This window comes from Pantoea sp. BL1, assembly GCF_000963985.1.
GTDB lineage: Bacteria > Pseudomonadota > Gammaproteobacteria > Enterobacterales > Enterobacteriaceae > Pantoea > Pantoea rwandensis_B.
Genome location: NZ_JZRH01000023.1, coordinates 1 through 43,620 on the forward strand (window position 1 = coordinate 1; position 43,620 = coordinate 43,620).

General features: G+C 53.7%; 44 protein-coding genes. 19 read left to right on the forward strand and 25 right to left on the reverse strand.

What is annotated here, in order from left to right; translation table 11 throughout:
- Window positions 1-324: 324 nt before the first annotated feature.
- Window positions 325-1,890, reverse strand: a complete 1,566-nt coding sequence (locus VH86_RS12915) for a TerC family protein (protein ID WP_045833085.1) — start codon at window positions 1,888-1,890, stop codon at window positions 325-327.
- 511 nt (window positions 1,891-2,401) lie between these two features.
- Here VH86_RS12915 and manX point away from each other — a divergent pair.
- From manX to VH86_RS12935, 4 genes are all read left to right on the forward strand, one after another.
- Complete coding sequence (gene manX, locus VH86_RS12920) at window positions 2,402-3,367, forward strand: PTS mannose transporter subunit IIAB (protein ID WP_038646581.1); 966 nt, start codon at window positions 2,402-2,404, stop codon at window positions 3,365-3,367.
- Window positions 3,368-3,424: 57 nt separating this feature from the next.
- Complete coding sequence (locus VH86_RS12925; RefSeq protein WP_034828717.1) at window positions 3,425-4,225, forward strand: PTS mannose/fructose/sorbose transporter subunit IIC; 801 nt, start codon at window positions 3,425-3,427, stop codon at window positions 4,223-4,225.
- 14 nt (window positions 4,226-4,239) lie between these two features.
- Entirely contained in the window at window positions 4,240-5,085 is an 846-nt protein-coding gene (locus tag VH86_RS12930) for a PTS mannose transporter subunit IID (RefSeq protein WP_038646579.1), read from the forward strand.
- Window positions 5,086-5,177: 92 nt separating this feature from the next.
- Window positions 5,178-5,636, forward strand: a complete 459-nt coding sequence (locus VH86_RS12935; protein ID WP_045833086.1) for a DUF986 family protein — start codon at window positions 5,178-5,180, stop codon at window positions 5,634-5,636.
- Here the strand turns inward: VH86_RS12935 and rlmA are convergent.
- The 5 genes from rlmA to VH86_RS12955 form a co-directional block, all read right to left on the reverse strand.
- Entirely contained in the window at window positions 5,633-6,439 is an 807-nt protein-coding gene (rlmA, locus tag VH86_RS12940; RefSeq protein ID WP_045833087.1) for a 23S rRNA (guanine(745)-N(1))-methyltransferase, read from the reverse strand. The genes VH86_RS12935 and rlmA overlap by 4 nt on opposite strands.
- Window positions 6,440-6,578: 139 nt before the next feature.
- Window positions 6,579-6,788: a transcription antiterminator/RNA stability regulator CspE gene (gene cspE, locus VH86_RS12945; RefSeq protein WP_034828712.1), complete on the reverse strand. Its 210-nt coding sequence runs from the start codon at window positions 6,786-6,788 to the stop codon at window positions 6,579-6,581.
- Between the two features lie 83 nt (window positions 6,789-6,871).
- Window positions 6,872-6,946 carry a DUF2627 domain-containing protein gene (locus tag VH86_RS25750; RefSeq protein WP_128599124.1) on the reverse strand — a complete coding sequence of 25 codons (75 nt, stop codon included), beginning with the start codon at window positions 6,944-6,946 and terminating at the stop codon, window positions 6,872-6,874.
- A gap of 527 nt (window positions 6,947-7,473) precedes the next feature.
- On the reverse strand, window positions 7,474-8,484 hold the full coding sequence (locus tag VH86_RS12950; protein WP_045833088.1) for an MBL fold metallo-hydrolase: 1,011 nt from the start codon (window positions 8,482-8,484) through the stop codon (window positions 7,474-7,476).
- A gap of 18 nt (window positions 8,485-8,502) precedes the next feature.
- The gene (locus VH86_RS12955) at window positions 8,503-8,778 is read right to left on the reverse strand and encodes a YebO family protein (RefSeq protein WP_034828707.1); all 276 of its coding nucleotides are present in this window, start codon (window positions 8,776-8,778) and stop codon (window positions 8,503-8,505) included.
- 218 nt (window positions 8,779-8,996) lie between these two features.
- Here VH86_RS12955 and VH86_RS12960 point away from each other — a divergent pair, with 218 nt between their 5' ends.
- Window positions 8,997-9,233, forward strand: a complete 237-nt coding sequence (locus tag VH86_RS12960) for a YobH family protein (RefSeq protein WP_034828706.1) — start codon at window positions 8,997-8,999, stop codon at window positions 9,231-9,233.
- Between the two features lie 36 nt (window positions 9,234-9,269).
- On the opposite strand, the gene kdgR is transcribed toward VH86_RS12960, so the two are convergent.
- On the reverse strand, window positions 9,270-10,061 hold the full coding sequence (gene kdgR / locus VH86_RS12965; protein ID WP_045816061.1) for a DNA-binding transcriptional regulator KdgR: 792 nt from the start codon (window positions 10,059-10,061) through the stop codon (window positions 9,270-9,272).
- Between the two features lie 193 nt (window positions 10,062-10,254).
- Between kdgR and VH86_RS12970 the strand changes: the two genes are divergently transcribed.
- Window positions 10,255-11,637, forward strand: coding sequence for an MFS transporter (locus VH86_RS12970; protein WP_045833089.1), 1,383 nt, complete (start codon window positions 10,255-10,257; stop codon window positions 11,635-11,637).
- Window positions 11,638-11,689: 52 nt separating this feature from the next.
- Here the strand turns inward: VH86_RS12970 and htpX are convergent, their stop codons facing one another.
- The 4 genes from htpX to VH86_RS12990 all read right to left on the reverse strand — a co-directional run bounded on the left by htpX (window position 11,690) and on the right by VH86_RS12990 (window position 16,126).
- Entirely contained in the window at window positions 11,690-12,571 is an 882-nt protein-coding gene (htpX, locus tag VH86_RS12975) for a protease HtpX (RefSeq protein WP_038646563.1), read from the reverse strand.
- A gap of 218 nt (window positions 12,572-12,789) precedes the next feature.
- On the reverse strand, window positions 12,790-14,829 hold the full coding sequence (prc, locus tag VH86_RS12980) for a carboxy terminal-processing peptidase (protein ID WP_034828701.1): 2,040 nt from the start codon (window positions 14,827-14,829) through the stop codon (window positions 12,790-12,792).
- A 19-nt stretch (window positions 14,830-14,848) separates the two neighbouring features.
- The gene (proQ, locus tag VH86_RS12985; protein WP_045833090.1) at window positions 14,849-15,529 is read right to left on the reverse strand and encodes an RNA chaperone ProQ; all 681 of its coding nucleotides are present in this window, start codon (window positions 15,527-15,529) and stop codon (window positions 14,849-14,851) included.
- Window positions 15,530-15,625: 96 nt separating this feature from the next.
- Window positions 15,626-16,126: a GAF domain-containing protein gene (locus VH86_RS12990; RefSeq protein WP_038646557.1), complete on the reverse strand. Its 501-nt coding sequence runs from the start codon at window positions 16,124-16,126 to the stop codon at window positions 15,626-15,628.
- A gap of 217 nt (window positions 16,127-16,343) precedes the next feature.
- On the opposite strand from VH86_RS12990, the gene yebS reads away from it, so the two are divergent.
- The 3 genes from yebS (at window position 16,344) to rsmF (ending at window position 21,690) form a co-directional block, all read left to right on the forward strand.
- A complete protein-coding gene (yebS, locus tag VH86_RS12995) occupies window positions 16,344-17,588 on the forward strand; it encodes a membrane integrity lipid transport subunit YebS (RefSeq protein ID WP_045833091.1) in 1,245 nt (414 codons plus the stop codon).
- On the forward strand, window positions 17,557-20,190 hold the full coding sequence (locus tag VH86_RS13000) for a PqiB family protein (protein ID WP_045833092.1): 2,634 nt from the start codon (window positions 17,557-17,559) through the stop codon (window positions 20,188-20,190). The genes yebS and VH86_RS13000 overlap by 32 nt, the downstream gene beginning before the upstream one ends.
- Before the next feature lie 75 nt (window positions 20,191-20,265).
- A complete protein-coding gene (rsmF, locus tag VH86_RS13005; protein ID WP_045833093.1) occupies window positions 20,266-21,690 on the forward strand; it encodes a 16S rRNA (cytosine(1407)-C(5))-methyltransferase RsmF in 1,425 nt (474 codons plus the stop codon).
- Window positions 21,691-21,692: 2 nt separating this feature from the next.
- On the opposite strand, the gene VH86_RS13010 is transcribed toward rsmF, so the two are convergent.
- Window positions 21,693-22,340, reverse strand: a complete 648-nt coding sequence (locus tag VH86_RS13010) for a metallophosphoesterase (RefSeq protein WP_034828689.1) — start codon at window positions 22,338-22,340, stop codon at window positions 21,693-21,695.
- Window positions 22,341-22,805: 465 nt separating this feature from the next.
- Here VH86_RS13010 and VH86_RS13015 point away from each other — a divergent pair, with 465 nt between their 5' ends.
- Together VH86_RS13015 and VH86_RS13020 are read left to right on the forward strand one after the other, a co-directional pair.
- Window positions 22,806-23,066 carry a DUF3761 domain-containing protein gene (locus tag VH86_RS13015; protein ID WP_052696604.1) on the forward strand — a complete coding sequence of 87 codons (261 nt, stop codon included), beginning with the start codon at window positions 22,806-22,808 and terminating at the stop codon, window positions 23,064-23,066.
- 62 nt (window positions 23,067-23,128) lie between these two features.
- Entirely contained in the window at window positions 23,129-23,407 is a 279-nt protein-coding gene (locus tag VH86_RS13020; protein ID WP_045816055.1) for a hypothetical protein, read from the forward strand.
- 42 nt (window positions 23,408-23,449) lie between these two features.
- On the opposite strand, the gene VH86_RS25905 is transcribed toward VH86_RS13020, so the two are convergent.
- From VH86_RS25905 to copC, 5 genes are all read right to left on the reverse strand, one after another.
- A complete protein-coding gene (locus tag VH86_RS25905; RefSeq protein WP_167540447.1) occupies window positions 23,450-23,617 on the reverse strand; it encodes a hypothetical protein in 168 nt (55 codons plus the stop codon).
- A gap of 108 nt (window positions 23,618-23,725) precedes the next feature.
- Window positions 23,726-24,052: a hypothetical protein gene (locus tag VH86_RS13025; protein ID WP_045833094.1), complete on the reverse strand. Its 327-nt coding sequence runs from the start codon at window positions 24,050-24,052 to the stop codon at window positions 23,726-23,728.
- Window positions 24,053-24,523: 471 nt separating this feature from the next.
- The gene (locus tag VH86_RS13030; protein WP_045833103.1) at window positions 24,524-24,871 is read right to left on the reverse strand and encodes a YebY family protein; all 348 of its coding nucleotides are present in this window, start codon (window positions 24,869-24,871) and stop codon (window positions 24,524-24,526) included.
- A gap of 28 nt (window positions 24,872-24,899) precedes the next feature.
- Window positions 24,900-25,781 carry a copper homeostasis membrane protein CopD gene (gene copD / locus VH86_RS13035; protein WP_045833095.1) on the reverse strand — a complete coding sequence of 294 codons (882 nt, stop codon included), beginning with the start codon at window positions 25,779-25,781 and terminating at the stop codon, window positions 24,900-24,902.
- Between the two features lie 3 nt (window positions 25,782-25,784).
- Entirely contained in the window at window positions 25,785-26,162 is a 378-nt protein-coding gene (copC, locus tag VH86_RS13040; RefSeq protein WP_038646537.1) for a copper homeostasis periplasmic binding protein CopC, read from the reverse strand.
- Window positions 26,163-26,315: 153 nt separating this feature from the next.
- Here copC and VH86_RS13045 point away from each other — a divergent pair, with 153 nt between their 5' ends.
- Both VH86_RS13045 and exoX read left to right on the forward strand, forming a co-directional pair.
- On the forward strand, window positions 26,316-26,546 hold the full coding sequence (locus VH86_RS13045; RefSeq protein WP_038646535.1) for a DNA polymerase III subunit theta: 231 nt from the start codon (window positions 26,316-26,318) through the stop codon (window positions 26,544-26,546).
- A 7-nt stretch (window positions 26,547-26,553) separates the two neighbouring features.
- The gene (gene exoX, locus VH86_RS13050; RefSeq protein ID WP_045833096.1) at window positions 26,554-27,222 is read left to right on the forward strand and encodes an exodeoxyribonuclease X; all 669 of its coding nucleotides are present in this window, start codon (window positions 26,554-26,556) and stop codon (window positions 27,220-27,222) included.
- Here the strand turns inward: exoX and VH86_RS13055 are convergent.
- On the reverse strand, window positions 27,216-29,279 hold the full coding sequence (locus VH86_RS13055; RefSeq protein ID WP_045833097.1) for a prolyl oligopeptidase family serine peptidase: 2,064 nt from the start codon (window positions 29,277-29,279) through the stop codon (window positions 27,216-27,218). The two genes, exoX and VH86_RS13055, sit on opposite strands and share 7 nt — an antisense overlap.
- 118 nt (window positions 29,280-29,397) lie before the next feature.
- The gene (locus VH86_RS13060) at window positions 29,398-30,039 is read right to left on the reverse strand and encodes a tellurite resistance TerB family protein (protein ID WP_034828672.1); all 642 of its coding nucleotides are present in this window, start codon (window positions 30,037-30,039) and stop codon (window positions 29,398-29,400) included.
- A 161-nt stretch (window positions 30,040-30,200) separates the two neighbouring features.
- Here VH86_RS13060 and purT point away from each other — a divergent pair, with 161 nt between their 5' ends.
- Complete coding sequence (gene purT / locus VH86_RS13065) at window positions 30,201-31,379, forward strand: formate-dependent phosphoribosylglycinamide formyltransferase (protein WP_045833098.1); 1,179 nt, start codon at window positions 30,201-30,203, stop codon at window positions 31,377-31,379.
- Between the two features lie 102 nt (window positions 31,380-31,481).
- Here the strand turns inward: purT and VH86_RS13070 are convergent, their stop codons facing one another.
- The 3 genes from VH86_RS13070 to zwf form a co-directional block, all read right to left on the reverse strand.
- Window positions 31,482-32,120, reverse strand: a complete 639-nt coding sequence (locus VH86_RS13070) for a bifunctional 4-hydroxy-2-oxoglutarate aldolase/2-dehydro-3-deoxy-phosphogluconate aldolase (protein WP_045833099.1) — start codon at window positions 32,118-32,120, stop codon at window positions 31,482-31,484.
- Window positions 32,121-32,316: 196 nt separating this feature from the next.
- A complete protein-coding gene (locus VH86_RS13075) occupies window positions 32,317-32,760 on the reverse strand; it encodes a hypothetical protein (RefSeq protein ID WP_052696605.1) in 444 nt (147 codons plus the stop codon).
- A gap of 182 nt (window positions 32,761-32,942) precedes the next feature.
- Entirely contained in the window at window positions 32,943-34,418 is a 1,476-nt protein-coding gene (zwf, locus tag VH86_RS13080) for a glucose-6-phosphate dehydrogenase (RefSeq protein WP_034828667.1), read from the reverse strand.
- Window positions 34,419-34,791: 373 nt separating this feature from the next.
- On the opposite strand from zwf, the gene VH86_RS13085 reads away from it, so the two are divergent.
- The 3 genes from VH86_RS13085 (at window position 34,792) to VH86_RS13095 (ending at window position 38,525) form a co-directional block, all read left to right on the forward strand.
- A complete protein-coding gene (locus VH86_RS13085; RefSeq protein ID WP_045833105.1) occupies window positions 34,792-35,637 on the forward strand; it encodes a MurR/RpiR family transcriptional regulator in 846 nt (281 codons plus the stop codon).
- A gap of 117 nt (window positions 35,638-35,754) precedes the next feature.
- Complete coding sequence (gene pyk, locus VH86_RS13090; RefSeq protein WP_038646525.1) at window positions 35,755-37,197, forward strand: pyruvate kinase; 1,443 nt, start codon at window positions 35,755-35,757, stop codon at window positions 37,195-37,197.
- Window positions 37,198-37,289: 92 nt separating this feature from the next.
- Window positions 37,290-38,525 (forward strand): MFS transporter, encoded by a 1,236-nt coding sequence (locus VH86_RS13095; protein WP_045833100.1) that lies wholly within the window; start codon window positions 37,290-37,292, stop codon window positions 38,523-38,525.
- A gap of 25 nt (window positions 38,526-38,550) precedes the next feature.
- Here VH86_RS13095 and lpxM read toward each other — a convergent pair whose 3' ends face one another.
- The 3 genes from lpxM to znuA all read right to left on the reverse strand — a co-directional run bounded on the left by lpxM (window position 38,551) and on the right by znuA (window position 41,970).
- Window positions 38,551-39,528 carry a lauroyl-Kdo(2)-lipid IV(A) myristoyltransferase gene (lpxM, locus tag VH86_RS13100; RefSeq protein ID WP_038646521.1) on the reverse strand — a complete coding sequence of 326 codons (978 nt, stop codon included), beginning with the start codon at window positions 39,526-39,528 and terminating at the stop codon, window positions 38,551-38,553.
- Between the two features lie 127 nt (window positions 39,529-39,655).
- Window positions 39,656-40,984 (reverse strand): murein DD-endopeptidase MepM, encoded by a 1,329-nt coding sequence (gene mepM, locus VH86_RS13105; RefSeq protein WP_038646518.1) that lies wholly within the window; start codon window positions 40,982-40,984, stop codon window positions 39,656-39,658.
- A 14-nt stretch (window positions 40,985-40,998) separates the two neighbouring features.
- Window positions 40,999-41,970, reverse strand: coding sequence for a zinc ABC transporter substrate-binding protein ZnuA (znuA, locus tag VH86_RS13110; protein ID WP_038646515.1), 972 nt, complete (start codon window positions 41,968-41,970; stop codon window positions 40,999-41,001).
- Between the two features lie 77 nt (window positions 41,971-42,047).
- Here znuA and znuC point away from each other — a divergent pair, with 77 nt between their 5' ends.
- Together znuC and znuB are read left to right on the forward strand one after the other, a co-directional pair.
- Window positions 42,048-42,803: a zinc ABC transporter ATP-binding protein ZnuC gene (gene znuC / locus VH86_RS13115; RefSeq protein ID WP_038650045.1), complete on the forward strand. Its 756-nt coding sequence runs from the start codon at window positions 42,048-42,050 to the stop codon at window positions 42,801-42,803.
- The gene (znuB, locus tag VH86_RS13120) at window positions 42,800-43,585 is read left to right on the forward strand and encodes a zinc ABC transporter permease subunit ZnuB (protein ID WP_045833101.1); all 786 of its coding nucleotides are present in this window, start codon (window positions 42,800-42,802) and stop codon (window positions 43,583-43,585) included. The genes znuC and znuB overlap by 4 nt, the downstream gene beginning before the upstream one ends.
- The last annotated feature ends 35 nt before the right edge of the window (window positions 43,586-43,620 follow it).

A 43,620-nucleotide genomic window follows, 5' to 3' on the forward strand; every position in this document is an offset into this window, starting at 1 on the left:
CTGTGTCTGAGGGTGCGTTCCAGCCGGTAAAGGGGGATGTTCCGTAAAGACGGCGTGAATACATCCCTGTAGCCTCGGACGCCGCATCCCTGCGGCGTACGCTTTACTCCTCATCCCCCTTTACCGGCTTCATGTGGCATTTTTGCGGTCTGCACAATGTTGAACCTGGAATGGATCAATCGCGTTATGCGTTTAACATACTCGTCCATTACCTACTCCTCAGTGTGAGTGTGAAAGGTGTCAGCGTCATTCATTGCGAAACATAGGAATAAAAAAGGCCGACATCATGGATGTCGGCCTTTTCGGTGACAATTAACTTAGCGCTTACGCCTCATGCTCTTTGTCTTCATGCGGCTTATCTTTAGTTACGCGCACCAGGTCGATACGATAATCGGTAGCCTCAATGATTTGGAAGTGCAGCGGCGGCAGGTCGATGATCTCACCAGGCTGCGGCAGTTGGCCTTTCTGGGCAATCAACAGACCCGCCAGCGAGGCATGATCCTCTTCCCTGTCAACCAGCTCATGGTGGTCAAGCAACTGCTGCAGTGAATGCAGATCGGTACCGCCCTTCACTAACCAGCCATCACCATCCGCGATAATATCGGGCGTTTCATCTTCATCCGGGAACTCACCGGCAATCGCTTCCAGCACGTCCAGTGGGGTAATCAAACCTTGCACCACACCAAATTCGTTGGTGACGATGACAAAGCTGCCTTTAGCGCGGCGCAGTACGCCCAGCAGGTTGATCGGATCCAACGTTTCAGGCACCACGATGGCCGGAGTGGTAGCAGCAAACGTCGCCACGTCCATACCATGCTCAAGCGCCACCAGCAGTTCTTTGGCACGTACCACACCGATGATCTCATCCAACTCACCTCGGCACACCGGGAACAAACTGTGCGGCGTGTCGAGCAGCTGAATACGAATTTCATCCACTGGACGTTCGGCATCCACCCATGAAATGTTTCCGCGTGGCGTCATGATGCTGCGAATTGAGCGCTGTGACAGCGTCAACACGCCGTTGATCATATAACGCTCTTCGTCTTTAAATGCTTCCTGTGGCATCGCCTGCGTCAGCGAAGCTTCTTCTGTGGTCACCGGCTGATGACGCTGGCGACCACCCATCAGGCGCAAAATCGCTTCGGCGGTGCGTTCACGCATCGGCCGATGTTCCTGGTGGCGAATAAAGTTACGGCGCGCAATTTGGTTGAACAGCTCAATAACAATCGAGAAGCCAATTGCGGCGTACAGATAGCCTTTCGGAATGTGGAAACCAAAGCCTTCCGCCACCAATGACAAACCAATCATCAGCAGGAAGCTTAAGCAAAGCACCACGACCGTCGGATGGGCATTGACGAAATTGGTCAACGGCTTCGAAGCCAATAGCATCACACCCATGGCGATCACCACGGCCGTCATCATTACCGGCAGATGGTTCACCATACCTACTGCGGTAATCACCGCATCGAGCGAGAATACCGCGTCCAGCACCACAATCTGGATCACCACGGCCCAGAAGCTGGCATAACCTTTGTTGCCCTGATGTTCCATGCCGCGGTTTTCCAGCCGCTCATGCAGTTCCATGGTTCCTTTGAATAACAGGAACAAACCACCGAACAACAGAATTAAATCTCGCCCGGAAAAACTGAAATCGCCTACGCTGAATAGGGGTCGCGTCAATGTCACGATCCAGGAAATCAGCGACAGCAGGCCTAATCGCATCACCAGGGCAAGGGATAAACCAATCAGACGCGCTTTATCACGCTGTTTCGGTGGCAACTTGTCGGCAAGGATAGCGATGAACACCAGGTTGTCGATGCCGAGAACGATCTCCAGCACGATCAGCGTTAGCAAACCCGCCCAAATTGAGGGGTCGAAGAGAAATTCCATCAATGACTCCTTACAACATAGAGGGGCGAACGAGATTGAGCCTGCGCTGTGAAGCGAGACGAGAGATCGTTAGCAAATGAGGTCACGCTGAAGAGCGTTGTAGTGTGCGCCAGAAAGCGCTGAGAACATGTTGAGCGACGTCGGTGACGGTCCATATAGGTGAGCTGAAGCCCGATACTCCTGAATATTAAACAGAACGCTAATGTATCAGTTACATCAACAACGTCAAAAAATTTTATTACATTTACAAACAACTGCACAAACGCAGGAATAGTGAACATAAATGCAATTTTGCAGCGTTACGCTCGAAATAGCTGACAAACATCACATAAATTATTTTTTCGCACACTAAAATAAATCGCGACCTTACTGCTGTGCAGCGGACAGTTTCGGAATATTTATTGATGCGACTCTTCATCTTAGACCCAAACGATCCACCTGAATCAACAACGGTAATTCTCAATGATTCCCGGCAATGCCAGAGAATCTCTCATGCGAACGGAGGTAGCAAGTGACCATTGCTATTGTAATTGGTACACATGGCTGGGCGGCAGAACAGTTGCTTAAAACAGCAGAAATGTTGTTGGGTGAGCAGGAAAATGTCGGATGGATTGATTTCGTGCCCGGCGAAAATGCAGAAACGCTAATCGAAAAGTATCAGGCGAGACTGGCAGAACTCGACACGTCGAAAGGCGTGCTGTTCCTGGTGGATACCTGGGGCGGCAGTCCATTCAACGCGGCCAGCCGCATTGTGGTGGATAAGCCGGATTATGATGTCATCGCCGGGGTGAATATCCCGATGCTGGTGGAAACCCTGATGGGGCGCGATGACAACCCGTCCTTTGAGGAATTGATTCACATTGCCGTGGAAGCCGGTCGCGAAGGCGTTAAAGCCCTGAAGACCGAAACCCCTACCCCGGAAGCTGCAGCACCGGTTGCCGCAAAAGCCCCGGCGCAACCGCAAAAGCCTTTGGCGCCAGGCGAGCACATGAAGATCGGTCTGGCCCGTATCGATGACCGTTTAATTCACGGCCAGGTGGCAACCCGCTGGACCAAAGAGACCAACGTCACGCGCATCATTGTCGTTAGCGATGAAGTCGCCAACGATCATGTGCGTAAAACGCTGCTGACCCAGGTGGCACCGCCGGGCGTAACCGCCCACGTGGTAGACATCGCCAAAATGATCCGCGTGTGGAACAACCCGAAATACGGTCGTGACCGCGTGATGCTGCTGTTTACCAATCCTACCGATGTAGAACGGATTGTTGAACAAGGCGTGGATATCAAGTCGGTCAACATCGGCGGCATGGCATTCAAACAGGGTAAAACCCAGGTCAACAACGCCGTTTCGGTCGATCAGAAGGACATTGAAGCCTTCCGTAAACTGAATGAACGCGGTATCGAGTTGGAAGTGCGTAAAGTTTCAAACGACCCAAGACTGAAAATGATGGACCTGATTGCCAAGGTCAATCAGTAGTTCGCTTTTGCCTGCGCTGGCGGGCGAATACTTGAGACCTTGCTGAGGAGAAAAGCAATGGAAATAACCACGCTACAAATCATCCTGATATTTATTGTGGCTTGTATTGCCGGGATGGGATCGATTCTTGATGAGTTCCAGTTCCACCGTCCACTGGTGGCCTGTACCTTGATTGGTGCGGTTCTGGGTGACATGAAAACCGGTATCATCATCGGTGGTACCCTGGAAATGATCGCGCTGGGCTGGATGAACATCGGTGCGGCGGTTGCACCCGATGCGGCACTGGCCTCCATCATTTCGACCATTCTGGTCATCGCAGGTGGCCAAAGTGTTGGTGCGGGTATCGCGCTGGCGATTCCACTGGCGGCAGCCGGTCAGGTGCTGACCATCATCGTCCGTACCATCACCGTTGCCTTCCAGCACGCTGCCGATAAGGCCGCCGAGAAAGGCAATCTGAGCGCCATCAGCTGGATTCACGTCTCTGCACTGGTATTGCAGGCGATGCGTATTGCCATTCCAGCCCTGATCGTGGCGATTTCAGTGGGTACCAGCGTGGTACAGGAACTGTTGAGCTCGATTCCAGAAGTGGTCACCAACGGTCTGAACATCGCCGGTGGCATGATCGTCGTCGTGGGTTACGCGATGGTCATCAACATGATGCGCGCAGGCTACCTGATGCCGTTCTTCTATCTGGGCTTTGTGACGGCGGCCTTCACCAACTTCAACCTGGTTGCTCTGGGCGTGATTGGTGTGGTCATGGCGGTGCTGTATATCCAGCTGGCGCCGAAATATAACCGTACAGCAGGCGCGGCCGCTGCCGGTCCTGCACACAATGACCTCGACAACGAACTCGACTAGGAACAGGTGAAATCATGGTTGATACAACTAACACGCAAAAGAAACTCACCCCGAGCGACGTCCGTGGTGTGTTCATCCGCTCTAACCTGTTTCAGGGTTCATGGAACTTTGAACGTATGCAGGCGCTGGGCTTCTGCTTCTCGATGGTACCGGTGATTCGTCGCCTCTATCCTGAGAACAACGACGATCGTAAACAGGCCATTAAACGTCACCTGGAGTTCTTCAACACCCATCCATATGTGGCTGCACCTGTGCTGGGCGTTACCATGGCGATGGAAGAGCAGCGTGCTAACGGCGCGGCGATTGATGATGCCGCAATTAACGGTATTAAAGTCGGCCTGATGGGACCGCTGGCGGGGGTTGGTGATCCGATCTTCTGGGGTACCGTTCGCCCGGTGTTTGCTGCACTCGGTGCCGGTATCGCGATGAGCGGCAGCCTGCTCGGTCCCCTGCTGTTCTTCATTCTGTTTAACGCCGTGCGTATGCTGACGCGTTATTACGGTGTGGCGTATGGTTATCGCAAAGGCGTGGATATCGTCAGCGACATGGGTGGCGGCTTCCTGCAAAAGCTTACGGAGGGGGCGTCGATTCTCGGCCTGTTTGTCATGGGGGCGCTGGTCAACAAGTGGACACACGTGAACGTGCCGCTTGTGGTGTCGCGCATTACCGATCACACCGGCAAAACTACCGTGACGACCGTTCAATCGATCCTCGATCAGCTGATGCCGGGCTTAATCCCGCTGCTGCTGACCTTCGGCTGTATGTGGCTGCTGCGCCGTAAAGTTAACGCACTGTGGATTATCGTGGGCTTCTTTGCCCTGGGTATCTTTGGTTACTGGATCGGCCTGCTCGGTCTGTAATCATTTCGCCGGGGGCTTTGGCTCCCGGCCTTTTTAAGCGAGGTTACCTGAGCGCTAACGTTGAGGTAAATTCGGTTGAGGAAGAAAATGTAATGTCACTGACTGACGCTCTGATTACCCTGCTGATCATCGCCTTCGCCCTGTTCGCGATTTACGATGACGCTATCCTGCCGCGGCGTAAAGGGCCGACCAAACTGCGTGTCGCGCTGCGTCGTCGCCATAAAATCGACAGCGGCATTTTTATCGTGTTACTGCTGATTCTGCTGTGGAATAACGTCAGCAACCATGGCCCGCAACTCACCACCACGCTGCTGATGGTGTTGTGCTTTATGGCGATCTGGCTATTCTGGCTACGCACGCCGAAATTGTTGATGAAGACCGAGGGACTGTTCTTCGGCAGCGTGTGGATCGACTATCGTCGCATTCAAAGTATGAACTTGTCTGAGGATGGCATTTTAGTCATGCAGCTGGAACAGCGTCGCCTGCTGATTGCAGTGCAACAGCTCGACGATCTGGAACGTATCTACAATACGCTGGTGGAAGCGCGTTAAGCGCGCTGCCATAGCGTCAGCATAAAGTCGGCGTCGCAGCTAAAGGTATCGGCTGCCGCCAGTGTCTGCCAGACTTCTTCACGCGCACGCCAGGCAAAAGGCGTCATCTGCAGCAAGCTCACCGCTTCGGCCCCATTTAACGTCATCTCATAACGCAGGTTGTGTTGCTCGACCTGCCTGAAACCTTCGTAAGCCTTTTCTTCTGCCGCGTGCAGCTGCACTTCGCGATAAATCAGCGCTTTGAACTGCTGCAGATGATGTGGGCCCGGTGTCACCGTCAGTAGATAGCCGCCCGCTTTGACGACGCGACTCAATTCCGCTTCGTTGCAAGGAGCGTAAATGCGCACAATGCCATCCAGCGATGCGTCGGCGAAGGGTAAACGCTGACTGGAGGCGACACATAATTTCACCGCACGATAGCGTTTAGCCGCCATGCGAATCGCCGCTTTTGCCACATCAAGGCCAAACAACTGTGCTTGTGGAAGCGCTTGCGCCATTGTTGCAGTGTAATAACCTTCACCACAGCCAATATCCAATACCTGAGCAGCCTTGCCATTCAGGCGCTGCGCCAGATGTTGCGCCACCGAATCGCGCAAGGGTTGATAGTGTCCGGCATCAAGAAATACACGGCGTGCCAGCAGCATTTCCGCACTGTCACCCGGTTCCTTTGAGCCTTTATGCTGCACCGGCAACAAATTGACGTACCCTTCTTTCGCCTGATCGAATTGGTGACCGGCATCGCAGCGGAAGCTGTTAGCTTGCTGGTGCAAATGTTGCTGGCAAAGTGGGCAAATCAAAGACATAGACAACTCCGGGTTCACGATTCGCGCGCAGTTTACCCTGATCGTCTGGCAACAGAAAGGATAAAAGAAAAGCCCCGGTCAGAGACCAGGGCTTTACAATTCGTGTCAGCGGCGCATGGCACCGAGTCTGAAAACGAAATCAGATAGCAGTTACGTTTACTGCAGCTGGACCTTTCTGGCCGTCCTGAATTTCGAACTCAACAGCCTGGCCTTCAGCCAGAGTTTTGAAGCCGTTACCCTGGATTGCAGAGAAGTGTACGAACACGTCTTTGCTGCCGTCAGCAGGAGTAATGAAACCAAAACCTTTAGACTCGTTGAACCACTTAACCTGACCTTTAATCTTTGCCATTTTTGCAAATTCCTTTGATTGTTTATATTGCCCGAAGGCAGTCTTACAGATAAACCAGAGACGTTACTGAATGAGGCACTAATTTAAGGTTCGGCAAGGAAGCGGAATTCAACGTCAACGTCTTTACTCGTAACTTCTTTACTGAAGATGCCATACATAAACAGAACTGTACCTCGTTTGACCCAAGAGTCGTTATCACATATCCGCAAATTAATGGCAAGCCATTTTTAAACGGTGATCGACATGACGCACATAATTGGCCGTTGCTCTGCACTCTTCTGCCATTAGCATATTGACAGATGACGGAATAACTGCACAAAAAAATGTTATATGTCAGAGTAGTTAGCGCCAGTACTTACATTAGTCAAGCGTAGCGACGCAACTTAAACCAGCACAATTAAAGCGGTCAAGGGTACGCAAAAAGTATTGCATTAATATGGCATTGATAAAATATTTCGCCAAAAAATTAACGTGGAATGCAACATCCGTGCACTGTGCAAAACTTGTACAGCCAGAGTTATTAAGTACAAGTCATTAATTGTTTTGCACCAAAATCAGGAAAATATAAGCGCTCTTGCCCCAAATATATGCACGCTCGTTTTGGCGGTTATCTTATTTTTAACTAACGACGCTACAATTAAATGTTAAAAAAACGCACTGTGACACTTGATTTAACAAATCGGGCTTAGGACACATCTGAATCGTTATTCTGCAGGCTTCGGCTGGTGCCTATTCTCCATGGCATAAAGCGTGAGTCCAATTCTCCAGCGGATTGCATTGCTTGCGCCAAAGCGGCAGGGGGTTCATCTAAGGGATCATCCGCCAGCTCAAACACACCCCAGTGGATCGGCAGCGTTAACGGACGCCCTATCGCCTGCCATAAACGCACCGCCTGATCGGGGTCCATATGTTGACCGCGCATGAACCATTTTGGTGCATAAGCGCCAATGGGCAACGCGGCAAGATTAAAGGGCCCGAGACGTTCTGCAATTTCTAACAGGTTTTCGCTATAGCCACTGTCACCTGAAAACCAAAAATTCACACTCTGGTTTCGCACCACCAAGCCACACCACAGTGAACGATTGCGATCCCAGAAAGTTCGCATGCTCCAGTGTCGCGCGGGTACGGCAGTCAACGTCACTCCTGCGATATCAATGGATTGCCACCAGTCGCGTTCGGTGACATGACGCACGCCACGTTTGCGGCACCAGGTTCCCATCCCCAGCGGCACAACAAATTGCGCATCCGGGAAATGACGTGCGATGCGCTTTACCGTAGGCCGATCAAGATGGTCGTAGTGATTGTGCGAAATCAGTACCACGTCGAGATGTGGCAACTGTGCAATATGGAGCGGAGCGGGTGTTTTACGCTGTGGTCCAGCAAACGGCAGCGGTGAAGCACGCGCAGAGAGTGCCGGGTCGATGAGAATATAGCGGCGATTGAGCCGCATCAACACAGCGGCATGACCTAACCACCAGATGCGATCGTCATCACCACTCAGATCGCTTTCCTGGTACCAGCGCGCAATAAATGCCGGATAACCGGCCTGAGGCGGCAGCGGCAAATGGTCCGCTTTGCGCTCCCGCCGCCAGCGCTGCAAATCCCCTGGCTGGCGCACTTCCGGTTCCGGGTTGCGGAAACCTTCTGGCGTGTGATGCGCCAGCGTTGCGTCGTACCAGGGATTTTGCCAGGCCATTACTGCTCCATCATGTGTTTAACGTTCTGGAATCATACGGATGAAGTCGCGCTGTTCTACGGCGTCTTCTTCCTCCTGCTGTTTTGCTGTGGCAGGTTGAGCATCCGCCAGGCGGCGCAACAATGCATTCTGTTTTTTCTGCTCTTCCAGCAGTGCTTCCAGCAAACGAATCTGTTCACTGGCGCGCATGCTGGCCCGGTTAACGAAGAACCAGGCTATCAAGGCCACAACAATAATGATGGCCAGTACACCATAACTGAACAGCGGACTGGTATTTGCGGCTAACTCGTTCATAACTGCCTCTATTGTCAAACATAAAACACTTACACCGCCGCTGATTCTACTCGTTGTGTGCGGAAAAGATAATGGTTGCCGGTGGAAAGCAGATTATCCCGCATCTTGATGGCTTTCAGTTATCTCTGATCGATTTCATGAGCAGGACGGGTCATGCTGCTACTATAGAAATCGCAGCGACTTCAGGATAGCTGCGTTGTGTATCACAAGGAGATAAAATGAAACTATTCATTCGGGCGATAATCGTGGTGGCAGTGGTCTGGTTAGGGATGCTGTTCACCGGCTATGGCGTACTCACCGGAAGCAACAAAAACGCCGCAGGACTAGGCTTACAGTGTAGCTATCTCACTGCACGCGGCATGATCACCGCGCAATATCTGCATACCGACAGCGGTATCGTGGGTGTTACCGATTGTCCACTGCTGAAGAAAAGCGGCGAAGTGGTAGATAATTAGTGATTCAAACGGGCTGGAGACAGCCCGTTCTGCTATTCAGAATGGGTAGTTGTGGTAACCCAACTGATCAGAAATATTGCGCGCAGCACGATGCAGCATCGCCACATATTCGTTTTTTGCTTCTTCAGAGAATCGGATTGTCGGGAACGAGATGCTCAATCCAGCAATCACCACGCCGAAGCGGTCGAAAACCGGCACAGCAATACAGCGTAAGCCCTCTTCCTGCTCTTCGTTATCTTCACCGAAGCCCTGCACTTTTACTTGATCTAATACCTCAAGCAACGCTTCTGCACTGACGATGGTGTTTGCGGTGCTGCGACGAAATTCAACTTCGCTCAGGAGCTCCTGAACTTCAGTGCGATCGCGCCACGCCAGCAATACTTTACCGATGGCGGTGGTGTGCAACGGGTTACGACGCCCGATGCGCGAGTACATGCGCAGGTTATACAGTGAATCGATTTTATGGATATAGACAATGCTGTCTTCTTCCAGCGCACCCAGATGGATAGTTTCTTTGGTCAAACGCGACAGTTCTCGCATTTCGACATCGGCACTACGAATCAGATCGACGTTTTGTAGTGCCTTGGCACCCAATTCAAACAGCTTGAGCGTCAGCGAATATTTTTCACTTTCCCCTTCCTGCGCCACGTAACCCAATGATTTCATGGTTTGCAGAAAGCGGTAAACCGTGCTTTTTGACATCATCACGCGTTGCGACAGTTCGGTGATACCATGATCACGATCTTCGCCTAACGCCTGCAAAATGCCGAACACTTTCATTACCGAAGAGACGGAGTCTGGCTGTTTATCGTTATCACTGCTCGCCATTGCGCGTATCCTTTTTTGACGGTGTTTCAAAAAAAACGGAACAGAAGCGCCAGTATATGCGTTTCAGCCCAACGGCGGCAACGACTGGCACTCAGCGACACATTCCTTCGTAATTTTTTGTCAATGAATGCGGTGCTTTCCGTCACAAAATTGATTAGCATGATGATATTCACTTCCTTCATTTATTTCATTTATGTCCCCTACAGTCTCTCAGGATGGATTACCTGTTCCGCAGCGGTACGGCGCGATTATCACTATTGCGTTAGGCATCATGATGGCAGTGCTGGATGGAGCTATTGCTAACGTCGCGTTACCCACCATTGCGCGCGAACTGAATGCCAGTCCGGCGGAATCAATCTGGATTGTTAACGCCTACCAAATCGCCATTGTTATCTCGTTACTGTCGCTCTCCTTTCTCGGCGATATGCTGGGTTATCGCCGTGTTTATCAGGTAGGGCTGGCGTTGTTTATCGCCACTTCACTGTTCTGCGCCCTCTCCTCTTCACTCAATATGCTTACCGTGGCGCGTATCCTGCAGGGTTTTGGCGGTGCGGCACTGATGAGTGTGAACACAGCGCTGATTCGTATTATCTATCCGCAGCGTTTTCTCGGCCGCGGTATGGCGATTAACTCGCTTATCGTCGCGGTATCGAGCGCTGCGGGCCCAACGGTGGCTGCCGCGATTCTCTCCATCGCCAGCTGGAAATGGTTATTCCTGATCAACGTGCCGCTGGGCATTGTGGCATTGTGGCTAGCGCTGCGTTTTCTGCCGGATAACACGCAGAAAGCCAAACAGCAGAAGTTTGATATTCCCAGCGCCATCATGAACGCCCTGTTCTTTGGCCTGCTCATATCGGCCCTCAGCGGGTTCTCACAGGGGCAGGATCACTGGCTCATTCTGGCGGAAGTCGTAGCACTGGTGTTGGTGGGCGTGGTGTTCGTTCGTCGCCAGTTGGCGATGCCTGTTCCGCTGCTGCCGGTGGATTTGCTGCGTATCCCCATTTTTTCGTTGTCGATGTGCACTTCTATTTGCTCGTTCTGTGCGCAGATGCTGGCAATGGTTTCGCTGCCATTCTTCCTGCAAAACGTGCTGGGACGGGATGAAGTGGCGACCGGGTTGCTGCTCACACCCTGGCCGCTGGCGACCATGGTGCTGGCACCGATTGCCGGCCGCTTGATTGAGAAAGTCCATGCGGGATTATTGGGTGGCCTTGGGCTGGCGATGTTTGCGGCGGGTCTGTTCTTACTGGCACTGCTGCCGACACAACCCACTGATATTGATATTATCTGGCGAATGATGCTGTGCGGTGCGGGCTTTGGCCTGTTCCAGTCTCCGAATAATCACACGATTATCTCCTCTGCCCCGCGCCATCGTAGCGGTGGCGCCAGCGGTATGTTAGGGACGGCGCGTTTGGTCGGTCAGAGCAGCGGTGCCGCACTGGTTGCCTTGATGTTCAATCTATTTAACGACAGCGGAACACATGCATCACTGGTTTTAGCGGGGAGCTTCGCCACGGTGGCAGCCGTCGTCAGTATGTCGCGGATGACGCAATCGAGTCAGACGGTGAAGTCATAAAACAACAAAGGTGCCCAATTGGGCACCTTTGTTTATTGCAACAGCCAAACCATTATTTCAGATAGTCACCGTTACGCAGCGCTTCGATACGCTTATCGAGCGGCGGATGCGACATAAACAATTCGCTCAACGATTTGCTTTTGCCGTTAATGCAGAATGCCATCATGCTGCTTGGCTCCTGCGGCTCGTAGCTGGTTTTCAAACGCTGCAGAGCGGCAATCATCTTCTCGCGGCCCACCAGTTTGGCTGAACCCGCATCCGCGTGGAATTCACGGTGACGTGAGAACCACATGGTGATGATGCTGGCGAGAATGCCGAACACCAGTTCCAGCACGGTCGCGACCGCAAAATAGACCAGCGGGTTACCGTTGCTGCTCTCTTCACCGTCACGGTTCCCCGACAGGAAGCCCGATGCCACCTGCGCGATAATACGCGAAATGAAGATCACGAAGGTGTTCACCACACCCTGAATCAGCGTCATGGTGATCATGTCACCGTTAGCGATGTGGGCGATTTCGTGCGCCAGTACCGCTTCCGCTTCATCACGGCTCATGTTCTGCAGCAAGCCGGTTGAGACCGCAACCAGTGAGGCGTCACGACGTGCACCGGTCGCAAAGGCGTTAATGTCTGGCGCGTGATAGATCGCCACTTGCGGCATCGCAATGCCGGACTGTTGAGCCTGGCGACTGACGGTATCCATCAGCCAGCGTTCTGTCTCGTTGCGGGGTTGTTGAATCACTTCACCGCCGACGGAGCGCAACGCCATCCATTTAGACATCAGCAGTGAAACAAACGCACCGCCAAAGCCAAACAGACCTGCCATAATCATCAGACCCTGAACACTGCTTGACTGAATTCCTGTCAGACTCAGAATCAGTCCGAATACCAACATCACCGCCAGGTTGGTGACCAGGAAAAGCGCAATACGCATCATAAACGTTAATCTTCCTCAGTTGTGCTCGCGCTCATGCGCGGATATACATCCTATGTCCATTGCGCAGGTTTTCAAGCAACCTTAATCTTTAAGTGTCTAAAAAGACATAACTTTACATTTGGTAATGATGTACGCAAATCTGCCCATTAGCCACAATGAACAATACCTTTGGTGCAAAAAAAAACACCGCCGGAGCGGTGCTTTTATTCAGTGAAAATTTACTTCGCGCCTTCGGCAGCAGGCTGGGTTTTCTCCAGCTGCGCCATGTCATTGGCAATTTTCACGGTTTCGTCCAGATACGGGTCTGGCTCTTTGTAGTCTTTCGGCAAATCTTCAATGCTCTTCAGCGGGGCTTTGCCTTCCGCCTGATAGCGCGCGTTAATGCGTTCCAGACGCAGTGCATCATCTTCGTGGTTCTCTTTCTCACGTTGAGCAAGATTGAGCGACACGATATTGCGTTTGTCCTTCATCGCGTCAAAGCGCGCAATATCTTTCATGATGTACTGGAACTCGCGATCTTTAGCGATACGATCGGCGTGCTCTTTGGTCAGCTGCGGTACCAGCGCGGTGATGTCACCGGTTTTGGTGTAAGTCGCGGCATTCACGCTATCCCATGGCAGCGCGTTGTCCTCAAACTTCTCACCGGTTTCCGCCGCTTCTACGCCGGTTGGCATCAGCAGATCTGGCGTCACGCCTTTACGCTGAGTACTGCCACCGTTGATGCGATAGAACTTCTGGATGGTATATTGCACTGAGCCCAACGCTGGCCATTCAGGGCGCAGCATCTGATCATAGATGCGGTTCAGCGAACGGTACTGCTGGACGGTGCCTTTACCAAAGGTCGGTTCACCAACAATCAGCGCACGGCCGTAATCCTGCATCGCAGCGGCAAAGATTTCAGATGCGGAAGCACTGAAACGATCGACCAGCACCACCAGCGGACCTTTGTAATAAACGATACCGTCGTTATCACTGTCCTGGCGCACGCGACCATTATTGTCACGTACCTGCACCACTGGGCCACTTGGAATAAACAGACCAGACAGTGATACCGCTTCGGTGAGAGCACCGCCGCCGTTGGTACGCAGATCGATCACGATGCTGTCAACGTTCTGCTTCTGCAGTTTTTGCAGCTGTACTTTCACATCATCAGTCAGGCCAACGTAGAAACCTGGAATATCCAGTACGCCAACTTTCTCTTTACCGACGTTATGTACGGTGCCTTTCACTGCGCGATCTTCCAGACGGATCTTTTCACGCGTCAGTGTCACGGTGCGGGTTTTGGTGCCTTTGCCAGCAGGCAGGATTTCCAGGCGTACTTTACTGCCTTTCGGTCCTTTGATTTTGGACACCACATCATCCAGACGCCAACCAATCACATCTTCCATTGGCTTGCCTGGCTGAGCAACACCGACAATACGGTCGCCCACGCTGATGGATTTGCTCTTCGCAGCCGGTCCACCGGCCACCATGGAGTTGATGACCGTGTAATCATCGTCCATCTGCAGCACGGCACCAATACCTTCAAGAGACAGGCTCATTTCGGTATTGAACTGTTCGGTATTGCGTGGCGACAGATAGTTGGTGTGCGGGTCGATTTCGTGCGCAAAGGCAGTCATCGCCAGCTGGAACACATCTTCACTGTTGCTCTGCGCCAGGCGACGAATGGCAAAGTTGTAACGCTTAGTCAGCGTTTCACGAATCTCTTTGTCATCTTTGCCGGCCAATTTCAGGCTCAGCTCGTCATATTTGACTTTGGCATCCCACAGCGCGTTCAGCTCATCGCTGTTTTTCGGCCAGGGTGATTTTGCACGGTCAATGTCAATGGTGTCATTGCCGGTGAAATTCATCGGGCGATTCAGCACGCTCAGCGCATATTGATAGCGCTCGAAGCGGCGTTTCTGCGCCAGATTGTAGAGATCGTAGAACACATCCAGCTTACCGCTGCGCAGTTCATCACCCAACGTGGTTTTCTTATCGGCGTATTGCGCGATGTCTGAAGCCAACAACACGTTATGGTTGTAGTCGAGCAGATTCAGGTAGCGATCAAAAATTTTCGCAGAGAAATCCTGATTCAGATCGAACTGGCGATAGTGAGAACGGGTGAAACGCGAAGTGACGCGTTCACTGACGGTAGGATGCTGCGGGTCTTCATGTAACTGTGGAATCTGGTCGGCGCGGGTAATGTTATCTGCGCCAAAGGTGGGGCCTGCTAACAGCAGGCCCGCGATCATACCGATCTTTAAAATGTTGTTCATGCCGAGGTCAGCCTCCGTTTCAGAACTGCAAGTGTTCTGCGCGCACAATCATTGCCATGCCGGAAGCGAGCTGCACCCGAACGCCATCCTTGGTGATTTCAAGAATGGTGGCGTCCATTGCACTTTTGCCTGCTTTAACTTTGATGTTCTGGCCGGGTTGCAAAGTTGAGGTATCAGTGACAGGTTTAGCTCGCGGTGGGCGCGGTGCAGCAGTACGTTCTGCTGATGCGGCACGCGGTGCCTGTGGACGAGGCTTGCGTGGTGCTTCGCCTTCAGCCGCTTTGCGAGGAGCAGATTTACGAGGACGACGTTCAGCGGTCTCTTCACCGGCTTCGCGTCTCTTCGCTTTTTGCTGATCGCGCTGCGCCTGAACGCGCGCTTTGGCTTCTTCCAGCTGCTTGCGCGCATGTTCAACGTGTTGTTCGTCCAGCACGCCACAGGCGTTGCCATCGAGATCAACACGGATTGCACCCGCTTTAATGCCGTACAGGTAACGCCAGCTTGAGGTATAAAGACGCAAGGCTGAACGCAGTTGCGTCTTGCTCAGGCTGTTTTCACCCTGAACGCGCTCAACCAGATCCTGGAAGATACCGATTTTAAGCGGACGCGCTTCACCTTCGGCGCTAAAACATTGCGGAAAACGTTCCGCCAAAAAGGCGATCACTTCTTTACTGCTATTCAACTTAGGTTGATTTTCCATGAAATTTCCTGATTACTACGGGTTTGCCGACCAGAGCAGGCATGAACAGGCGACATTATAATGACAACATCGCCAAATGCTATGTGATCCAGTCGATTAGCTGCGTGACAGTTGAATAAATTTTTCGATGTCACTGCCCGCCAGCACTTCACAAAGCCCGTCGGTAAGGGCCACCAGCCCCGCTTCATCCTCACTATCAAAGCGAGAATAAACCGTACTATCAATGTCTAGCACACCGACAACGGTGCCATTCACTTTCAGAGGAATCACGATTTCAGCGTTGCTGGCCGCATCACACGCGATATGACCAGGGAACGCGTGCACATCCTCAACGAGCTGTACTTTATCCTCTGCAATCGCTGTGCCACAAACCCCTTTGCCCACCGGAATGCGTACGCAGGCAATTTTTCCCTGGAACGGGCCCAGCACCAGCGTATTCGGCTCGGTGAGCAAGTAGAATCCTGCCCAGTTCACGCCTTCCAGGCGTTCAAACAACAGCGCACTGCAATTACCCAGTGCTGCCAGGAAAGAGGTTTCGCCCGCTAACAGTGCACGGACATCGCGATTTAAATCCTCGTAAAAGGCTTTTTTGTTCATTTTTTAACCATAACTCGTCACTGTCGTGAGCTTGTTGTCACTCAGTTGTTAAAATAAGCACTAATAATCCAGCCCCATCAGGTGAATCATTGTGTTAGTTACTATACCCTTAGCAGTCGGTGGTTAAGACTATTCTTGTACCACTCCCTATTGCAGTCAGAATGCTCTGAACAGCATGCCGGTAAACGTAACGAACGATGGGCCACTTGCGTCACCTATGAAAATTCACGCTATCAGCCAGACGTTGCCCCACGCACGTTATCAGCGTTGTCCGCAATGCGATACCCTTTTTTCCTTACCGGATGTGAAATCGCATCAGTCGGCGCATTGCCCGCGCTGTTATGCAAAAATTCAAAGCGGCCGCGATTGGTCAATGACGCGACTCACCGTGATGGCCGTGACCATGATCGTGTTGATGCCCTTCGCCTTCAGCCTGCCTTTGGTGGATATTCGCCTGCTTGGCATGCGCATCAACGCTAGCCTGGTGGAAGGCGTTATCCAGATGGCGCAGCAGGGCAACGTGCTGACGGCCTCAATGGTGGCGTTTTGTACCATTGGTGCACCGGTAACCTTAGTCGCTGGCATCTGCTATTTATGGATCGGCAACGCCATTGGGATGAACCTGCGTCCGGTGTTGCTGATGCTGGAGAAGCTCAAAGAGTGGGTGATGCTGGATATCTATCTGGTCGGTGTGGCGGTCGCCTCTATTAAGGTGCAGGATTATGCCGCGCTGGAAGTGGGCTACGGTCTGGTGGCCTATATCGCGCTGACGGTGCTGAGCCTGCTGACGCTGATTCACCTTAACGTGGAAGAGCTGTGGGAACACTATTATCCGCAGGCTTTGCCGACGTCCCCCCCTGAACAGTGGCAGGTGTGTCTGAACTGCCATCAAACCGGTGTGCCGGACGATCGCGGACGTTGTACACGTTGTCACACCCCGCTCGACTTCCGTCGTCGCCACAGTTTGCAGAAATCCTGGGCCGCGCTGATCGCTTCGATTGTGCTGTTGATCCCCGCTAACCTGCTGCCGATTTCAGTGGTTTACGTCAATGGCGCGCGCCGTGAAGATACGATCTTCTCCGGTATTCTGGGCCTGGCTTCCGGCAACATTCCGGTGGCGGCGGTGGTGTTTATCGCCAGTATTCTGGTGCCGTTTACCAAAGTGTTAGTGATGCTGACGTTGCTGGTCAGCATCCATTTTAAGTGTGAACAGGGCTTAAAAACCCGCATTCGACTGCTGCGTGCCATCACCTGGGTGGGGCGCTGGTCAATGCTGGATCTGTTCGTGATTGCGGTCACCATGTCATTGGTGAATCGCGATCAACTGCTGGCTTTTACCATGGGACCTGCCGCTTTCTATTTCGGTGCGGCAGTCATCCTGACCATTATGGCTGTAGAGTGGCTTGATAGCCGCCTGATCTGGGATGCACATGCAACAGGAAACGCCGACTACACCGACTAGCGCCAACCTGCGTAACAAACGCAAGGTTTCGCCGTTCTGGTTATTGCCCATTATCGCCCTGCTGATTGCTGGCTGGCTGCTATGGACCAACTATCAGGAACGCGGTACCACTATCACCATCAACTTCCAGACCGCGGATGGCATCGTGCCAGGCCGTACGCCGATTCGCTATCAGGGCGTGGAAGTGGGTACCGTGCAAGGTATTGTGCTGAGCGATGATTATCGCAGCATCCAGATCAAGGCCAGTATCAAGAGCGATATGCGCGATGCGCTGAAGGACAATACACAGTTCTGGCTGGTGACGCCAAAAGCCTCACTGGCGGGCGTTTCAGGATTGGATGCGCTGGTGGGCGGTAACTATATTGGCATGATGCCTGGCGGCGGCAATCCGCGTGAGCACTTTACCGCGCTGGACACGCAACCCAAGTATCGCGTCAACACCGGCGAGTTGCTGATCCATCTGCACTCTCCCGATTTGGGTTCGCTGAACACCGGTTCGCTGGTCTACTACCGCAAAATCCCGGTGGGACGCGTCTATGACTACAGCATCAACGGTAATACTGATGGCGTCACGGTCGACGTACTGATTGAACGTCGTTTCGTCAATCTGGTGAAAAAGCAGAGCCGCTTCTGGAACGTGTCCGGAGTAGACGCTGACGTCAGTCTGAGCGGTGCTAAAGTGAAGCTGGAGAGCCTGGCCGCGCTGGTAAATGGGGCGATTGCCTTTGATTCTCCAGTAGAAGGTCAGCAGGCCAACAGCGACGAAAACTATCAGCTCTACCCTGATTTGGCACGCAGCCAGCGTGGTGTGCAGATCAGTCTGGATTTACCGAGCGGCGATAACCTCAAAGCGAATAGCACGCCACTGATGTACCAGGGTCTGGAAGTCGGTACCTTAACCAAACTCAATCTGTTGCCGGGCGGCAAAGTCACCGGCGAACTCACCGTGGATCCTTCGGTAACCAGCCTGATGCGCAGCGGTACCCGCATTGAAATGCGTGCGCCAAAGCTGAGCCTGACCGACACCAATCTCAGCAGCTTGCTGACCGGTAACACCTTCGAACTGGTGCCAGGCGAAGGTCCCGCGCAGGATCACTTTACCGTGCTGCCTGCCAGTGAAACCCTGCTGCAAAAACCGGATGTTCTGACAGTAAAACTCAGCGCGCCGGAAACCTACGGTATTGATGGCGGCCAGCCGGTGATGCTGTACGGCATGAAGATTGGGCAGGTCATTTCGCGCCAACTGGATGAGAATGGCATTAGCTTTGCGGTAGCCATCAATCCGGAATATCGCCATCTGGTGCACGCGGACAGCAAATTCATCGTGAATAGCCGTCTCGACGTGAAGTTTGGTCTCGACGGGATGCAGGTGCTGGGTGCCAGTGCCCGTGAATGGGTAGACGGTGGCATACGTCTGGTGCCGGGTGCGAAAGGCAATCCTTCCGCCCGTTATCCTTTATATGCCGATGCTGAGCGTGCGCAGGAAGGCATTATTGGTGACCAGCCGCCAACCACACTGAAACTGACCGCCAACAGCTTGCCAGATGTGCAGGCCGGTTCAGTAGTGCTGTATCGTAAATTCCAGGTGGGTGAAGTGGTGGATGTGGTGCCGCGCGCCGATGCCTTTGAGATTTCCATCCACATTGAGCCGCAATACCGCAAGCTGCTGACCAGCGAGAGCGTATTCTGGGCCGAAGGTGGTGCGAAAGTACAACTCAACGGCAGCGGTTTAACCGTGCAGGCTTCGCCGCTTAACCGTGCGCTGAAAGGCGCGATCAGCTTCGATAACCTCACTGGTGCGCAAGCAGCGAAAGGCGTGAAACGCGTACTGTATGCCTCTGAAACGGCTGCGCGTGCAGTCGGCAGCCAGATCACCTTGCATACCTTTGATGCCAGCAAGCTGGCCGCGGGCATGCCGATTCGTTACCTCGGCATTAATGTCGGCCAGGTCGAATCACTGGCATTGAGTAAAGACAACAATCAGGTGGTGGCGAAAGCGGTGCTTTATCCCGAGTATGTGCAGGACTTTGCGCGTATCGGCAGTCGCTTCTCAGTGGTCTCACCGGAAATTTCGCCAGCGGGTGTTAATCATCTGGAGACCTTGCTGCAGCCTTACCTCAATGTCGATCCCGGCAAAGGGGCTCAGGCACGTACCTTTGAGTTGCAGGAGAGTACCATCACCGATTCGCGTTACCTCAACGGACTCAACATTTATGTTGATGCTACCGAAGCCGGTTCGCTGTCGTTGGGTACCCCGGTGCTGTTCCGTGGGGTGGAAGTGGGTACGGTAACCGGTACCTCGCTGGGCAACATGGCGGATCGCGTACAGATCGCGCTGCGCATCAGCAAGAAGTATCAGCATCTGGTGCGTAATAACTCCGTGTTCTGGCTGGCGTCTGGCTATAACCTCGACTTCGGTCTGATTGGTGGCGTAGTGAAAACCGGCACCTTCCAGCAGTTCATTCGTGGCGGCATTCAATTTGCCACACCGCCGACGGTGCCGCTGGCGCCACAGGCCGGTGCTAATAAACACTTCCTGCTACAGGATGAAGCGCCGAAAGAGTGGCGCAGTTGGGGAACGGCGATTCCGGATCCCAATTAAGCAATCGGGCAGCCTGCGGGCTGCCCGTTTTATTTGCACGTGTTACACTTCGCGCTAAATTTGATACCCCGGTAAATGTCCGTGTCCGATCGCTTTCCTGAAGATTTCCTTGCGCTGATGCGCACCAGCCTGGCTGACGAAAATGAACTGCAGCGCTTCCTGGCGATTAGCCAACAACCCCTGCGCCGCAGCCTGCGCGTCAATACGTTGAAAATCAGCGTGGAGGCGTTTTTAGCACGCACCGCGCACTATGGCTGGCGCTTAACGCCGGTTCCCTGGTGCGCCGAAGGATTCTGGATCGAGCGGGAAGATGAGACATTGCCGCTGGGCAGTGTGGCTGAGCACCTGAGTGGTTTGTTCTACATTCAGGAAGCCAGTTCTATGCTGCCGGTGACCGCGTTATTTGATGCCGCGCCGGAAGCACGTAAGGTGATGGATGTCGCTGCGGCACCCGGTTCCAAAACCACGCAAATGGCAGCGTTGATGCGCAACGAAGGTGCGATCCTCGCCAATGAATATTCAGCCAGCCGCGTAAAAGTGTTGCATGCCAATATCAGCCGCTGTGGCGTCAGCAATGTGGCGCTGACGCACTTTGATGGTCGTGTGTTTGGTGCCGCCCTACCTGAGCAGTTTGATGCCATCCTGCTGGATGCGCCCTGCTCCGGCGAAGGTGTGGTACGTAAAGATGCCGACGCCCTGCGTAACTGGACACTGGCCAGCACTGAAGAGATTGCCGCAACCCAGCGTGACCTGATCGACAGTGCATTCCATGCATTACAACCTGGCGGCACGTTGATCTACTCCACCTGCACGCTGAACCAGATTGAGAACCAACAGGTCATCGCTTGGTTGCAGCAGCGCTATCCCGATGCGGTCGAAATCGTGCCTTTGGGCGACCTGTTTGTCGGTGCCGAGCGTGCATTGACGCCGGAAGGCTTCCTGCATGTCTTCCCACAAATTTTCGACAGTGAAGGCTTCTTTGTCGCACGCCTGCGCAAAACCGCCAGCATCCCGGCGCTGCCCGCGCCCACCTATAAAGTGGGTAAATTGCCCTTCTCGCCGGCCAGCCGCAAGCTGGTTGCTGAAGTGCAACAGGCGGCAGCTAAGGTGGGTATCGAGTGGGATGAGCATCACTCGCTGTGGCAGCGTGATAAAGAACTGTGGCTGTTCCCGGCTGCGCTGGAAAACTGGCTCGGCAGAGTACGGTTCTCACGCATTGGATTGAAGCTGGCAGAAACCTTCCCGAAAGGCTTTCGCTGGCAGCATGAAGCCGTGGTTGCCCTTACGCAACCTGGCAGCGCACTGGATTTCGAATTGACGGAAATGGAAGCAGAAAGCTGGTATCGCGGCCAGGATATTCACCCTGAAACCGCTCCGGCTCGCGATGAAGTAATCGTCACCTATCAGCAACAGCCATTGGGTTTAGCCAAGAAAGTCAGTAACCGCATCAAAAACAGCTACCCACGCGAACTGGTGCGCGACGGGCGTTTGTTCCGTTAAGTCTACTGCAGCTGAACCAGCGTTAAGCGATTACCGAATACTGCTCCGGTGTCGATGTAATGCTGGTTCGCCACATTGAGCGGCTGTTCCAGCGGCGTGTGGCCGAAATAGAAATCGCTCGCACCGTCAATACTGGCGGAAGCGCCACGATGATGGCGGCCGAGACGATCGCGGCTCCACACTACCTGATGCCAGTCCACGTCCTGACCCAATTCATAATGGCTGGCGGGATAGTCGGCATGGGCGATCACCACCACGCGATCGGCTAACTCCAGATGCAAAATCAGCGGGAGATCGGCACAGCGTTTAAGCGCATGACGTGCCGCAATTAAATCCGCGCCTTTTAACTGCCAGAACCAGTCACCGCCGTTCATCATCCACAGCATCGGGTCCTGGCCTTCCAGTGCCGACAATGCCATCTGTTCGTGATTACCACGCACGCAGCGAAACCATGGCTCCTGTAATAGTTGCAAGCAGCCGGGGCTGTCGGGCCCGCGATCGATTAAATCCCCCACTGAGAGCAGCAGGTCTCGCTCTTTATCGAAGTCATGCAGAATTAGTTGCGAATCCAGCTGAGCGCGGCAACCATGCAAATCACCCACCACCCAAATGTTACGCCACGTTTTGGCACTCACCGTCTGGTAAAACATGTAATCTTCCCCGGTTGACTGGAAGTTTAGTGAACCCGGCATAAAGTATAGTCCGGTGAGATGAAGCCAGGGGAGGGAGCAGCGTGAGCAGCCGTAAACAATTTATCGGTGTACTGGTGTTTATATTTCTCGGCAGCCTGTTGCTGCTGGAATCGCTGGCGCGATTGGTGCATCTGCTGTTTGTGGGCTGAAGGATTTTGTCATCTCAGAAGTTTCAACAGCGGCCGCGTCCTGCAGCCCTGATGAAAGTCCCGTCCGGCGCTTATCTCCGGCGCTCATTAAAGGCGTTAGCTCTGTGCAGGACGGCGGCTACTCTATCAATCCAGACAATTCCGAACAAGTTAAATGATATTAACTATCATTCTCATTATTAATTTTTACGCTTCGCTTACATTAGTGATGGTGATTTAAGCTTTTATCCTTGCTGCCGATATCCTCCTACCCCCTTTCCACAGCAAAGAGATCATGAAGAGGCTTTCTGCAATCACACTGATGCTGTTGCTGGTCAGCATGCCCACACACGCCAAAAGGCACGTTGAACTGATCGAGCAAGGCAGTTACATCAACAGCGAAGGACAGTCGATCCATCGTCCCGCGCATACGCAAAATAATGACGTACCCGAAGGCGCAACGGCCCGTTGCCGCGATGGTTCATACAGTTTTAGCACCCATCATCGCGGCACCTGCTCGCGTCACGGCGGCGTCGCGGCGTGGCTGGCATCTTAAGCCACACGCCATTAACAGCGTGTGCCAGACTTAAAGGACAGTATTTTCTTAAGGAGTGAGCAATGAAAGACTATTACAAAATCGATCTGGAGCTTTTCATGCAAAATAACGCGGACTTGATTCGCGACATTAAAAGCAAAGCGCCAGTCTATGCGGATGAATTGGGATTAGAGGTGGTGCAATATATTAATCGGGAAGTTAAACAAGCTCACCTGGATTATATTGATAGCCTTGGCGTGCGCGACCCATATGAATATTACGTGTCGCAACATGAAGAAGATCGTTACCTGGCTGACACGCTAATTGCTCAGCATCGTGCCGCTTTACACCACACTGCTTAACCAACTGATTTGCCACACAAGCCGTGTGGCAAACGGTGTTCTCTAGCGCGAGAGGAAGAATATCGCCAGCAAGAAGAATACCCACAATCCGGCGAAGGTCGCAAAGCCTACACGCGGGGTTTTCGTCCTTCCGACGACAACACCAATAAAGAGACTCAGCAGCGTTAAGGTGCCAATCATTACCCAGAGAAGATATTGCGCATTTGCCATGAAGGATCCTTATTAATCGGCAATACAAACAGTGCGCACTCTTATACCATTTTTCATGCTATCTGGCTGCTGTTTAATGTCCGCATCTTTCGTGCTGGCATGGTTCTATTACGCCGTTGGATGCCCGCAACGCACCGTTTTTAATTGTTCCAGCTGATTCAACCGCGCAGTCGCATGCTGGTTGGCGCTGGCCTTGGCGATACCGTTGCCAATACCAAAATCGCCGATAAAACCAATCACCGTGAGCGCATCAAACTCGCCGGTTTTGTCGATTTGCTGCTGGACGCTGTGGGATTTCGCGATCTCCTGATCCAGTGCCGCGCAGTTGTAGGTTTGCGCTTCTTCATCACTGACTTTGGGTGATTGCGGGTATTGCTTCAATGCGCAGCCGCTGAGCAGCAGCATCGCGGTAAACAGCACAGCAGGTTTTAACATCGCAAGACTCTCGTTTTGGCCGGCAGGGTTGGCGTGTGGCTGAGAGGAAATGTAGAACGTGAAGCGTGGCGCGATTGGCGAATTAGCTGGGGGAATTGCGGGTATTTTGCGCAAAGATTAGGTAAGGATTATTGCTGGGTAGGAGTTTGATTCGGATATAAAGATTTCGGACAAATTTCGGAAAATCTGGGTTAAAATACAATTTTAATCATAAAAATCAATAGAATAAAAAAAGACCCAATACGATTCCTGTATCGGGTCCAGGGAAATGGCTCTTTGAGAGCCGTGCGCTAAAAGTTGGCATTTTTGAAGGCGAGTTCGCCTTGCCATTTAAAGGTAGTCCAAGGGTGGTTATTTTCCAGCCAACCGTCACGATGCGGTAAGGAAGCTGCCAACTCTGTGATCGTGCTGGCACATCGGAAAAGCAAGCGTAGCGGCAAAACTGTGCGCTACGCCCGAATTTTGCAGGGATTACTTACCGCACAGCTGTTGCGCGCGATCAACGATCGGTTGCAGGCTCATTTTCTGGCCAGGATGCGCTTTGTCTTCCGCCACGATGGTATCGATGGATTGCTGAGTGCCTTTTCCCGCGTCAGCGCGTGCATGGGCTTTATCATTCAGCGGATATTGCAGCAAGGTGCTCGGATTGATGGCAAACAGCGCGCCATCTTTCTCACAGGTCAGCATCACCTCTTCGCGGGTGAAGGGCCATTTGTCCTTGCCAATTTCAAAGCGGCTGACGGTAATAATCTGTGCGGCCATCGCCTGGCTGCACAGCGCCATCAGAATGCAGGCTGGAATCAATTTCTTCAGCAAAATATCGACCTCATTTTTCATTCATTACAATTCAGGCCGGTGACAGCGTGGCAAACACGCTAACCAATCCGACAACAACAATGGCCAGCAGCAGCTCAAGCTGCGTCAGGCGAATAAACTGCTGCGGCGCGTGGCTGCCCGCGACGCGAAAACGTGGCACCAGAATATAGCGATTGATCAGCGCAATGCCCACCATCATCATCACCAGCATCACTTTAACCACCAGCATCGCACCCCACAGCGTGGCACCCCAATTGAGCGGCGTTCCGCCAATCATCAGGCTGTTGATCATCCCGGTGAGCAACGCCAGTGCGACAGCCAGATGCCCATAACGCGAAAAGCGCATCATGCAGCGAATCGCATCGGTGCGATACGTAATCTGACGGGCTTCACGCATCAGCAATAACAGAGGCAGTAAGCCGCCGGTCCAGAACGCAGCAGCAATCAAATGCAGCGCGTGATTGCTCTGCTGCAATAAGCCTGGTAAACCATCGCGCATCGCGGCGTGCCCGACGCCTGCCAGCGCCACCAACTGCAACAGGCCACTGATCAACAAGAGCTGCTGGCGCAGTGTGCCACGCAGCAGCAAGGCCAGCGTGCTGAGCAGTGCGAACCCTAGCTCCCAACGCCACACCGCGCCGAAGCGCGTGGCTAATACCGCTTGCCAGGTTTCCACGTCACCGACATTGCGCCAGTCGCCGCTCATCAGACCGGTTTGCGTGGCCAGCATGAATACCGCGCTGAGCAAACTCAATAACGCTGTCGTCACTAAAATTGAGTGCAGACGTTGCGCCAGCACCGGGCGATAACGCCGTGGCGCCAGCAGAGCCGTATAGAACGCGCTGCCAGCCAGCAATAACACCGCAATAAAATGCAGGGCGCGCAGACCAATCCACAACGTGCTCAGGCTCATCGATTACTTCACGCTGAACGCGTAACTTCCCTTGGTTTTGTGACCATCAACGGACAACACATGCCAGTTCACCTGATAGTGACCTGACGGCAATGGTTTGCTGATCGGTACGATCAACTGATCATGCTGCTTGTCGTTGAGTTTGGCTTTTTCCACGGCCATCGGCTGATTCTGGGCATTAAGCACCTCAACACCACTGAAGGCAGGCTCAACATCTTCAGTGAAGGTCAGCGTAAGATTTTGTGGCGAGCTGTCGATCACCGCTTTATCGGCGGGAACCGGCGTTTTCAGGTGAGCATGTGCCAGTGCAAACTGACTGAAGACCAACGTGGATGACGCCAGCAACAGCGCCATAATCGGGTTTAACGCAGTTTTCTTCATAACTTCTTCCCTTTGCCATGCGGCGCTCTGCCGCAAACGTGGCAGCAGGATACGCCGCTGGCAAAGACGTGTCGAGACTTGCGGTGCGATCCAATTTCCTTGATCCGTAAAGGGGAAACCATTACTTTTGCCCCTGTTTATCAGGAGAAATGCATGAGCCAAAACCTTGCCCTGTTGTCGCAGGAAGAGAAAGACAAAGTGAATGTCGATCTGGCCGCCGCAGGTGTGGCCTTTAAAGAGCGCTACAACATGCCCGTGATCGCGGAAATGGTTGAGCGCGAGCAACCGGAAGCCCTGCGCGAGTGGTTCCGTCAACGTTTGATGAGCTATCGCCAGACATCGCTCAGCCTCTCTCGCCTGCCCTACGAACCCAAACAGAAGTAATTAACCTATGTTACGCGTTATCGATACCGAAACCTGTGGCTTGCAAGGCGGCGTGGTCGAAGTCGCGTCGGTGGATGTGATCGACGGACAGATCGTCAATCCGATGAGCGATTTGATTTGCCCGGACCGCCCTATCAGCCGTCAGGCCATGGCGGTGCATCGCATTACGGAAGCGATGGTCGCCGATAAGCCGACCATTGAAGAAGCGATTGTTCGCTATCATGGCAGCCCGCATTACGTGGCGCACAATGCCAGTTTCGATCGTCGCATGCTGCCCATCATGCCCGGTGAATGGATTTGCACCATGACGCTGGCACGCCAGTTGTGGCCGGGCATTAAATACGGTAATCAGGCACTGCGTCACAGCCTGAAGCTGGACGTCACGCCACCTGCTGAACTGCATGCGCACCGTGCGTTGTATGACTGCTATGTCACCGCTGCGCTGCTGATCCGCATCATGGAGACCTCCGGCTGGAGCGTCAGTGATATGGTCGGCCGCTGTCAGCCCGCAGAAGTCAGCGGTGATGTGTTCCCGTTTGGTAAATATCGTGGGCAAAGCATTGTCAGCATTGCGCGTAAAGATCCCGGCTACTTACGCTGGGTGCTGGAAAATGTGCGCGATTTGCGCCCACCGTTACGGCAGGCGCTGCGCAAGTACGTGAAGGTCGATCAATAATCGACGCGGTCTGGCAAGCTGCCCTGCGCCAGACCGATCAGGAAGGTAAACTCCTGCGCGACGCCTTCATACGCTTTAAAACGCCCCGATTTACCGCCGTGACCGGAATCCATCTCGGTACACAGCAGCAGTAACGTATCGTTGGTTTTCAGCTCACGCAGTTTTGCTACCCACTTCGCCGGTTCCCAATACTGCACCTGGGAATCGTGCAATCCTGTCGTCACTAACAGATGCGGGTAGGCTTTCGCTTCGATGTTGTCATACGGGCTGTACTGACGAATGATGTGGTAAAACTCTTCCTGCTCCGGGTTGCCCCACTCGTCATATTCGCCGGTGGTCAGCGGGATTGATGGGTCCAGCATCGTCGTCACCACATCGACAAACGGCACTTGCGCCACGACACCGTGGAACAGTTCGGGGGCAAGGTTAATCACACCGCCCATCAACAAGCCGCCCGCACTGCCGCCCATCGCATATAGCTGCTGCGGATTGCCGTAGCCTTTCGCCACCAGCGCCTGCGTCACATCAATGAAGTCGGTAAAGCTGTTCATCTTATTCTTCAGGCGACCATCGTCATACCACTGCTGTCCCAGCTCGCCACCGCCACGCACATGGATAATCGCGTAGACAAAACCGCGTTCCAGCAGGCTGATGCGGCTGGTGCCAAAACTGGCATCCATGCTACTGCCGTAAGCACCATAGCCGTAAGCCAGCAGGGGATTACTGCCCGGTTTGAAATGCTTGCGGTGATAGACCAGCGATACCGGCACTTCGGTGCCATCACGCACCGTGATCCAGTGATGTTCGCTTTTGTAGTCCTCTGAGTGGAAGCCCGGTACTGGCGTCTGTTTCAACACACGGCGATCGCCCGTCTCCATATTCAGTTCAAACAGCGTGGTCGGCGTGGTCATGGATGAGTAGCCATAACGCAGCGTGTCACTTTCCGGGGTTGGATTGTAGGCCAGCCAGGTGACATAAGCCGGATCGTCAAAGGCGATCCCGATGCTTTCTCCGCTTTCCCAGTTGATCTGCCGCAGCGTGTTGACGCCGCGCTGGCGCTCTTCCACCACCAGCCAATGCCGGAACAGCTGGAAATCCTCCAGCACCACGTTATCGCGTGCCGGAATCAACGCCTGCCAGCGGTTCTCGGCCAGCCACGCGCTGCGGTACAGGCCAAAGTTTTTGCCGTCGCGATTCGAGCGAATGTAAAACTGATGATTGTAGTGATCGATACTGTATTCATGATCGCGACGACGCGGGCAGAACACCTGCGGCTGCGCATCCGGGTACTCGGCATCAATCAGCTGGATTTCGCTGGTGGTGGTGCTGTACATCGCAATCAGGATGAAGTGCTCGGAGGTGGTTTTATGCACGCTGAGGTGGAAGCTCTCATCCTGCTCTTCATACACCAGCTGATCGTCTGATTGCGGATGGCCCAACTCATGACGCCACACCTGGTACGCGAGTAGCGTTTTCGGGTGCTTGCGCACGTAGTACAGCGTGCGCGAATCATTGGCCCACGCCACGCTGGAAGAGGCATTGCTCAGCACTTCCGGATACCAGCTACCACTCTCCAGGTTACGGAAACGGATGCCATACTGACGACGCGACAGAAAATCTTCCGCCAGCGCCATCACCTGGTTATCAGGAGAAATGGCCAGTGCGCCCATGGTGTAGAAATCGCTGTGGGAGGCACGCTGGTTGCCGTCGATCAGCAGTTGCCAGGGTTCATCCGCTGGTGCGTTCACCGACTGACGAAAATAGAGCGGATATTCGTTGCCCACCTCGTAGCGGCTTTGATATCGATAGCCGTTTTTTACGTAGGGGACGGAGTGGTCCTGCGGCGGGATGCGGTCGACAATCTCTTTTAGCACCCGCTCCTGCAGTGGGTCCTGTTGCGCCATCATCGCTTTACCGTAAGCATTCTCGGCGTGCAGATGTGCCAGAATCTCTGGGTTTTCACGCTCGTCATCGCGCAGCCAATAATAGTTATCGGTGCGCGATTCGCCGTGCAGGTTCATGACGTGGGGGATTTTCTTCGCTTGCGGCTGGTTCATTCTGGCTCCTTTCCCTGAAAGACAACATTCAGCAAGCGTGGCACTTATCACGCGGGAAGCCAAGCAGCAGCGCACAGGAAGTACAGTGAAGGGCCGCATGACCAGGCCCTCCGTTCAATTATGCGGCTTTCTCCGCCTGAATATCGCGCTGAATACCGTCGCGCACATCCTGCGGGATCTTCAGGGCATCGCCCAGTGCAGAGAGATAGCTGCGCTCCATAAAGTGATCCACATCGATAGCGGCGCAACTCAGGAAATAGAGCTCTAGCGCCTCTTCTTCGTTTTTCACATCTGCTGCCAGCCACTGTGGATCGAGCGGACGGTTCATCGCTTGCTGTATCAGCGTTTCCGCCTGTGAACCATAACCCGCCTGATGGATATTCTGCTCAATGGCGGCGCGTTCGCGATCGTCAATATGACCATCACTTTTGGCGGCGAACACTAACGCCGTCACCAGACGTTCAGCGCGCTGATCAACGGGCGTCTGCAATTGACCAAATCCCGGCTCATCCTGATGCGTTTCACGCACACGCTGTTTGTATTTATTCCACAGCACGGCACCCGCTGCCGCACCGCCGCCGACCAGCAAGGCTTTGCCGCCATATTTGGTCAACAGGCTTCGTGTAGACTTGCTCGCCACCAGCAATCCCGCTAACCCACCCAGCGCGCCGGGTGCCAGCATATCGCTCAAACCACCGGCTTTGCCGTCGCCGCCCTTCTTCGCCAGCACCGACTGGATTTGCTGCAACCAATTGCTCATCGTTTAACTCCCGTTTAAGTTTCCGCGTTCCATGCTGCCGCAGCTTGTGTCAGGTAACGTCAGAGCGGGAAAAGTATGGCAAACCTGATGAAGGCGAATGCGTGAGTACGCAAACGTTTTCGTATATACTGCGCGCGCATTTTGACTGCTAAGGTGAAATTATGACGACTCTCGGAACCGCGCTGCGCCCTGCCGCAACGCGTGTGATGCTGTTAGGTTCAGGCGAATTGGGCAAAGAAGTGGCGCTGGAGTGTCAGCGTCTGGGTGTGGAAGTGATTGCCGTGGATCGTTATGCCGATGCACCTGCAATGCACGTTGCGCACCGTAGCCATGTGATCAATATGCTGGACGGTGATGCGCTGGCTGCGTTAATCGCGCAGGAAAAGCCGCACTTTGTGGTGCCAGAAATTGAAGCTATTGCCACTGAAAAACTGCTGGAACTGGAAGCACAAGGCCAGAAAGTGGTGCCTACCGCGCGTGCTGCGCGCCTGACCATGAACCGCGAAGGTATTCGCCGTCTGGCGGCAGAAGAGTTGTCGTTACCGACTTCAACCTATCAGTTCGCTGACAGCAAGGAGAATTTCGTAGCGGCCGCCAATGAAATTGGCTTCCCGTGCATCGTTAAACCGGTAATGAGTTCATCGGGCAAAGGTCAGAGCTTCATCCGCGAAGCGAGCCAGCTGGATAAAGCCTGGGATTACGCGCAGCAAGGCGGACGTGCCGGTGCCGGTCGCGTGATCGTTGAAGGCGTTGTGAAATTTGATTTCGAAATCACCCTGCTGACCATCAGCGCAGTGGATGGCATCCATTTCTGCGCGCCGATTGGCCATCGTCAGGAAGATGGCGATTACCGTGAATCCTGGCAGCCACAGCAGATGACCGACCTGGCGCTGCAACGCGCTCAGGATATCGCCGCAAAAGTGGTGAAAGCATTAGGTGGATACGGTCTGTTTGGCGTTGAGCTGTTTGTCTTCGGTGATGAGGTGGTGTTTAGCGAAGTGTCGCCACGCCCACACGATACCGGCATGGTAACGCTGATCTCTCAGGATCTGTCCGAGTTTGCTCTGCATGTGCGCGCGTTCCTCGGCTTGCCAATCGGTGGCATTCGCCAGTATGGCCCGGCGGCTTCGGCGGTGATTCTGCCACAGCTGGACAGCAACAATGTGCAGTTCGTGAACATCGAAGCGGCATTGGGTGCCGGTCTGCAACTGCGCCTGTTCGGCAAGCCGGAAATTGCCGGTCAGCGTCGCCTCGGCGTAGCACTGGCAACCGGTGACAATACCGACGAGGCGATTGCGCGTGCCGTAGCAAGCGCCGCAGCCGTGAAAGTTGAGGGCTAATCCCCTCGGCTGCTATTCGTCTATTGAGACAGCGTAAAAGGGCGGCCACCAGGCCGCCCTTTCAGTTCCAATAATGCATGCTCAATTAAATCTGCAAATACGTTATTTCGCGCCTTCAATGGCTTCGCGAGCCAGACGCGTAATGCGATCCCAATCGCCGCTTTCCAGCGCATCATTCGGCACCAACCACGAACCACCAATACAGAGCACGCTTTTCAGCGCCAGGTAGTCACGATAGTTGGCGGGTGAAATACCGCCGGTTGGGCAGAAACGCACCTGCGGGAACGGACCGCCAATCGCTGACAGCGCTTTAACACCCCCATTCGCCTCAGCCGGGAAGAACTTAAACTCGCGCAGGCCATAATCCATACCCAACATCAGTTCAGAAACGGTACTGATGCCCGGAATCAGTGGCACCGGACCTTCAACTGCGGCTTTCAGCAACGGCTCGGTCAAACCTGGGCTGATCACGAACTGCGCACCGGCGTCAGTCACCTCTTTCAGCTGCTGGGTGTTGATCACTGTGCCCGCGCCGACAATCGCTTCTGGCACTTCTTTGATCATTGCACGCAGCGCGTCCATCGCGACCGGCGTACGCAGCGTCACTTCCAGTACGCGCACACCACCAGCCACCAGCGCTTTGGCCATCGGCACGGCGTGTTCCAGTTTATTCACCACGATCACCGGCACAACCGGGCCCGTCGTCATGATCTGTTCAGCAGTGGTTTTCCAGTTCTTCATCACGTTTCCTTAGTTGCATCAGCCCGACTCACATCCGGCTGTCAATGTTTGGGCTCTACCATACAAGATTGGCTGGAGCGGCGTCTATCGGATATCAAAATTTTTTGAAACTCTGGTTCAGTTTTAAGAAAAATGAATTTCCTATCGAGCAGGTTTTATTCCTGCAGCGTTATTCCCTGATGCCCGACACACTTCTTCATCCGAAAAAACCAGATATCAATGACAACAGGATAAGTAGCAGGATTATCGCGGAAGCCAATGCCATGCCCAGCAAAATCGCATGGAATGCGAGCGTACCGCAGCCAAAAATCAACGCGCCCCTCACACTCCATTTGTTCTCTTTACGCATCCCGCCAACAAAGGCCAGGAGTAAGGCCGCCGTAGCGAAGCTAAGCGCAACAGTAGTCAGTATTTGATCGATGTTTATTTTTCTTGCGGATTCAGCTGAGGAAGGAGCTTTACCTTTCAATCCGTCGATAACACCTTTTTTAATCTCGCTGACGTGTCTGGCGACGACACTTTCGAGCGAAGGCGATGCCGAGTAAGGCCCTGTCGAGAAATGAATAAGGCTGATAATCAGTGCTAACGCGCCAAAAATCATACCGGCTGAGCTCCATGCGTTCTTCACTAACGTATTCACACAATGATCCTTTATTTGAACAACCTGCTGCGTGCAGCAAATACTGTTACACCCTCTCTGGTCCGTCAACGCTTACATTTTCTGGAAATAAAAAAACGCTTTCGATTAACATCATCGAAAGCGTTTGTCGGTTGTATCTCATGCCTAACCAGTCGCTAAATCACTGGCTGTGCCATCACAAATTATTCAAACTCATTCCACGAACGGCCATCACGCGTAATCATCGCGACGGAAGCCACCGGGCCCCATGTGCCGGCCTGGTATGGCTTAGGCGCTTCAGCATCGGCGTTCCAGGCATCAATGATGGAATCCACCCAGCCCCACGCCGCTTCCACTTCGTCACGGCGTACAAACAGCGCCTGAATACCACGCATGGTTTCCAGCAGCAGACGCTCATAGGCATCCGCCAGATGCGACTGGTTGAAGGTCTCAGAGTAGCTCAGATCCAGCTTGGTGGTCTGCAGTTTGTGCTTGTGATCCAGACCCGGCACTTTATTCAGGATCTCGATATCCACACCTTCATCTGGCTGCAGACGAATCGTCAGCTTGTTCTGCGGCAGTTCAGCGTAGGAGTCTTTGAACAGGTTCATCTCTGGGTTCTTGAAGTACACCACAACCTCAGAGCATTTGGTCGGCAAACGCTTACCGGTACGCAGGTAGAACGGCACGCCCGCCCAGCGCCAGTTGTCGATATCAACACGGATCGCCACGAAGCTCTCGGTAGCGCTCTGCTTGTTCGCGCCCTCTTCTTCCAGGTAGCCTGGCACTTTTTTGCCCTGCACGAAGCCGGCGGTGTACTGGCCACGCACGGTTTTTTCACGCACGTTGGTTTGGTCGATACGACGCAGCGAACGCAGCACCTTCACTTTCTCATCACGGATGGCATCCGCACTGAGATCGGATGGCGGTGACATGGCGATCATGGTGAGGATCTGCAACAGGTGGTTCTGGATCATGTCACGCATCTGGCCAGCTTTATCGAAGTAACCCCAACGGCCTTCGATACCCACCTCTTCCGCCACGGTAATCTGCACGTGATCGATGGTGCGGTTATCCCAGTTATTGACGAAGATGGAGTTGGCGAAACGCAGTGCCAGCAAGTTCAGTACTGTCTCTTTACCGAGATAGTGGTCAATACGGAACACCTGGCTCTCTTCGAAGTACTTGCCAACGCTGTCATTGATCTCTTGCGAGGTCTCGAGCGAGGTGCCGAGCGGCTTCTCCATCACCACGCGCGCCGGTTTAGCATTCAGCTTGGCGGCGCCCAGGCCGTCGCAAATGGCACCAAAGGTGCTCGGCGGCATGGCGAAGTAGTTGATGGTGACACGATCTTTCTGGTCAAGCATCTTGCCCAGTTTGGTGAAATGCGAGGTGTCGTTAACGTCGAGGTTGCAGAAATCGAGACGGCTGCTGAGTTTATCCCACAGCGCTTCGTCGATTTTCTCCTTCATGAAGGTTTCCAGCGCTTCACGGACCACTTTGGTGTACGCGTCTTTGTCCCACTCCGCGCGCCCCACGCCGATGATGCGTGTGGTGTCGTGAATCTGACCGGCTTTCTCCAGCTGATACAGTGAAGGCAACAGTTTCCGGCGAGCAAGATCGCCTTTGGCACCGAAAATAACCAGATCGCATGCCTGGGCTGTTTGTGTTACCGCCATTTTCCTCTCCTCGTTGCAGGATATACCCGGTTTGAGCGTCCTCATCATCCCAGGTCCTTATTGTAATTTTCTTACAGCACAATGTACTTTTTTCCCCGCATCGGAACAACCCAGACGCGGTGTGGCATTAGCCATTACTTTGAACATGATGGCGAACAAAGGTGTGTTGTGGTGTGCGCTTTTGCCGCTTTTTCTGTTTCGATGTTTGTCGGGATAAAACCCGGCAACGATCAAAGTATGACAAAAAAAACGCGCTTACATTTGTCCGCTGCTGCGTGCGAGGGTGTATTACACGGTATATTGTTGTGAATTGGCAGCGTTTTATCATGTGATGAACGCGACGAAAGTGATTGAGACGCATCGGGTTAACGACATGCTGGAATATATTCAGGCGCAACTTCACGCGCTGAGCAAATCAGAACGGAAAGTGGCAGAACAGATTCTTGCCGCTCCGCAGCAGGCGATGCACTCCAGCATCGCCACCCTGGCCCGTGCCGCCGATGTCAGCGAACCGACCGTTAATCGCTTTTGTCATCGTATGGGCACGCGCGGCTTCCCCGACTTCAAGTTACGGCTGGCGCAGAGTCTGGCGAAAGGACCGAACTGGGTCAGTCGCGATGTGGAAGAAAATGACAGCGTCGAAAGTTACAGCCACAAGATTTTTGATTCCGCCCTCGCCGGTTTAAGCCACGTGCGCCAACAGTTGGATCTACAGGTCATTGATCAAGCCGTTTTGGCTCTGACTCAGGCCCGAAAAATCGCCTTCTTTGGTCTTGGTGCCTCAGCGGTTGTGGCGCACGACGCGACCAATAAATTCCTGCGCTTTAATCTGCCGGTCATCTGGTCAGAGGATATTGTGATCCAGCGCATGAGTTGCATAAATAGTGGGCCAAATGACGTTTTTGTTCTCATATCACATACTGGTCGAACCAAAAATATGATAGAACTGGCTCGCCTGGCGCGTGTAAACGCTTCCACAGTACTGGCTATCACCTCTCCGGGTTCACCCCTTGCGGCAGAAGCAACCCTCGCACTGACGCTCGATGTACCTGAAGATACGGATATCTACCTGCCGATGGTTTCCCGCCTTGCGCAATTAACCGTGGTTGATGTTTTGGCGACAGGTTTTACCCTTGAGCGTGGCGCGGCTTTCCGCGAAAATCTGAAACGGGTGAAAGAAGCGCTCAAAGATTCGCGCCTGGAAAAGCGGGTGCAGTAAAATAATTAACATCACATTCACAATGTGAGTCGAATCACAGCCCATCGATCATATAGAATATGCGATTACACCGTGTCCCCTTGAGAGTGACACGAACCTTTGTCAACGGAGTCCTTCATGTCAAGACGTCTCAGAAGAACCAAGATCGTAACTACCCTCGGCCCAGCCACCGATCGCGACAATAACCTCGAAAAAATCATCGCGGCGGGCGCGAACGTGGTGCGACTCAATTTCTCCCACGGCACCCCTGAAGACCACCAAATGCGCGCCAACAAGGTGCGTGAGATTGCCGCTAAGCTTGGCCGTCACGTGGCGATTCTGGGCGACCTGCAAGGTCCAAAAATTCGTGTTTCCACCTTCAAAGAAGGCAAAGTCTTCCTGAATGTCGGCGATCGCTTCCTGCTGGATGCGGATATGGGCAAAGGCGAAGGCGATAAAGAGAAAGTCGGTATCGACTACAAAGGCCTGCCAGAAGACGTGGTGCCTGGCGACATCCTGCTGCTGGATGATGGTCGCGTGCAGTTGAAGGTGCTGGAAGTTCAGGGTGTGAAAGTCTTCACCGAAGTCACTGTCGGCGGCCCGCTTTCCAACAATAAAGGCATCAATAAACTCGGTGGCGGTCTGTCTGCAGAAGCGCTGACGGAGAAAGATAAAGTCGATATCATCACCGCCGCGAAAATCGGCGTGGATTATCTTGCCGTGTCCTTCCCACGTAATGGGGAAGACATGAACTACGCTCGCCGCCTGGCGCGCGATGCAGGTTGTGATGCCAAACTGGTGGCCAAAGTCGAACGTGCTGAAGCCGTTGCGTCACAGGAAGCGATGGATGATATCATCCTCGCCTCTGACGTAGTGATGGTCGCACGTGGCGACCTCGGCGTTGAGATTGGTGATCCAGAACTGGTGGGTATCCAGAAGGCGCTGATTCGTCGTGCGCGTCAGCTGAACCGTACCATCATCACCGCCACGCAGATGATGGAGTCGATGATCACCAACCCGATGCCAACCCGCGCTGAAGTGATGGACGTGGCGAACGCCGTGCTGGATGGTACCGATGCTGTGATGTTGTCAGCTGAAACGGCTGCTGGCCAGTATCCAGCGGAAACCGTGTCTGCGATGGCGAAAGTGTGCCTCGGTGCGGAAAAAATCCCAAGCGTCAACGTGTCTAAGCACCGTCTTGAAGTGCAGTTCGACAACGTGGAAGAAGCGATTGCGATGTCCGCGATGTATGCAGCCAACCACCTGCAGGGTGTTTCTGCCATCATCACCATGACCGAATCGGGCCGTACCGCGCTGATGACCTCACGTATCACTTCTGGCCTGCCGATCTTCGCCATGTCACGTCACGAACGTACATTGAACCTGACTGCGCTGTATCGCGGCGTGACGCCGGTTTACTTCGACAGCAACAATGATGGTGTAGCCGCCGCGCATGATGCAGTGAACCTGCTGCGCGACAAAGGTTTCCTCGTCTCGGGCGACCTGGTGATTGTCACCCAGGGCGACGTGATGGCAACCACCGGCACCACCAACACCAGCCGTGTTCTGCGCGTAGACTAAACGCGCACGCTCCACCAACAGCGGCTGTAACAACATGGATAAACGCGACTGCCTGGCAGTCGCGTTTTTATTTTTTCTGACAAGGAGGCCAGATGGCCCGCTATAAACCGATTACCCAACTCACCGGACGGGTGCTGCTGTTCCCGCTCGCGCTGGTGTTGTTTGAGTTCGCGACTTACATCGCCCATGACATGATTCAGCCCGGCATGCTGCTGGTCACTTCTGAATTCAACGTCGGCCCGGAATGGGTGTCAACTTCTCTTACTGCTTATCTGATGGGCGGCGTGGTGCTGCAGTGGCTGCTCGGCCCGCTCTCGGACAAATATGGTCGCCGTCCAGTCCTGCTGTTCGGCATTCTGTTCTTTGCTGCGGCCTGCATTCTGACCACCTGGGTCACGAACATCGAACAGTTTGTCACCCTGCGCTTTATCCAGGGCATCAGCCTGTGCTTTATCGGTGCAGTCAGTTATGCCGCAGTGCAGGAAGCGTTTGATGAGGCTTTAGCGGTGCGCATGATGGCGTTAATGGCTAACGTGGCCCTCTTAGCCCCGCTGGCCGGTCCGCTGGCGGGTGCCGCCTGGTTGACCGTAGGTGAATGGCGTAGCATGTTCTGGCTGTTTGCGATTTGTAGCGTGGTGGCTTTTATGGTGCTGTGGCGCATCATGCCGGAAACCGCTGGCGATCGCAGTCACTCCATTGCCCTGCCCAATCTGGCGCGCGCCTATGGCCGTCTGGCACGCGATCGTCAGGTGATATATGGATCTTTCGCTATTGGCCTGGTGTTTATTCCGATTCTGACCTGGGTTGCCCTGTCGCCCGTGATTCTGATGCACGACGAGGGCTTATCGCGCATGGAGTATGCGCTGCTGCAACTGCCAGTGTTCCTCGCCATGATCGCTGGCAACCTGACGCTGGGTAAACTGGCGGGTCGCGTTCCCATCGAGCAGCCGGTCAAATTCGCCGCGTGGCCGATTTTGATAGGTTTGAGCATCTCGTTGCTGGCAAACCTGCTCGACAGCCATACCTACCTGCTGCTGACTGCAGGATTGAGCCTGTATGCCTTTGGTGCAGGCATGGTCAACGCCGGTCTGTATCGTCTGACGCTGTATTCCAGCAGCGAAGGTAAAGGCAGCGTGGCAGCCATGCTGGGTATGATCAGTATTCTGACGCTGGCCATCGGGATTGAACTGGCGAAAGCAGGCTACTTTAGTGGGGGCACGCCATGGTTCAGCGGCATCAATTTTGCGGCGGGTGTGCTGTGGTTTGGCCTGGTCACGCTGTTCCTACGTGAACGTATCCGACGCAGCCACGTTGAAGCGGTAGAATAATCAAAGGGGCCAATCGGCCCCTTCGTTATTTCTTGCGAGGATAAAGCTCCTTGCGCGCATAAGGTTCAATATCCCCTTCTTTGCGCGTTTTCAGCAGCTTTAAAATCCAGGTGTATTGCTCTGGATGCGGCCGCACAAATATCTCAACTTCCTCATTCATTCGCCGCGCCAGGGTGTTATCGTCGGCATCCAGCAAATCGTCCATCGGTGGTCGAACATAGATTTCCAGACGATGTGTCTCGCTGTTGTACACCGGAAACAGTGGCACCACGCGCGCTCGACACACTTTCATCAAACGGCCGACCGCGGGCAGTGTTGCTTTATAGGTGGCAAAGAAATCCACGAACTCACTGTGCTCCGGGCCGTGATCCTGGTCCGGCAGATAGTAACCGTAATAGCCCTGACGCACCGAGGCGATAAACGGCTTAATGCCGTCATTACGTGCATGCATGCGGCCACCAAAGCGACGGCGTACGGTGTTCCACACATAATCCAGCAGCGGATCGCTCTGATTATGGAACATGGCCGCCATCATCTGGCCCTCTGACGCCAGCAGCATCGCCGGGATATCCACGGCCCAACCGTGCGGCACCAGAAAAATCACGTTCTCTTTGTTGGCCTGCAAGGCTTCGATAATTTCACGGCCGTGCCAGTCAACGCGTTGGCGCACACGAGCCGGATCGCGCATCCCCAACTCAGCCATCATCACCATCGCCTGTGGCGCGGTGGCAAACATACGATCAGCAATCTCTTCGCGCTGTGCTTCGCTTAGCTCCGGCAGGCAATAATAGAGATTGATCAACGCACGACGACGCGCACTTTTTGCCAGCTTACCGGCAAACCGCCCCAATCCACCCAAAATCGGGTCGCGCACTTTGGCTGGCAGCATTGCCATGCCCGCCAGCGCACCAATCGCCAGCCAGTTGCCCCAGTATTTCGGTTTTAAAAAAGAACGTTGAAAAACGGGAATAAATTCACTGTTATTTTTCTTTCGGGTTTCCATGCACTCGCCTCTGACAATGACGGGACAATGATAGTGACGGTGGTTAATTTTGCAATCATCATGCGTCAGATAGCAAAAAACCGACGAATAATTCGTCGGTTTTTTCAATATTGGCTACAGAAATGGGTTATTTCAGTGCCAGCTGTGGCAGATAACTCTTCACGTCCGCCAGATAGTTGCTGCGGTCTTTACCCGTCAGCCCTTCCATACGCGGCAGTTTTGCCGTAAGTGGATTTACGGCCTGATTGTTGATCCACACTTCGTAATGCAGATGTGGCCCCGTAGAACGCCCGGTGTTGCCTGACAGCGCAATACGGTCACCGCGCTTCACTTTCTGTCCTGGTTTCACCAGCGCCTTACTCAGGTGCATATAGCGGGTCATATACTGACGACCGTGACGAATCGCCACGTAGTTACCCGCCGCCCCGCCATTTTTTGCCATCACCACTTCACCATCACCCACGGCAAGCACCGGTGTGCCGATAGGCAGTGCGAAATCGACACCCTTGTGCGGCGCGATGCGGCCCGTTACCGGGTTAAGACGGCGCGGATTAAAGTTGGAGGAGACGCGATACTGTTTCACCGTCGGGAAGCGCATAAAACCACGCGCGAGGCCTGAGCCGTTACGATCGTAGAATTTGCCATCTTCAGCGCGGAACGCGTAGTAATCTTTGCCGCCGGTACGCAGACGCACGCCGAGCAGCTGGCTCTGCGCACTTTTGCCATCCAGCATCTCGCGGGACATCAGCACGCTGAAATCATCCCCGGCGCGCAGTTTGCGGAAATCCATCTGCCACTGCATGGCTTTAATGACGTTGCTGGTTTCAGCACTGGTCAAGCCTGCCCGCTGGGCGCTGGCGCCAAAGCTGCCACGCACTTCACCTTTCAGCACACTATTCTGCCACTCACCCTTTTGCATCTCCTGCTGCATCTTAAAGCTGCCATTCGGCTGACGCTCGTAAGTGCGGGTTTCGCGGCGATCCACTTCCCAGGTAAAGTTTTGCAGTTGACCATCCGCATCCAGCGTCCAGCTGAGTTGCTGGCCGACGCGCAGGTTACGGAAGTCTTTATCGCTACTGACTAACGCATTGATATCACTGAGATCAATACCGTACTGATTCAGTGCGCTGCTCAGGGTATCGCCAGAGGAAACGGTGTAATCGTGTTGATTCGGGTTGTCCTGCACATCTTTATCGATGTCATCGGCCGGAATCTCTTCTTCCGGTTCAACCGTGGTCTGATCGATCGGCTCACTGGCTTCGGGTAACAGCGTGCGCAATTCGTTTTTGTCCAGCGTGATGTCTTTCACGATGGGGGCAACATCATGGGGATGGTAAACGTAAGGCCGCCAAACAGCGACGGCCAACGTGATAACAGTTAATGAACCCAGCATAACGCGGTGGGGACGCGGCAAATTATTAAATGCGAGGGCGACAGAGCGGGCTATCTGCTGCACTTTTACTTATTCCTTTATGCTCCATTCAGGCAGCTCGCATACTGGCTCGACAACTGTGAGAGGAATTTCACATAGCTGTCTTTGGTTAAGCTGATTCCCATGCCCAGCGGATCAAGTGTGCCTTTGCGCACGCTGGTTCCGCGAGACACGGCATCGATGACGGCCGGCCTGAATTGTGGTTCAGCAAAAACGCATACGGCTTTCTGCTCAACCAACTGTGTTCGTATTTGATGTAAACGCTGGGCGCCCGGTTGGATCTCAGGGTTGACGGTGAAATGTCCAGCAGGGGACAAACCGTAGTGTTTTTCAAAGTAGCTGTACGCATCGTGAAAAACGAAATAACCCTTACTCTTAACGGGGGCAAGCTGCGCGCCAATATGCTTATCCGCATCTGCTAATTCTGCTTCAAACTGCTGCAGGTTCGCGTCAAGTTTGGCTCTGCTTTGCGGCATAAGTTCCAATAATTTTCCGTGGATTGCAACCGCAGATTGTCGCGCAATCTCAGGTGACATCCACAGGTGCATATTAAACTCACCATGGTGGTGGTGTGTATGAGACGGCTCCTGGTCTTCAGACTTATCTGAGTCATGGTCATGATCGTGACCGTGCTCATGTTCGTCCTCGTCTTCACCACCACGAATCAGCAGCGGTTTCACCCCTGGCATCGCCGCTATTTCGAGATTTTTAGCCTCAGGTAACTCTGCCGCAGACTTGGTCAGAAACGCCTCCATTTCTGGTCCAACCCATACCACTAAGTCCGCGTTTTTAATACGTTTTACATCAGAAGGACGTAAAGCATAATCATGCTCTGAAGCGCCATCTGGCAACAGCACTTCCACTGGCGTCACGCCATCGGCAATCGCCGCTGCGATAAATCCGATCGGTTTGATTGAAGCGACTACGGCTGAGTGCGCGGGCATCGCGCAGGCGGCGGCGAGTGCCGCAGCAGGAAGAGTGAAAGCGAAGCGCTGCTTAATGTGTAACATAATGCGTCATTCCATCGTGACCTGTTGATGAAATGTGATATTATAACATTCGAAATTCAATGCAACCCGTAAATAATATGTCGTCACTTGTTACACTTGAAAACATCTCCGTGAAGTTTTCCCAGCGCCCTGTGCTAGCAGGTATCAGCCTGACGCTGGAGCCGGGGAAAATACTGACGCTGCTTGGGCCGAACGGCGCGGGCAAATCGACGCTGGTCCGGACGGTGCTCGGCCTTCTTACGCCAACAAGCGGTAGCGTCAAACGCACCCCCGGTTTACGCATCGGCTATGTGCCACAGAAATTGCACATTGATCCGACGTTGCCGATCACCGTTGAACGGTTTATGCGTCTGACGCGTGGCAGCAAGCGTGATGCTATTCTCCCGGCTTTGAAACGCGTGCAGGCCGGACATCTGCTCAATGCGCCTCTGCAAAAACTTTCGGGTGGTGAAACCCAGCGTGTGCTGCTGGCGCGTGCCCTGCTCAATCAACCCCAGTTACTGGTGTTAGATGAACCTACGCAAGGCGTTGACGTGAATGGGCAAGTGGCGCTCTACGATTTAATCGATCAGCTTCGCCAGGAACTCAACTGTGGCGTACTGATGGTTTCGCACGATCTGCATCTGGTGATGGCAAAAACTGACGAAGTGCTGTGTCTCAACCACCACATCTGCTGTTCCGGCACGCCAGAAGCGGTGTCTCAGCATCCAGAATTTATCGCCATGTTCGGCCCACGTGGCGCGCAGCAACTAGCAATCTATCGCCATCATCACAATCACCGTCACGATTTACAGGGACGAATTGTGCTGCGTAAAGGAAATGGTCCGTCATGATTGAACTGTTATTACCCGGCTGGCTCGGTGGCGTGCTGCTGGCGCTGGCGGCGGGTCCGCTTGGCTCGTTTGTGGTCTGGCGCCGCATGTCTTATTTCGGCGATACCCTTGCGCACGCTTCGCTGCTCGGCGTGGCCTTTGGCCTGCTGCTCAATGTGAATCCCTATTACGCGGTGATTCTGGTAACCGTATTTCTGGCTCTGGGCTTAGTGTGGCTGGAGCGTCGTCCGCATCTGGCCATTGATACGTTACTCGGCATAATGGCGCACAGCGCGCTGTCGCTGGGTTTGGTAGTGGTCAGCCTGATGCAGGGTGTACGCGTCGATTTAATGGCGTATCTGTTTGGCGATTTGCTGGCGGTCACACCGGATGATTTGTGGATGATGGGCGCTGGCGTGGCCATTGTACTGGCGGTGATGGCATGGCAGTGGCGCTCACTGCTGTCGATGACCATCAGCCCGGAGTTGGCGCAAGTGGATGGCGTCAACATTCAACGCACGCGCCTGATGCTGATGCTGGTCACCGCCTTGACCATTGGTGTGGCAATGAAGTTTGTCGGTGCACTGATTATCACCTCACTGCTGATTATTCCCGCCGCCACAGCGCGTCGTTTTTCCCGTTCACCAGAACAGATGGCCGTGTTTGCGGTGATAATTGGCATTCTGGCGGTCACTGGCGGACTGACGTTCTCCGCCACTTACGACACGCCCGCTGGCCCTTCCGTCGTACTCTGCGCCGCTGTGCTGTTCATCATCAGCATGGCGAAAAAGCCGGCGTCGTAATAAAGGGGCCATTAATGGCCCTAATGCCAGTCAGT

Bases quoted from the DNA above. Each gene is read 5' to 3' on its own strand.
- VH86_RS12915 (WP_045833085.1), bottom strand. From the start codon at position 1,890: ATGGAATTTCTCTTCGACCCCTCAATTTGGGCGGGTTTGCTAACGCTG.
- VH86_RS12925 (WP_034828717.1), top strand. From the start codon at position 3,425: ATGGAAATAACCACGCTACAAATCATCCTGATATTTATTGTGGCTTGT.
- VH86_RS12930 (WP_038646579.1), top strand. From the start codon at position 4,240: ATGGTTGATACAACTAACACGCAAAAGAAACTCACCCCGAGCGACGTC.
- VH86_RS12935 (WP_045833086.1), top strand. From the start codon at position 5,178: ATGTCACTGACTGACGCTCTGATTACCCTGCTGATCATCGCCTTCGCC.
- rlmA (WP_045833087.1), bottom strand. From the start codon at position 6,439: ATGTCTTTGATTTGCCCACTTTGCCAGCAACATTTGCACCAGCAAGCT.
- cspE (WP_034828712.1), bottom strand. From the start codon at position 6,788: ATGGCAAAGATTAAAGGTCAGGTTAAGTGGTTCAACGAGTCTAAAGGT.
- VH86_RS12950 (WP_045833088.1), bottom strand. From the start codon at position 8,484: ATGGCCTGGCAAAATCCCTGGTACGACGCAACGCTGGCGCATCACACG.
- VH86_RS12955 (WP_034828707.1), bottom strand. From the start codon at position 8,778: ATGAACGAGTTAGCCGCAAATACCAGTCCGCTGTTCAGTTATGGTGTA.
- VH86_RS12960 (WP_034828706.1), top strand. From the start codon at position 8,997: ATGAAACTATTCATTCGGGCGATAATCGTGGTGGCAGTGGTCTGGTTA.
- kdgR (WP_045816061.1), bottom strand. From the start codon at position 10,061: ATGGCGAGCAGTGATAACGATAAACAGCCAGACTCCGTCTCTTCGGTA.
- VH86_RS12970 (WP_045833089.1), top strand. From the start codon at position 10,255: ATGTCCCCTACAGTCTCTCAGGATGGATTACCTGTTCCGCAGCGGTAC.
- htpX (WP_038646563.1), bottom strand. From the start codon at position 12,571: ATGATGCGTATTGCGCTTTTCCTGGTCACCAACCTGGCGGTGATGTTG.
- prc (WP_034828701.1), bottom strand. From the start codon at position 14,829: ATGAACAACATTTTAAAGATCGGTATGATCGCGGGCCTGCTGTTAGCA.
- proQ (WP_045833090.1), bottom strand. From the start codon at position 15,529: ATGGAAAATCAACCTAAGTTGAATAGCAGTAAAGAAGTGATCGCCTTT.
- VH86_RS12990 (WP_038646557.1), bottom strand. From the start codon at position 16,126: ATGAACAAAAAAGCCTTTTACGAGGATTTAAATCGCGATGTCCGTGCA.
- yebS (WP_045833091.1), top strand. From the start codon at position 16,344: ATGAAAATTCACGCTATCAGCCAGACGTTGCCCCACGCACGTTATCAG.
- VH86_RS13000 (WP_045833092.1), top strand. From the start codon at position 17,557: ATGCAACAGGAAACGCCGACTACACCGACTAGCGCCAACCTGCGTAAC.
- rsmF (WP_045833093.1), top strand. From the start codon at position 20,266: ATGTCCGTGTCCGATCGCTTTCCTGAAGATTTCCTTGCGCTGATGCGC.
- VH86_RS13010 (WP_034828689.1), bottom strand. From the start codon at position 22,340: ATGTTTTACCAGACGGTGAGTGCCAAAACGTGGCGTAACATTTGGGTG.
- VH86_RS13015 (WP_052696604.1), top strand. From the start codon at position 22,806: ATGAAGAGGCTTTCTGCAATCACACTGATGCTGTTGCTGGTCAGCATG.
- VH86_RS13020 (WP_045816055.1), top strand. From the start codon at position 23,129: ATGAAAGACTATTACAAAATCGATCTGGAGCTTTTCATGCAAAATAAC.
- VH86_RS25905 (WP_167540447.1), bottom strand. From the start codon at position 23,617: ATGGCAAATGCGCAATATCTTCTCTGGGTAATGATTGGCACCTTAACG.
- VH86_RS13025 (WP_045833094.1), bottom strand. From the start codon at position 24,052: ATGTTAAAACCTGCTGTGCTGTTTACCGCGATGCTGCTGCTCAGCGGC.
- copD (WP_045833095.1), bottom strand. From the start codon at position 25,781: ATGAGCCTGAGCACGTTGTGGATTGGTCTGCGCGCCCTGCATTTTATT.
- copC (WP_038646537.1), bottom strand. From the start codon at position 26,162: ATGAAGAAAACTGCGTTAAACCCGATTATGGCGCTGTTGCTGGCGTCA.
- VH86_RS13045 (WP_038646535.1), top strand. From the start codon at position 26,316: ATGAGCCAAAACCTTGCCCTGTTGTCGCAGGAAGAGAAAGACAAAGTG.
- exoX (WP_045833096.1), top strand. From the start codon at position 26,554: ATGTTACGCGTTATCGATACCGAAACCTGTGGCTTGCAAGGCGGCGTG.
- VH86_RS13055 (WP_045833097.1), bottom strand. From the start codon at position 29,279: ATGAACCAGCCGCAAGCGAAGAAAATCCCCCACGTCATGAACCTGCAC.
- VH86_RS13060 (WP_034828672.1), bottom strand. From the start codon at position 30,039: ATGAGCAATTGGTTGCAGCAAATCCAGTCGGTGCTGGCGAAGAAGGGC.
- purT (WP_045833098.1), top strand. From the start codon at position 30,201: ATGACGACTCTCGGAACCGCGCTGCGCCCTGCCGCAACGCGTGTGATG.
- VH86_RS13070 (WP_045833099.1), bottom strand. From the start codon at position 32,120: ATGAAGAACTGGAAAACCACTGCTGAACAGATCATGACGACGGGCCCG.
- zwf (WP_034828667.1), bottom strand. From the start codon at position 34,418: ATGGCGGTAACACAAACAGCCCAGGCATGCGATCTGGTTATTTTCGGT.
- VH86_RS13085 (WP_045833105.1), top strand. From the start codon at position 34,792: ATGCTGGAATATATTCAGGCGCAACTTCACGCGCTGAGCAAATCAGAA.
- pyk (WP_038646525.1), top strand. From the start codon at position 35,755: ATGTCAAGACGTCTCAGAAGAACCAAGATCGTAACTACCCTCGGCCCA.
- VH86_RS13095 (WP_045833100.1), top strand. From the start codon at position 37,290: ATGGCCCGCTATAAACCGATTACCCAACTCACCGGACGGGTGCTGCTG.
- lpxM (WP_038646521.1), bottom strand. From the start codon at position 39,528: ATGGAAACCCGAAAGAAAAATAACAGTGAATTTATTCCCGTTTTTCAA.
- znuA (WP_038646515.1), bottom strand. From the start codon at position 41,970: ATGTTACACATTAAGCAGCGCTTCGCTTTCACTCTTCCTGCTGCGGCA.
- znuC (WP_038650045.1), top strand. From the start codon at position 42,048: ATGTCGTCACTTGTTACACTTGAAAACATCTCCGTGAAGTTTTCCCAG.
- znuB (WP_045833101.1), top strand. From the start codon at position 42,800: ATGATTGAACTGTTATTACCCGGCTGGCTCGGTGGCGTGCTGCTGGCG.